The following is a 57,671-nucleotide window of genomic DNA, read 5'->3' on the forward strand; positions in this document are numbered from 1 at the left end:
CTGGCTAATAGATTTATCTTTCCATGCACTTTTTTTATCTATTTTTGCTTCTATTAATATCATTTCTCCTTTATTTATACTTTCTATTATTTTTAATGGTTCGCTATTAAATTCCCCTTCTATCAAATTACAAATCACTTGTGTACTGCACACAGTCTTACCTACGCCCAGCGCCTCGAAGATTGCTATATTTTTAGGATTGTTAACTCTAGCTAATGTTTCATTAATATTAAAATTCACTTTAGCCATCTGACATATTACCAAGTTTTCCTCATCTTTTCCAGTTACTGCAGCTACTACTTCAGCTTCCTCTATACCAGCATCCTTTAATACTTCAATATCAGAACCATCTCCACATATTACATCTACCTCAAGTTCTTCAGCAATCTTTTCACAAATTTTTCTGTCTTTTTCTATTAACACTACTTGATGTTTTTTTTCTTTTAATGCTTTAACAAGGTAATATCCTACCTTTCCACCTCCAACTACTATTGATTTCATCTAAGTTTCTCCTTCATTATCGCATTTACTAACTTTTATTTTACGTATTTATCCATTATTACCACATCATGGCCGTCACTTGACAATTCCATAATCATTTTTCTTATTTTTGGAGTCTCTGTAATGGGCTTGTACAGCTAAAGTCTTTAATCCAACACTTTAGATATATCTTCAATTGTAAAAAAACTAAATAACATGTTCATTTTTAACTTATTCATTTTTTTTTAAATGTCCAACATGCATTTCGTTGTATTCAATAAAATATGAATTTTGATGCTCTATCTCATTGTTATCTCCATAGTCTATACTTTTTTCATTAAATATATAGAAAAATGATGTTAATTTTTCTAAATTATTATCTGATGGTTTGTAAGTTGGATCAAATACGAGCGCTGCTCCATAATATTTACATGCCAAGGACACATCACCTTTATATTCTGAAATAATTCCTAGTAGATTGTATACTTCTGCAGAATGGTCATTTTCAAACATAGCTGCTTTCAGACACCTATATGCTAGATCATATTTATTTGATTTTATTGCATTAATAGCTTCTTTTACATTATTATGAAAAATTTTTTTTTCATTACAAATTACTAACATATAATCACCTCAAATTATTCTTTAACTTAATATAATATATTATATTATATCAAAACCAGTATATATTTGACATTAAGAAAGCATAAATGTACGTGCTCGCGTATAAAGATTGTGTTAAGATTTTATAATTTTATTTTTAGCCCATGCAGTTGTTTTAGTCTGCAAAGCCTCGCTCTATCGTTGCACACTCAAACGAATGCACTGATGAGCTCTAAGACTTTTCCAAAGATTTAAAGGCTATTTACAGTACACAAAAATGCTCCCCTTTCTAGCAACAGATTTTTATTAAAAGTGGACTGACATGAACAGCCCAATACTATCTCAAGGAGCCTTAGAAATATATATAAAAAACGGCATGTTTGATGATCATATGAAACAACTAGTTACTTTATATAACGGTCGCATCAATTGCTTGAAAAATACTTTATTAGAATATAAACATCCAAGTATACACTGCAATATTCCTGAGTCTGGGTACTTTGGTTGCATTTATGTAAATGGTTCTTTAAAATATGATAAAATAGTCGCTTGCCTACAGAACAAAAATATAAGAATATTTAATACAAGTGAATGTTTCCTCAAAGAATATAAGTGCAATAATTATTTCAGAATTACCATTAGTGAAGTAAATGAAACACAAATAATTAAAAATATTCCTATAATACTTGATGTTATTCAAAAAAACTTGGATTAATATCTTGATGAGAATGAAGAGCTTTAACATGATACCCATAATCCCTATAGATAAATGTTTAGCTATAAGTCTTATCTATTGGTGAACTTAAGAAATATAAAGTATAATAACAATTGAATTAAATTTGATATAATCTTTAGGGGGAATAAATAATGACTTTAGCTAACACAAAAGAATTTACAAAGGAAGAACTTCTTGATAAAGTTCAATCTAATGCAGAAGAACTTTTCAGAAGTGGTACATTCTTTTGCAGTGAATCAGTAGTGCAAACACTCAATGAATTATTAGGGAAACCATATGATGAAAATATAGTTAAACTGGCAAGTGGATTTCCAATAGGAATGGGTAAAGCAGGATGTCTCTGCGGTGCAGTTTCAGGTGGTCAAATGGCTCTAGGTATGGTATATGGTAGAGTTGAAGGTGAAGCTATGAAAGAAAAAATGTTTGAAAAAGCTAAGGGTCTTCATGACTACATTAAGAATGAATACAAATCAACTTGCTGTAGAGTAATAACAAGAGAATGGGCTGGAGATGACTTTAAAAGCGCAGCAAGAAAGAACCATTGCATTACAATTACTGGGAAAGTCGCAAGATGGATTGCAAATGAATTTATCGAAGACGGACAAGTTCAAGTAAAACAATAAAATAAGCTCTAAGCCTATATTAAGACTTAGAGCTTTATAATTATTTTAGTAATGTTTAAAAAGACTCTATTATTACATCCATGATTCCCCCACATACCATACCTTCATCTTCAGCGATAGTACCTCTCATGTCTATGCTTTGAATTTGATATCCTACATTTCTTGGAACTGAACCTTTCGTAGAAACAATTGTAATAATTGCCTTTGGAGAATTATCTTCTTTGCACAATTCCATTAATACTTCATGGTCAAATTCTGGCCAATTAGTTTTCGTAGGTCTAGTAATATCATTGGTTATATCACCTAGTCGTCTATAACTGATGACCTGAGATATAATAGAAATCGCTATCTCTTCAGGTGTAATTGCGCCTATCTCAAGACTTATAGGGGCCTTGACTTTGTTTAACTTCTCCTTAGGATACCCTTCATTTAACATTTGCTCCATGACGCTTTTAACTCGCCGTTTTGAACCAATCATTCCAACATATGCAGTATAATGTTTTAAAACTTGTCTAAGACAATCCATATCATGCCTGTGACCTCGAGTTATAATAACAACGTAAGCAGATTTATTTAAGCTAATCAAGTCGAAGCAGTGATCAAAGCTCTCACAAAATTCCAGTTTCTAAAGCATATTTTGCCTTTTGGTAAAGTAATTCATCTAAATCAGATATACGATTATAAGCATTCAAACTTTCCTCTGTAAAAAGTGTTTTATTCTGAAATGATTTATTTTCACATTTCTTGTTATCAAGCATTGTAATCATAACCGCATTATTTCCTGAGCCCACTTCTTCCAGTAAATTTTTATTGGTATCTACATTCATGATTTCATTCCTCCAACTAATTTATTTTTAGTACTGTTATTAGACTTTAACTAATTATCCCTTTTCCTTGATATTGCCATTCTACCATAAAATCTTATATGTAAACGTTTATAAATATGGTATTATTATGCTATAATTAGATTTAAGATTAACCATACTAACAAATAATAAAAAAGGGGGCTTTTAAAATGATATCTAACAAGATGAAAGACTTGGTGGCTAATAGTTCTATAATAAGAGCTATGTTTGAGGAAGGTAAAAGATTATCTAGTATTTATGGTGAAGAAAATGTATTTGATTACAGCTTGGGTAATCCAAATGTTGCACCACCTGAGATTATTAAAATTGAAATCAATAAAATTTTAAATGAAACCACTCCTAAGCTGGTACATGGTTATATGAATAATTCTGGGTATGAAGATGTTAGATCCAAAATAGCTGAATTTTTAAATAAAAAACATAATGTAAATATTTCACTCAATAACATAGTTATGACCTGTGGAGCAGCTGGGGGATTAAATATTTTGTTGAAAACATTACTTAACCCTGAGGATGAAGTTATTGCTTTCTCACCATTTTTTGGTGAATACAGAAACTATGTAAATAACTTTGATGGGAAGCTTGTAGTTGTTCCTACAGATATTGATACCTTTGAACCTGATATGCATGTATTAAAAGATATAATAAATAGCAAAACAAAAGCTATTATTATTAATTCTCCAAACAATCCAACAGGTGTTGTTTATTCTGAAAAGGTTATACAAGATTTAGCGAAATTGCTCTGTGAAAAAGAAGAGGAACTAGGTACAAGCATATATCTAATATCTGATGAACCATATAGAGAAATAGTTTATGATAATGCTTTTGTTCCATATATTCTAAAATACTATAAAAATTCATTTATTGGATATTCATATAGTAAATCATTATCACTGCCTGGTGAGAGAATAGGGTATGTAGTTGCAAATACAAATATGGATTCCTTTGAGGATATAATGAAGTCATTAAATGTGGCCAACAGAATTTTGGGCTTTGTAAATGCGCCATCACTCTTCCAAAGGGTTATTGCAAATTGCCTGGAGGCTGAAGTCGATGTCAGTATATATAAGCGTAACAGAGATATTTTATACAACCATCTTATAAAAATAGGCTTTAAATGCGTAAAACCAGAAGGGGCATTTTATTTATTCATTAGAACACCAATAGCAGATGATAAAAAATTCTGCCAGGATGCAAAACAATTCAACCTATTACTAGTCGCTGGATCAGCATTTGGATGTCCAGGCCATGCAAGGCTATCTTACTGCATTTCTTACGATAAAATAGAAAATTCATTACCAGCTTTTGATAAATTAGCTGAATTATATAAAATCAAATAATTTAAGATGAATTTGTATTAAACTTTTATGTTCTATATTTCATAAAATTATAAAAATGCTCATATTTAAAAATGAGCATTTTTTAATGTCTTTGTTTTTTTCCTTATGTATTTCGTCACCTGCTCAAATCCTGTATTTTCTGTGGATGAGACTCTAACTACCAATGTGTACGGGTTAAGAGCTTTTACTCCAGACATTAAATATTCTTCATTAAAATTTACATAAGATATAAGATCCCACTTATTTATGATAATAATATCAGCCTTTTCAAAAGCAAGAGGATATTTATATGGCTTGTCACTTCCTTCTGTAACCGTCACTATGAGCATTTTAATATCTTCGCCAATATTGAACTCTGCAGGACAAACAAGATTTCCTATGTTTTCTATCGTATTATGAAAAGAGTACACCCATCTTCTATAAGTGGGTGGTGAATTTTCATTTGGCGTTAGCCAACCTTGTAGTAACCTCTTTTATTATTTTTTTATAAATAAAGTAAATTGTTATATTTTTTTGGATATAGTAAATAATATTATTATGAATATTCAAGAGCGGAGGATTCATAATGACTAAAAAAATTACTAAATCAGTCTTATTTGGTGTTCAAAAACAACAGCTTAAGCATTTAAATTCTAGCAATTATGAAGCTCTTAGAGGACTATGTTTTTTATCTAAAAATATGTATAACGTAGCTTTATATAATATTAGACAATATTATTTTACTGAAAAGAAGTTTCTTGGATACAACAGCAATTATCACCTATGTAAATATAATGAGAATTACACTATGCTTAATAGTAATTCAGCACAGCAAATGCTGAAAGTTGCTGATAGAAACTTCAAGTCATTTTTTGCTTTAATAAAAATGGCTAAAAAAGGAGAATATCAATATAGAGATATTAAATTACCTGGGTACTTACCTAAAGATGGATTTTTTAATCTTATCTTTAATGAATTTAATTCTTCTAAAGATAAATTTTCAGTACCAATGTCAACTACTTTCAAAAGGCTTTATGGTAAGGTTGAGATTAACATACCTTCAAATTTAAAAGGTAAGGCAATTAAAGAAGTTAGGATATTACCTAAAAATGATGCAAGGTTCTTTGAAATTCAATGGGTATATGAAATTGATGAGTTCAAAGGAAATTTAAATAAAAACAACACACTTGCTATTGATTTAGGAATAGATAATTTATGTGCTTGTACTATTAATGATGGTAAAGCATTTATAATTGACGGAAAAAAACTTAAATCCATTAATCAATGGGCTAATAAGGAAAATAGTAGACTCCAATCAATTAAAGATAAGCAAAAGATTAAAACGACCACTAAAGCTCAGAAGAAACTATGGAATAAAAGGAGTAATAGAGTTAATGATTATCTCAATAAGACCGTTAGGGTAATTATTGATTATTGTTTAAATAACGATATAGGTAGTATTGTAGTTGGTTATAACCCAACTATTCAAAGAAAAGTAAATTTGGGTAAAGTCAATAATCAAAACTTTGTTAATATTCCAATTGGTAATATAAGAGAAAGGCTGACTTATCAGAGCCAAAGATATAATATTAATTTAATAGAACAAGAAGAAAGCTATACTTCAAAAGCTGATTTTTTAGCAAATGATAGTATGCCTATTTATAGTGCTTTGAATAAGAAAAGATACTTATTTAGTGGTAAAAGAATATCAAGAGGACAATACAAATCATCTAAAGACTTGATATTAAATGCTGATATAAATGGCTCACTTAATATAATGAGAAAATCTAACATAAAACAAATTAACTTAAATCATAAAGAGTATTTAAACCCCATAAGGACAAGAATAGCTTAAATGTAGGCTGGGAATAGAAATATTTACAGTATAGGGCGTACTTGGACACGCCAAAAAGAATAAGGCTGCCTAATTTATTAGGTCCAAAGTTAAAGCAAACTTCTTTATAAAAAAGGATCCCCTTCCTCTACAGGTGGGGGAGGGTTCAAAAACATAACTCCTGGCTGATTCATTTTAAATCCTTTTAAGACTGATGAAATAGTAGGCGCATCAAGGTGACATGCTCCGTATGTATTTATTTGAACTGTATCTATGCCAAGTGACGTTAAAATCTTTGTATCAATATCTGATTCTATATCCCCCTCCACCACATATGCTTTTAAATCATTAAGCTCTTTTATCAAAGAAATTATTACAGAAGTTTTCCCTGCTCCCGGTGCTCCCATTACATTTATAGCAAATATACCTGATTTTTTTAGAGTAGAATTTATTTCTTCTGCAATTTTATCATTCTGATACAGAATAGATTCCATGACCTCTATTTTTTTATTTTCATTTTTCATATTGTCCTCCTCAACTTTCTACTTCTATATATTCAACATAGAACTCCCTACCTATATCTGTAGGCTGACCCATACCACCGCAATCACTACAAACAAATGAAATCACATCAAAGTACATCTGAATAGATTCCCCTATGAACCCAGAATACTCTCCTATGACAATACCTATCTTCAGAATCTTTAAAGCCCCATTCTCCCTTGCATTACATTCTGCAATACGTATTATTTCACAGGTTATAGAATACTCATGCATTTGATCATCACCTTCTGAAATATTGTTAAATTCTTCTTTAACACTCACTTTAATATCTCCGTATATTTATTTTTTATCTGCAAACACTAGGCACATAAAAGTAAACTTTAGCATAGTATATAATAATATATTATTCATTCCACTAATATATACTACCCTTTCAATGGAGGTGTTTACATTGATGTCTTTTATAAAAGCTTATACATATGAAAATATAAAATATAAGCTTTTAATTTTATACCTGCTGAATGTAACAGATATATTATTTACTCTTTTACTGCTCTCTACAGGCCTATTTATGGAGGCAAACCTCTTAATGGTAAATGCAGTTCAAAGCGTATCTGCTAGTTTTATATTGAAAATTGTACTACCAGCAGTATTGTTATTATATATATATATTCGAATGAAAAAGGCAAGTGAAACTCAACTAAAACAATCTAATATTATTCTTAATATTATTACTGGAGTTTATATTATAATCAATTTTTCTCATTTAATATGGTTTTTGCTATTTGGGCTATTTATAATATTTCCTATGCATTAAAACTGAACCCTAATATAACTACAACACTTTAAATCATACCTTTCGATGCCTCAGCATTAACGACTTCACAAGGAGATTTAAACTCTCAGTGAAGTTTTATTTTTACGGAATTAGCTTATAATATAAGGGTACTTTAATCCTGAAATGTGCTTGTAATCGGTGCAATTCAATTGGAAAAGTTTGTTACAATATGTTATAATTATAGAATTACATAATGTAAATTGAATAAATCTGAATGTTACAGGGGGTAAGTTAATGAGCAAATCAAAAGTATATTTTACAGACTTAAGAACAAAACCAGGGTATAATCTATTAGATAAGCTTCAAAGGCTTGTAGTAGAAGCAGGTATAAAAAACATTGATTATAAAGATAAATTTGTGGCTATAAAAATTCATTTTGGAGAACCAGGAAATCTTTCTTACATTCGACCAAACTATGCTGCAAAAATTGTTAAACTTATAAAGGAGTTAGGTGGTAAGCCTTTCCTTACTGATGCAAACACCTTATACTCTGGAAGAAGATTTAATGCTGTAGATCATATTGAAGCAGCTATGGAAAATGGTTTTAATCCAATGGCAGTTGGCTGTAACGTGATTATAGCAGATGGATTAAAGGGTGGAGATTATAGAGAAATTCCAATCAACCAGAAATATTGCAAAACTGCTAAAATAGCATCCGCTATTGCGGATTCAGATATAGTTATTTCTATGACTCACTTTAAAGGTCATGAAATGACAGGCTTCGGAGGAACATTAAAGAATTTAGGTATGGGATCTGGTTCCATTGGAGGCAAGCTTGAAATGCATTCTGCTTCTAAGCCTTTAATGAAACATAGCAAATGTGTAAGTTGTGGACTCTGCATTAAAAATTGCCTACATGAGGCAATCTCATTTGATGAAAATAAAAAAGCAACTATAGATTATGATAAATGTGTTGGCTGTGGCCAATGTGTTGCAGTATGTCGTTTTGACAGCGCAACTGTAAAGTGGAATGAATCTGCTGACATTGCTAATGAAAAAATTGCAGAGTATGCCTATGCAGTTACTAAAGATAAACCAACTTTCCATATTAGCTTCATTATGAATGTTTCCCCTAATTGTGATTGTTGGAACTCAAACGATGTATCAATTGTTCCAGATATAGGTATGGCCGCATCCTTTGATCCAGTAGCCCTAGATCAAGCCTGTGTTGATATGGTTAACAGTGCAACTGCACTATATGCAACTGAGCTTTCAGATAAACATTATCATGAGGGACAAGATAAATTTTCTCATATACACCCTGATACAAATTGGAAGGTTGGCCTAGACCACGCAAAAGCTATTGGCGTTGGTACTGACGAATATGAGCTAGTAATAGTTAAATAAAAAAGTGCTATAAAAAGGAGAAAGTGAACTTTATCACTTTCTCTTATTTTTGTGTAATTATTTATAAATATAAATTATAATCATGAGGGTTATAGCATGTAGTAGTGTGATAGATAGTATCAATTATAAGTATTGATGATTTCAATTCAATAAAAAAATTGAAGATTAATTTTATTTTCTTGGATTATGCTAACAAAAATATATATTTTTTGTTATAGCATAATCTAAGAAAAAATTTTTATACCTTGAATTTTATACTTTAAATTTTTCAATCTCTTCATTTAACCCCTCTGCCATAGCATTTAGCTCTTGAGCTGTAGCAGAAAGTTGTGTAACTGCCTCTGATTGTTTTGTTACTGCAGAAGATATTTCTTCTGTAGAAGCTGATACTTCTTTTGATACAACTGCTAATTTTTCAGCCCTGCTTTTAATAAGTTCCTTTTCTTCCACTGAACTATTAAGGTCCTTATAAGCATCATTAATCTGAGGCATTGTTCTATTAACTTCATTCTGAATACTTTTAAAAGAGTCCACAGTACCTTCGATAATTCTCATTTGATTACCAAGCTTACCAGATAAAACTATTGTTAGCTCTGAAACCTCTTTAGTTCCATTGCCTACTAATTGGATAAGCTCATTTATATTCATTGATGATTCTAACACCTGTTTTGAAAGTTTCCTTATTTCCTCAGCGACTACAGCAAATCCCCTGCCAGCGTCGCCAGCTCTTGCAGCTTCAATTGCAGCATTTAATGCAAGAAGATTAGTTTGCTCAGCCACATTATTTATTACACTTGTTATTTCCCCTATTTTACCCACGTTAATGTTAAGATACTTAATACCTTCTTCTGTATGTTCAAAAGAATCTTTTACATCATGGATTGATTTCACTAAATCTTCAAGATTAACTGCACCATTATCAGCACTCTGTTTAATTTCTACACCACTCTCAGACAGTAGCCTTACTTTATTTTGAATATCATCTAGTCTATGACCAAATCTGTCTATTACTACTGCAATTTCGCTTGTATTTGCGGTCTGCTCTTCCATACCTTTAAATACACCATCTATAGCCTCCGAAACTTCTTCACTAGAAGCCGCAGCTTCTTGCCCTGAAGCTGTTAAACAATAAGATATTTTATTAAGGCCTGACACTGTATCTTTTATATGTGAAATTGTATTCTTCAAAATATACAGACTGCTATTAAGTCCATCTGTAAGTTTTTTTATTTCATCTTTACTTTTACTTTCAAAGGTAACTGTTAAGTCTCCCTTTGAAAAGTCTTCAAGTTTATCTACAATTTTAGTTAATGGTGCTGATATATTCTTAGAAATTATTAATCCAAGTACAACTGCTATTAACTGCATACCTAGAGAAACTAGTAGTGTGAAAATAATGCCATTTAGTATAACACTGTACATATTTTTAAGAGATATGCCAATATTAATGGTACCTACCAATTTAGAATCCTCATAAAAAGGTGCTGACACATTGTATACCTTTTGACCGTCAGGAGCCTTAAATATAAATCCTGCAGTCTTTTCTTCCTTTACCACGGATTTAACATCTCCTTGAGTAGTTGCAGAAGACACTGTATCTGATCCTGTACTAGGCTTTTGAACCGCTGCTGTGCTTTCTTCTTTCTTCACAGCGGTTGGATCTACATCATCACTGCTAATAAGCATCTTCATATTTGTGTCAACTAGAGACACATAAGAAATATTACCTTTCCCCTCTTTTTTAACATCTTTAATTATGGCTGTTATCTCGGCCTTTTCAACTAACTTATATTGCTTTATTTCACTACTAACAGTTCCCACTAATGTTGTTCCATCATTTTCCATCTGACTTATTACCGCTCTTTGAACAGCAAAATAGGATATTATAACAAAGGTTATGGTACAAAGTGATGTCAAAAAAATTATAGTTGCAAGTATTTTTTTCTTCTGAGAATTAAACATTTTCTCCCCCTTTTCTTAAGTATAAGTACCCCAATCCTTTACTTTATACTTTTTTCAAAATTTTATTATGTACAACGCTATAATTGTAACCCAATTTAATATTATTCTACATAATATTTTAAAATCCTTTAATAGATTTACTATTTAGTAAAAAAATGCTATAACCTTAATTTACTAAAGTCATAAATAGTATTGATAATTCAACTAAAAAAAGTAGAAAGTGAATATGCTATCACTTTCTACTTTTATGTATTTATTTATATGGATAAATTATAATAATGTTTTAAACATCAGATATATTTTCTTAGATTATGCTAACAAAAGTGTATATTACGTAGTCTGCATTTGAATAAGCCTTAGTTTTCAAAATTTATTTTATTTATAGATGCGTAAAGAAAAATCTCTTGGTTTGTATACTAAAAAATTCTCATGAGCCTTCCTATTGGACCGCTTAAAATGCTATCTGAATAATAAATATGAAATCTTAATATTCTACATTTCTTAAAGATAGCCCTTTTGATTTAGCCATTAAGCTATATTTTATATCTGTTTTTTCATTTAACAATGTTTCTATATCCTCTACCTCAAGCTTTCCTTCACCTATATCTAAAAGGCTTGCTATAACAATTCTTACCATGTTCCATAGAAAATGGTTACCATTAATTTCTATTTCTATCATACCGTTTTTCTCTGTTATGTTTATATAATTAATAGTTCTAATAGTCGATTTAGCATTATCTGTTAAAGTAGCAAACCCTTGAAAGTCATGAGTTCCAACTAAGGATTCTGCCGCAATTCTCATTACTTCTAAATTCAGTTTTCCCTCACTGTGATAAACATATTTTCTATTAAATACATTTCTTAATTCATTATTATTTATCTTATACACATATGTAATTGATTTTATGTTATATGCCACATGAAATCTTTCACTTGCTTCCACCATAGATTTCACCGCTATATCATCTGGCAAAAATTCATACAAATAATCCAACATTGCATGAATGCTTAAATCACAATTAGTATGAAAGTTTGCCATATAATTTTCAGCATGTACCCCTACATCCGTTCTTTCACAACCTGAAACCTCAATATTCTCTCCTGCCATCTTAGATAACACACTTTGAATTTTACCCTGTACCGTTAAATCATTATCCTCTTGTTTTTGCCACCCTTTATATCTACTTCCATCATATTCCAATATAATATTTAAATTTCTCATATATATCCGCCTTTAACTTATTCGATTATTCATGGTTTAATTTTACCCTATGAACTCTTTAATTATAACTTTCCTGTTAAAATAAAGCTATTATATTTATCATTAATTTTAGATAATATAAAACCTGTATTGCATGTTTACCATAGGTGTTTTTTTATGGCTTATATATGGAATCGTTACAAAACAAGCCTCTGTATCACTAGCCAACGCTATAACTCTTATATTTGTAACATTAATTTTAAAATACACTTTTTATGATTTACAAGAATCTAAGGAAGATGTGCTTAATCTTGTTTTTCGAATATAAAATTCTCGTGAGCCTGCCAGGACGGCGAGTGTGAGCGCTAGAGCATTTTATATTCGAAAAATATTAGAATTTCTAAATGGAATTTCCAGTCCTGAGCTCATATTGCAAGACACGTAGGAGAACTTTGATACTTTGTCTTCCCTAATATATTGGTTCATGATTATTCCCAGAAAAGCCATCCACCATTATATCTAGTCTCTCACCAGTATCCTCTATTATTTCTACAGCTTTTAGTTTCTTTACAATACCAAAAGGTTCCTTTAATGAAAGTTTATCGCCACGTCCTGATATAACCCACAAGGTTTTATAGCCTTTTGGCGTTACCCCTAGATTTACTTCACCCTTTCCATCTGTAAAATATATTAGTATGTTTGTATTAGTATTATTTACATAATCAAAAACCGGTGTAAATTTTGTGCCACCACCAGTTATACTTCGCTTGCGTATATTATTAATGGATTTCACCTTGTATGATTGCCTTATCTCAGTATCACATTCAAGCAGTGTTATTTCATGTTTATAAGTTTTTACTATATTAAAAACTTCTTTTATTGCTCCATGAAATTCCTCATCACTTATGCTACCACTTATATCTATAGCCAGGGTAATTCTAGCTGTATGTCCCCTAAGTTCTCCTCTTAAATCTAATCTATTTGGTTGACGTCTACTTCTTCTTGTAATCGTCTTTTTTTTGTCTCCTTCTAAAGTTCCCATCATTTTCCTTAGATACATGTTCCAAGGAATTTCACCTTTATTACCTGCAAGACTCTTAAGAATATCCTCCAAATAAAGAGGAACTTCACCCTTCTCTGCTAGTGTCGCAAATTTCTCTGTAAAATTTTTAAGAGTATCCTCATCCATTTCTGTAGATTCTTCCCACAGATCATGAGTTTTGGAAGCATCATATTGTTTTTCTATGTGCTCGTCCTTAGAATCATCCTCTTGACTTTCATCTTTTTCCTCTAATAAATTTAGAGCCATTTGAATTTTATCAGCATAATACTCCATAGTCATATAGGTCTGCATTTTTAAACTATACTTAAAATTTATACTATCTAAAGTAGTAGCAAAGTGCGGAAGATCCTTAAGATGCTGATTCACTACTATATCCATCGCCATATTAATAGCCAAGTTACTATATTTTGCTTTAAGCACTCTTCCACGATTTAAATGAAAGGATAATATGTGATAAATCTCATGTTTAATAGTGCTTTTCATTTGATCTGCCGTAAGATTCAAAAAAATATAGGGATTAAAATAAATTACATATTTAGATAATTTAAAATTCACAGCTGTAGGCGAGGTTATATCATATTTTATCTCCCTAGACATTTGAAGCAGAAAATAGCCATAGAAGTTTTCATTATCCTCTATAAGCATAAAATTAACCATAGTAACAAGTCTCAAAAATTCTTCATTAAAATCTTTTGGCATGTTTTCAATTGCCTTCACATTAGAAATTTCACCATAAAGTGAGTTCTTAAGGCTTTCAAATACTTTTCCCATAATATCACCTAGCCTTTTATCTCATTATAGGCCTTAAAATACATTTCAACGAAAGCTTCATTTTCCAAACATAACTTATAAACACCATTATAACTTTCTTTAATATCCTGCATAATCCCTATTCCTAGATCCACAGGATAACACCCCAAAAATTCTACAAATCTTTCTATATCACTGTCTGAAGTTTCTTTTCTATCTAAGTTATGTAAAATATTCTTTGCAATCAAATATAATCTAGTGTGGCTTTCTTTTTTCGCTTTTGCAATAATCTCTTGTGATAATTGTGCATTTGCAAACACCTCTTCATAAGAAATTAGAGGTTTATTATTCTCCTGTGCAAAAGCCATAAACTCATGAGCAATTCTATCCCCTAAATTTCCTTTTAGAATATTTAAAAATACTCTTTTAGGAATCTTATCACAATTTTTTTTGTAAATCATATAGCTTTTAGAAACCCGTTCAAAGCTTCTAGGAGTTGCTTTTATTTGCTCGCCCTTTAATGTACTTTGTAAATATTCTGGAAATGTAGATATAAACTCTATAACCTTTTCCTCTAGGTTATTTTCAATAGCCCAGGTCAACCAAGCTTTTGAATCACTCTCCATATAAAGCCAAACAAATCTATTTTCTTGCGCTGCATCCATATCAACTACTTGATAATCAACATCATCTCCATATTTACTAGAAGGGTTCATTGCAGCTAATATTTTTACTTTATCATCAAGCTTATACCCATTTATATCTCTGTTTAATATAAGATTCATAAGTTCTTGTTGCACTGTATGCTCACAACGGTTTATTTCATCAATAAATAAAAACACTTCTTTGCCATCATGAATTAAACTATCTATTTCCTGCAGCTTTGTGTGAACCGCATAAACAGTATTTTTTTTGCTAATAGCCCTACCTTTGGCGTCCTTAAAACTATGGTCCTCAACTGTTGGGAGACCGCCTATTTCCCCTTCCTTTAAAAGGTTTCCATCTATAATAACTAGGCTCCAACCTTTCTTTTTTGCTAGTTCTTTAGCTAAGGCAGTTTTTCCTATACCACTTTCCCCTACAATTATTGGAACTTCATCTGTTTCTATAACAAGCTCTGCGCTTTGTAATGTATCCTTAAAATTCATAACTTATCTCCTCTTAAATCATCTTCAGTTTTTCATCAACTGCTATTTTTTTGCAGGCCTTACTTCCATATTTATAAATAAAAATGGTTTTATCCATTGATATATTACCATATTTCTCATTTATACTTTCACAGTTCATAAAATTTCTTACATATTTTTCTGAAATATCTTCACTAGACAATACCTCTTTCAAAGCCCTCTCTACCTCATCCCTTGGTAGGTCATTAATAAAATATTTCATTACCAGTGGATTGTGTTTTAAAAATAATATTTTTTTATTTACATCTATATTTGTAATAAACTTTACAGCAGCTTCATTTTCCGTAATAGCCAATATCTCTGCACTTGTGGTTGCATTTTCTATATATCTTAAAGTCTCATAATTTTTTTCTATAGCTAAAAGTTGTATTTCTTCAATTGGGTTGTCTATAAATCTTATAGAGTCATAATCTTTTTCTATAGCTAATTCTTGTAATAGGGCGCTGGGGCTATTAGCATACTTTATCGCATAGCCCTTTTGGGCAAGACCCATCTCTATCAATTCTTCTGAAGGATTCTTAATAAATTCTAAAGTATTCCAGATCTTTGACACAACATATTTTTTCATATCATAAGTTGGATCTTCTATAAACTCAATGGCCATGCAATTGCTTTTTATTGCCATGTCCTGCATTTCTTCTGTAGGGTTTTTTATATAGCGTATCATTATGCCATCTTTTTTTATAGCCCTAAGCTTCATTTCCTCAGTAAGGTTTTCCATGTTTTTTATAATAATTGGGTTACTATCAATCATTTGTAGAATTTTATCATCTGTCATAAAACTTCACCTCGATACTAGGCAGCCTCATAAAAACAACTATTCAATATGTTAGTTTTTTTTATAATTGCCTTATTAATTTACTCAATTATACCATAAAAAAGAAAAGTATAAATAGTTGTTAACTGTCCCCAACTATTTCTCGGCTATTCAGAATTTCAATAATTTTCTACGAACTAAAAAAAAGAGATATTTTTCTATCTCTTTTATAAACGAACCAAAATTTTAAAATTTATAATCCAAGGTACCGTTGCCCCAATTTTTGCACCTATCTTTTCGATAGGTGGGTGTCCTCAGAGATGTTTAGCAGTCCTTGCCACTTAAATATTGGTCTTATAGGCCTAATATGCATCTAGATCTTGAACTCCCGTATTAATACTGTAGGTTGAAAATAAGAGCTTCACGAATATCCCAGAAATATGAATCTATATAAAATTTTTGAGTAAGTTTAATTACTATCTATTAAGTTCATTATATCAGAATTCAAATAAAATTCAATAGTAAATTAAGGTTTTTTAAAAAAATATAACAAGATGTAAAATATTATAATATTACACTTATTATTCACTTTGATAAGCCCTATGCCATAACACCTTGTTTCTTAAAGTATGATTTTGAATTTTCATGTAATGGAACAACCTCAAGTTCCTTTTGCATTTTCTTCATGGTCTTTAATATTACAACATCGGCAATGTTCATGCCTTCTGAAGATAAAACACCTAAGTTCGCAATTGTCTCTTCTGCAGTTTCTGCAACAATTCCATTTCTTGCAGGTACAATAGAATCATTTATAGCCAAAATTGCAGATTGCACCGCAACTGATGCTGAGGTGGAAAGCTTTAATGCACATCCTTCCTTTGCACCATCACATATCATCCCACTGGTGTTTGCAAGGGTATTCATTATAACTCCGTCTATTTGATCTTCATTAGCGCCCATTAGCCATGCTATAGCTATACCTGCACCAGTCCCTGCCGCAACACCACAAGCACAAAGTGCTGATAATCTTCCTATATAATGTTTTATATAGCTGTTCATAATATGGCTTATTGCCACAGCTTTAGCTAGTTTCTCATCATCTACATTGAATTTATTTTTATACGCCACTAAGGGTAATATTGCTGTAAGCCCATTGTTTCCGCTTCCGTTACTGCTCATAACAGATAAATTAATTCCGGACATTCTAGCGTCACTAGCGGCTGCCGTTAACATCATTGAAGAGGTCATTAGGTCCTCCGAAAGAAAACCTTGGTCTATGCTTTTCTTAAGACTAAATCCAACTCCCATTCCCATTTTTTCTTTAAGTCCAATTCTGGCTATAGTTTCATTCATTACTACGCCATCTAACATAAAAGCAATATCACTATGCGGAATTTTCTCAATCTCTTTTATAATTTCTCTTATTCTTAAACTATATAAAATGTTATTCCTCACATTGCTTTTTTTATCCTCTTTTCTTAAATCTAAAAGAACTCGACCTAGGGTTTCAATATAAACAAATCTATTATGTTTTCCGCTTATAATTACACTACAATTGCCTTTATCTGTTATAAGATTTACTTCTACATAAATCTTATCAGAAGTATCTTTAATGTCCAATGATAATTTTCCACTATGCAAAAGTTCTTTTGCAAGTCGCACTTGTTTTTCATTAATTCCTTCAAGTACTCTTAAATCCTTTTCACTTTCTCCAGCAATAAACCCAAGGGCCGCTGCAATATGAAGCCCAACCTCTTGAGTATTTGGTATACCAACTGACAATCCATTTTTATATATGTTAGGACTAACAAAAACTTCTGCACTCTCTATATAATTAAAAATCATTAATTCTTTAGCCTTTGCACAGGCAAGCGCAACGGCTACTGGCTCAGTACATCCCATGGCAGGAACAACTTCTTCTTTCAGTGTTTCAACTATAAGATTTCTTAATTTCATAAAATCACTCCCTATATGATTTGCTAATGTAGATTATAGCAATCCGCATTCCAATAAAATCAAATATATCAAAAACTTATGTAGTTCTTATGAATGTCTTTAGATATACCTAATACCTATTTATAGCAATATCCATGCCAAGAAAATAATACTAATAATTACCCTTCCAATTTTGTTTTTTCTCAAAATGATAAAAAAACAAATGAAAACAGTATCAAAATGAGAATTATTTCTCACTTTGATACTGCTCTATTCTATATTCTTTTAATTTTCTATACAGTGTTGCTCTACTTAATTCTAAAGCCTCAGCAGCCTTTGTAATTGATTGTTTGCTATGTCCAAAATGTTCTAAAGCCTTTAAGATTTCTCTTTTCTCTAACTCCTTAATAGGTACAATTCCTACATTTTTATTAATTTCCAAAGTATTTGCTGAAACTTTCAACCTCTTAGGCAAATCCATACATTTTATAACTGAACTACCACACATATTTACCGCATATTCTATGGTATTTTCCAGTTCACGTACATTCCCCGGCCATTGATAATTCATAAAAATTTCTAATACAGCATCCTCTATTTCACTTATATGCTTTTCTAGCTTAACATTACATTTTTCCAAAAGATAATCCACAAGAATCACTATGTCATCTTTTCGATCTCTTAATGGAGGTATATTAAGGGGAATTACATTTAATCTATAAAACAAATCTTGCCTAAACTCGCCTTCTAGTACTTTCTTTTCTAAATCTTTATTTGTAGCTGCAATAATTCTTACGTCTATAGGAATGGCCTCTTTTCCACCAATCTTCTCAATAACGTACTCCTGGACCACCCTTAAAAGTTTAGTTTGAAGATGAATAGGCATATCTCCAATTTCATCCAAAAAAATAGTTCCCTTATTTGCTAATTCAAATTTTCCTGCCTTGCCTCCTCTTCTTGCCCCTGTAAATGCACCATCCTCATATCCAAAAAGCTCACTTTCTAGCAATTGTTCTGGAATAGCTGCACAATTTATAGGAATAAAAGGACCCTTAGCTCTAGTACTATAAAAATGAACAGCCCTTGCAAATAATTCTTTTCCCGTTCCACTTTCTCCCTGAATAAGTACTGTAGAAGTAGATTTCGAAGCTTTTTCTGCTTCTACTTTAACCTGCTCTAAGCAGGAACTACTCCCTATAATGCTGTCAAAGGAAGTGACCATAGTACCTGTAGTAATATTGTTTACTGTTTTTAACAAATCAGAAATATTACTAAAGGAACATACTATGCCAAAACTTTTATCACCAATACTAATAGGCTTTGCATCAAAAACTCCCCTAAAATGATGGTTATCCCTATTATAAGTGAATTCTTTATTTTTTAAATTCTTATGTTTCTCAATAAGCAGATCAAAATCTAAACTGCCGATAAGATTTTTTATATTGGTATTTAAAATTTCGTTTCCCTTGAGCTTAAATAGCTCTGCTGCTTTGGTATTATAATGAAGAATATTTCCTGCGTGATCTGCTGCTATAATCCCTCTATCTACAGAATCAAGAACTATCTCAAGTTCGAGTGCCAAAAGCTTTATTTGCTCTGTATTTTCCTGTTCTAATAACTTTGATGATATTAAATCTGCCATTCTATTTAAAAAATTCATTAAGTTTTCTTTATTATTTATAATAGCATCCCTTTGTTCTTCTTCAAAGGCAATAAGACCAATAACTCCAACAGTCTCATTCCCCACATTAATTGGACAACAGACCTCTGCAAATTCCTCGCAATTTTGGACATTCTCACATTCCAGGCAAGTAAAATGTTCCCCAGGATTTTCAATAATAAAGCTCTTTCCTTGTGTTAAAGAAAATCCAAAAGCAGATTTTTCATTTACTTTTTCGCCAATACAATTTCTATATCTTCCAGTACCTGCTATTCTATTATAATTGTTATCTACAACAGTCACATCAACCCTTATGACACTTGATATTGCCTCAGAAATCTTCTGAACATTTGAAACAATTTTTATCAAATCCATCCCTATCATCCTTTTGTTTTTTGCCTAGATACACGCTTATTATATATCTGGTGCCACCCACGTGGCAAGTGGCAAGTTTCTCGGCTAGATATGGGGACGGTTAACAATTAATTGAAATATTTTATTTAAAATTTCAAAAATAAATACAAATGATAAATTTGGGGATAATATCATGGAAAGAAGGTGTTTTTATGAATGAAGGTCTCATAACGTTAGTGAGAGGGATTATAGGTTTTTTTACCTTATTAATATTTACTCGTGTTCTTGGAAAACAACAGATTAGTCAGCTGACGTTTTTTGATTATGTAGTTGGCATAACTATAGGTTCTACAGCTTCATCTCTAACTACAGATTTAACTAGCAGAGCATGGCCTCACTGGGTAGGCTTATTTACTTGGACTGTCTTATGCCTAATTTTGCAATTAATAACTCTTAAATCAAAGACTGTTGAAAAATACCTAGATGGTGAACCCACTATTGTTATTGCAAATGGGAAAATACTTGAGGAATCTATGAAAAAGTTTCGTTACACTATAGGTGATCTTCTAGAGCAATTAAGAGATAAAGATGTTTTTGATCTAGGAGACGTAGCTTATGCAGTATTAGAAAAAAATGGACAATTATCCATTTTAAAAAAAGCTGAATGTGATTCAGTTACACCAAAGGATTTAAAGATTAAAGCTTCCATCGCAAATATTGATGTTGAAGTAATTTATGATGGAACTATTTTACAAGATAACTTAACTAGCATTAATAGGAATGAAAAATGGCTAATGACGAAATTAAAAAAGAAAGGTATTAATGATGCTAATGAAGTATTTTTAGCTACCTATAATGCGACCAGTGGTTTATTTATAGATCGTTATGAAGATGACGTTGAAAAAAAGGACAAATAAAAATAAAGGAGTAATTATGAAAAAATTTATATCATACGCTATAGCAATAGTTACTTTAACAGTCTTTGTACTTTTGATGTTAGGTGGTAATTATTTGAAAAAGCCTCGCAACCCCTCAGAAGATGTGATTTCACTTGTAGAGCTGTCTATAGAACATGCAAAGGTTGAAAAGTGGGATATACTTCAGCAAGATATCGCAAGTATTGATACTGCTTGGAAAAAAATTATACCACGCATTCAATTTAGCGTAGAAAGAGATGAACTATATAATATAAGTTTAAACCTTGCAAGACTTCGCGGTTCCATATCCTCCGAGGATAAAACTAGTACACTAATAGAATTAAATGAAATTATTGAAGATTGGGAGGAATTAACGCGGTAGTTTATAATGTTCAATTTAAAAGGCTCTATTATAGTCGCAGAGACAAATGCTACTACTTTTACAATGGGTGGTAGCTTTTGTTGTGTAAAAAACTATGCAGAAATTTCTTTCCCTTTTAGTTCATAGAGTACTAAGTTTAAATTATCGTATATAGTAATTCGTCAAATACAATTTCTTTATAAAATTGCTTCTCTAACAAAACAGATTACCTGTATGGGCATAATGATTCTAAAGGAGGCTATCGCCTTTAAAGACTTTTAAAAGCAAAATCTATGTGCACAAACATATTTGCATTGTAATATAAATTTCAATAAGCCTACGGCTACGCTAGCGCTTTTTTAGGATAAATTAAAATGAATTTTTACGGACCAATGATGGCTATCGATTAACCCTGAGACACGATGTCCAACGGTGACCATATGGAATTTTGAACTAAACTCTTTTTTCTTGTATTATGCTAACAAAAGTATATATTGCGCAGAATGCATTTGAGCAAGCCTTAGAAATTCTAAATTAATTTTAGTGGAAGAGACGTTAAGAAAATTACATGTTTGAGAGTTAGCGAGTTTGTAATTTTTAGTCTCTTTCAATAAAATTAATTTAGAATTTCTTGGCGACGCGAAAGCATTCAAGCAATATATACTTTTCGTTATAGCATAATATAAGAAAAAATTTTCAGTCCATTTTAGAATGAACTTTTTTTAACCACATGAAGCTCATGCAATGCTCTAGTTGCCATCACATATCTTAGCTTATCCTCTTGCTTATATTCATCACCGGTATCACCTGGGCCTTCTAGCACCATGATAACTGCATCAAACTCAAGTCCCTTAGCAAAATAGGATGGAATGACCACAATTCCACTATGATACACTGCATTTTCATTGCTAATAATTTTAACCTTAGCACTATCTTTAATTAACTTATAGACCTTTTCTGTTTTACTTATATCTTTGCAGATAATTGCAATATTTTCATATGCCTTACTTTTAAAATATTCAATTTTTTGTTCTATATAACTTTTAAATTCATCCTCTTCAAAAATTGATTTTTCAGTTACAGCTTCACCATTTCTTACTATAGGAACAATAGGCTCTGCACTCAAGTATTTATTAGCATACTCCATAATTTCCACTGTAGATCTGTAGCTAGTATTTAGTTTAAACTCCTGAACATTACATTGTGGGAGTATATTTTTTAAGTCGTGCATAGGAAGACTTCCCTCATATGGAATAATCCTTTGATTACTATCTCCAACTATAGTTAAGGAAGTACACCTTGTTAATTCCTTTATTACTAGGAATTGAAGTTGATTATAATCCTGAGCCTCATCTATTACTACATGTTTTATCTCCTCAGAAATTTTTATTCCCTCTAACTTAATTTTAAAATACAAGATACCGCCTAAATCATTTTCCGTTAATCTTTTATAGCCATTGATCTTGTTATATAAATCAACACAGTTTCCATACTCCATCCAAGTAAGATCTCTTTTTAACGTTATTACTTCTTTAATAACTTCTCGTATTTTGAGTCTTCTATTAAACTCCAAATCATTTACTTTAAAACTCTGTTCTTCTTCAGATAATGAAGATACAGTTTTTTCATATTCTTTTTGTATAAATCTAACTTTTTCATCTCTAACATCCCTAATCTTAGAATAAATAATTCTTTTAATTTTCTTGCTTCTTCTAAATAAGGGCATAGTTTTAAAATAATTATAAAACATTTCCATTATGTCTTCTTTAGATAATATTATCTCATTCATAAAAAATATATCTTCAATTTTAAAGTACTCATTCCCTAATTTTTCTACCGCATCATCAAGGAAATTTTTATACTCTATAGAGTTTTTATACATAATGTCTTCTGTAAATTCACTTTCCCCACTCAGTACTTTTTCCATGTATTCTTTTAGACTCATTACTTCCTGAATCTCTAAAATATCAAAGGCAAAGTCTCTAAAGGTTGTCTGTTTAACCCCTGATTCTCCAAGGCTCGGAAGCACTAAAGATATATACTCCATAAATACATTGTTTGGTCCGAGTATTAGAACCTTATCTTGAAGTATTTTTCTGTAATTATAAAGTAAATATGCTACTCTATGAAGTGCTATAGTAGTTTTTCCACTTCCTGCCACACCATCCACTACAATGGTTTTGGTTCTTGGTTGCCTTATTAAATCATCCTGCTCCTTTTGTATTGTCATTATTATATCTTTCAACTTTTCTGAAGCATTGCTACTAAGCACCATTTGAAGTATCTCATCTTTTATATCTAGAGCTGAGTCAAACATACCCATCAGCTTTTCTTTTTTTATAATATATTGTCTCTTAGCTAGAATGTTTACGAGTACCTTTTCTTTAGGTGCCTCATAAACAGCCTCCCCTAGTGCACCAGTGTAAAATAGAGATGCAATAGGAGCTCTCCAATCTACTATTAGTGGTTCATATGTATCCTCTGGCGTAACTCCAAATCTTCCTATATACATTTTATTAATACCAAAATCTTCTTCTGAAAAATCAATTCTTCCAAAATAAGGAGAGCTCTTAAGCTCCGTTAACTCCTTAAGTCTTCTATCAATAGTTTTAAAGGCTTCTTCTTTAACATATATCTCATGATCAAAATATTCTATTACCATATCTTCATCATCTCTATAGTCTTCAATTACTTTTTTTCTATATTCTAAAATATATCTTGTGATTTCCTTTCTCTTTTCAATATATTTTAGAATTTCTTCACTAATAATTTCAACATCAACCTTCAATTTTTCTTCTTCTATATTGAATTCTAATTGCTTCTTTAATTCCACTTCTATGAGAGTATCACCCATATCATATTCGTTATTATTCAAAACTATCACCCCATTTCAATGGTTATATTTTTATAAAATTTCATGCCATCCAATAATATCTACAATACCAAGGCCTGGAGAATCATTAATACTTATTCTATTTCCTGTAACACAAGCTCCACCAATTATTGAATCATGCTCAAATAACAGCATAGTATCTAGGTCTGCTTTAATCATATTAGATTTTGATGCCGCAAAACTAGTTGCTGCTGTTATGCCCATTCTACTTTCTAGCATACAGCCCATCATGCATCTTATTCCCATATTTTCTGCCATATTGTATATTTTTATTGCATTATTTATGCCTCCACACTTCATAAGCTTTATGCTTATAAGGTCTGCTGCTCTTCTTTCAATTATCTTAAAGGCATCTGAAGGACCAAAAACTGCTTCATCTGCAAGAATTTTCGTTTCCACATTATCCGTAACATATTTTAGTCCATCTATATCCCAAGCATTAACTGGCTGCTCAACGAACTCAATGTCTAGTCCCATATCTTCAAACTTTCTAATAATACTTACAGCTTCCTTCGGTCTCCACCCTTGATTAGCATCTACCCTTATTTTAGTTCCGCGCCTTACTGCTTTTCTTACTGCTTTTACTCTCTCTATATCAAGGTCTATATCATTTCCAATTTTTACCTTTAAATATGTATACCCATCCAATACGGCTTCTAAGGATTTCCTTACCATTTGTTCCACAGTATCATTTGCTATTGTAAGATCTGTAGTTAATGAAGTTTTGTATCCTCCCAAAAATTTATAAAGTGGCAATCCATATTTTTTACAAAGTAAATCATATATAGCAATATCAATAGCCGCTTTCGCACTATTATTTCCGTGAATAGCATTGTGAATTACTTTCATAATTTCTTCAAGATTATCAATGTCTAGACCTATGATATCAGGTTTAATATAATTTATTGCACCAATAATTGAATTCTCTGTTTCCCCAGTTATAGAAGGTGTTGGTGCTGCACTACCATAACCTACTTCCCCTGTATCTGTAATCATCTTTATGACTATTTCATCAGAGTATGTAAGAAATCTCTTTCCTACTCTATATGGCTGTTTCAAAGGGGTACTAATTTTCCCCATTTTGATCTCTTTTATTTTCATAATTATCCCTCACTATAAGTTTAATATTATTTATAGAGTTTAACTTGTTCATAATATTATATTATACCTCTATATTCATTTTAATTCTACAGCTTTTATATTAATTAATTGCAAAAATATACTGCTTTAAAATACTAAGACCTATATCTTATTTTATAAGATATAGGTCTATAAGTTAATGCATTTTTGCTAAGACTTGCATCTTATAAAATAAGATGCAAGTCTACTTAGCTAATTCATATAATGCGTGAGCATATATTTTAGCATTCTTCATTAAATTATCAATAGTGATATATTCATTTTTCTTATGAATAGTATCTGGTTCTCCTGGGAACATTGGTCCAAATGCTACAGTGTTAGGCATTTCTTTAGCATAAGTTCCTCCCCCAATAGATACTAATTTAGCTTCTTCTCCAGTTTGCTCAGTGTAAACTTTTTGAAGTGCTTTGATAATTGGGCTTTCTGGTGAAAAGTATAATGGCTCTTGATGAACAAAATTTTCTACTTTTATTCCAGTTCCTTGTATTTTATTATTAAATGGATTCATCATATCTTCTAATTTGTTTGTTACTGGGTATCTTAAATTTAAAGTCATTGTAGCAGAATTTTCATCCATACTTACAACTCCTACATTAAAAGATAATTTCCCTGAATTTTCATCTTCAAGACAAACGCCAAAAGACTCACCATGTGTTTCCATACCTATATTCACATTTAAAAATTCTACAAATGTTGCCACATCGTTTGTTCCAAGTTCTAACGTTCCAAGGAAAGCAAATAATTGCATTATAGCATTCATTCCAAGCTCTGGTGTACTTCCATGAGCTGCTTCACCTATAGATTTAATTATTACCATATCTTCTTTAACTTCTGCTGAAAGCTTGTAATCCATTTTTTTTGCAAAAGCATCTAATGCTATAATAACATTTTTTGCGTCCTTAGCTACAATTGCCGCTTCACAATAATCAGGTACTATATTAGCTACTGACCCACCCTTAATATATTTTATGTGGTTTTCACTTGAATTCACTTTATTAAAATCTTTTACAATGTTGAAAATAGTTATACCTTTTTCTCCATTAATTATTGGATAGTCTGCATCTGGTGTAAAACCAGCAACTGGTGCTTTTTCTTTTTCTAAGTAATGTTCCAGTTCCTTGCTTCCTGTTTCTTCATTAGTTCCAAATAAAACTCTGATTCTTTTAGAAATAGGCAATTTTGCATCTTTAATGGCTTTTAGTCCGTACAGTGTTGCCATTATTGGCCCTTTATCATCTGTAGTTCCACGTCCGTACATTTTACCATCATGAATTTCTGCACCATAAGGTGGGTAAATCCATCCATCGCCTTCAGGCACTACATCTAAGTGACCTAAAGCTACAACATAATCTTCACCTTGTCCGTACTCTGCATATCCAACATAACCATCTAAGTTAACTGTATGAAAGCCTAAATTCTTTGCAGTATTTAAAGCAGATTCTAGTGCTTTAGCTACACCTTCGCCAAAAGGCATGCCAGGTTTTGGTTCACTTTCTATACTCTTAATTCTTATGACTTCCTGAGTAGACTTAACAATATCTTCTTTCATAGCGTCAATTAATTTATTTAATTCCATATTAGTTTCCCTCCATTTTTAGTCTACATTCGTAGCTATATTCACATAAATCGGTTTAAACCACTTTATGTGGGTTTAATGTATTAAAGTAGATAACCTAATAAAATAGTTAAACTACTAAATTAGCTAGTTAGGGCATTATATTTATTATTTATTGAGTCTAATATTGTATACCGTAGTTAAATTATAACATTAAGTAGTTTTTTTGTCTATTTTCGTAGCATACAAGTAAATCCATAATCCAAGTCCAAAGAACATCAATTTAGAGAATTGTGGCTTGCTGGAAGTAATAAATAAAGATGGCAACTACAATGCAGTGCCATCTTTTGTATTTGAAATTTATTTTTTCTATACAGTCACAATATTGTCTTTATCTATTTCGCACTCTAAATTATCAGAGATTTTAAATATCGTGTTTAAACATTTTTATTATTTTTTAACATTTTTTACCTTACTGTTCATTATAGGTATTATAGTAGCTATTACTAGACCTACTAATATTAAAAATGCCATTCCATTAGAAGCACCAAACCCACTTGGTCCACTTCCTTTTATAACTCCTGTTACTTGAAGTATTATACCTACAAGTCCTAATATAGAACCACCGGCAACAAGTCCAGAAGATAAACTTATACCATTAGAAACTTTAACTTCTTTTTCTATTTCAGTTTTAGAAGTTTTTTCTATAAATGCACGAACTAATGCGCCTATTAAGATTATAGAAGTTGTAGCTATTGGTAAATAGAATCCTATAGCAACTGTCATTACAGGAAGTTTTAATAAAAATAAAACAACTCCCATAACAGCACCAACAATTATCATAACCCAAGGTAATTTACCTGACATTATACCATCAGTTAATGTTGCCATTAAGTTAGCTTGAGGTAGTGCAAACGGAACATTATCACCAGTCATTGCAAGTTTGCTTGAAAGTAATAATATAGTACCAATAACTACTATAACACCAACTATACCCGATATAGCAAAGTATTTTTGCATTTCATTTTTGTCTCCACCTACTATGAAAGTAACCTTTTGTGATTGAGCGTAACCTCCACCTACAGATATAGCAGTAACCATAAATGTACCAAATAAAAGTAAAGATTTGTTGTTTGCAGGATTTTTCCATCCCATTGCAACAAATAACAATGTTACAACAACTATAGAAGCTATAGTCATACCGGATACAGGAAGGTTTGAAGTTCCTATAGTACCAGTTAAACGACCAGAAACTATAACAAATAGTAGTGATAAGAATAATGATAGAATAGAAGCTGTGATTGCCATTAATATATTACCACCAGATACCACGAAGCCTCCTATAAAAGCTACTACTATACCACCAAGTAATATCATGTTTCCAACAGATGAACTGCCAGCACCATTTGAAGCCTTAGCATTCATAGTTTCTTTTATAGAAGATATTATAGTAGGTATTAGCTTTATAGCACCTATTAAACCACCAGAAAGCATCATACCAGCACCAATATATTTTACATAACTACCAGCTATATTTTTAACTTGCATAGCGTTTATAGCAACACTCGGATTATTCCATACAGTTACACCATCTCTTCCAAGATTTGAGAAGTAACCTATTAAAGGCATAATACCGAAGTTAGATAATATAGAACCAGCAAACATAGCTACTGAAACCTCTATACCAACTATAAATCCTATACCTAATAATAGAGGGCTAACTTCAACTTCAAGTTTCCACTTGTAGAAAGATTCGTTTACATAGCTTATAACGTTGTTAGCTACATTCAAAAATGAACTAGTTATAACAGTTATAATACCACCAATTCCGAACCCAATTCCCATGTACTTCATTGAATCTCCAGCACCTTCTGAAGCAACAAGTGTTTCAGATATAGCCATTGACTCAGGGTACATTAATTTACCGTGTTCTTCAATCATTAAGTAATTGTGAACAAGAGCAGCTACTCCTATACCGAATAAAACTCCAGCTACACCAACAACAAAACCTTCTAAGAAAGTAACTTTAGAACCTATTAAAAGAATTGCTGGTAAAACGAATATTATACCACTAGCAACAGATTCTCCACCACTTGACATACCTTGAACTAAGTTTTTGGCAAGTATACCTTTATGCTTAGCAAATGCAGCTATAAATGCTGAACCTATTATAGAACCAGGTATACCAGCAGCAACTGTAAGCCCTGATTTCATACCTGAATAGGCAGTTGATGCTGCGAATAAAGCAGCTAAAAAAATACCAATTATTAATACGGCAACGTTTCCTCCAGATTTAGAACCACTGGAAACGTAAGGAACGTAGTCTTTACCATCTACTCCACCATATGCATCTTTTGACAATTTATTATCCATTAGAAGTACCCCCTTTTATATTTATTGAACATAATCATAACATAGTCATACCTAGAATTATTGATATTGCCATTATTTCTGGCATTGCTTGACTAGCTGGTACAAATGGTAAATAATCTTCACCTTTATTACCACCGTAAGCTGTATGAGAGAGTTTTTTAGCTTTCTCCTTGATATATCCTCCTTTAATTGTAAATGTTAATCATTTGTTAATATAATTTATAATAGCATATGTTTTAAAAATAACTAAACATGAAATTCCGTTGTTTTTGACGAAATTCTCATATTAAATTAATTTTTTACTTATATATCTACAAAATACTCCATTTTACATCATTTTACACTATATTTTTATTCTTTTACTATGTATTTTGAAACTATACAGATTTTCTTTTTAATTTTCTTAAAATTCTGTTAATTTAGATGTATTTTGTTTAATAACGCTCAAAAAAATACCTACAAATCTTTCCCAATTTTTAAGATAGTTTCTTAGCAAATGTAAAGCTTTACTAGGATATTTATGCCTTAAATTTCCTTTAATTGTGATTATACTACAACCATTTAACAGTGCATATTTTAACTTCAAAAAACCTTTTCAAAAAAAATGAAAATAGCAGATGTATAAACTTGCATTCATACTCTGCTATTTTATTATTTTAATTTTCCAAATCTGCTAAAAGGACTAATTATAATTCTTGCTTTGCCCATTATATCTTTCTTAGGTATAAAAGGCTGTGCCCAATACCTGGCATCTAATGAGTTTATTCTATTATCTCCCATAAAAAAGTAACTGTCCTCTGGAACTTTAAATTTTACTCCTGCTTTGCCACCGGGATTTTTAACATAGCTCTCGTTTACCTTTTCCTTGTTTATGTAAAGTGATCCATCCTCTTTAATTTCCACTTCATCATTTGGTAATCCAATAAGTCTCTTTATTAAATCTTCATTTAATTCATCAGAATGGAATACTATTATATCGCCACGTTTAAGATTGTTCTTATTATGGACTCTTGTTACTAAAATCTTATCATCTAGGTTTATAGTTGGGAGCATTGACCCAGTTGGAACCGACACATTAAAGAAAATAACCTTATTTATGATAAATGCTATTATAATTGCTGCGAGTATTGGCAATATCCAATCTTTAAATACTTTTTTTAGAATATTCATGATTTTCTCCTCTCAATTCAAATACATTAATATTTTATCACAATATTTACAATATAGCAGTATTTAAAATTTAGTATATGTAAACAATTCTTAAACTTTTAGTGCTTTCACGCTATAAAATAAATAAAGCCCCTGTCATTTTAACGTGCCAGGAGCATTATTTATAAAATTCTATTACATTGGTAAAGATTTTCCTTTTTCATCAACTTGTCTTATTGGATCAGTATCTATTGCTTCAAGGTTATCATCCCATAAATATTTCTTAGTTTCACTAACAATTACAGGGCTGAGTAATATTAAAGCAACTAAATTTGGAAGTGCCATTAATCCATTAAATAAATCTGCTAAATCCCAAACTAGAGTAAGTGAGAATACTGAGCCAATGAAGACAAATAGAACCCAAAGTACTCTATAAGGAACAATTGCTTTTTTACCAAGTAAGTATTCGATTGCTTTTTCTCCATAGTATGACCAACCAAGTATAGTTGAAAATACAAATGTAATAAGTCCTATTGTTAAAATTATAGGTCCTATAACAGGTATTGCTGCGAATGCTTCTTTAGTAAGTGCAGCGCCCTTTAATCCTTGTTTCCAAAAACCTGAATTTACAAGAACTAAGCCCGTCATTGCACATACAACAACTGTATCCCAAAAAGTTCCTGTTGCTGATACTAGAGCTTGCTTTACAGGGTTTCTTGTTTGTGCTGCTGCTGCAACTATTGGTGCACTACCAAGACCTGATTCATTTGAGAAAAGTCCTCTTGAAACACCATATCTCATTGCCATCATAACACCTGCTCCAGCGAATCCGCCAGCTGCAGCTTGAGGTGAGAAAGCATCTCTAAATATTAATGCTATTGTACTTCCAATAGTTTTGTAACCGATTGCAAGAAGTATAATACAACCAAGTACATAGAATATAGCCATGAATGGAACTAAAATATCGCAAACCTTAGCTATTTTCTTTATTCCACCCAATATAACAATTGCTACTAATATGGCCATTAGAATTCCTGTAGCCCAAGTTGGAACTTTAAAAGTTTCATATACCATGGCAGATACTGAGTTAGCTTGTACCATACAGCCAATACCAAAAGCCGCAACACTTGTAAATAATGCAAATAATACTCCTGCCCATTTTGCATTAAGCGCATGTTCTAGAACATACATAGGTCCTCCTGCCATTGTACCATCTTTAGTTTTAACACGGTACTTAACAGATAATAAAGCCTCAGAATACTTTGTAGCTATTCCAAAAACACCTGTTAACCAACACCAAAGAACTGCGCCTGGTCCACCAAGGCCAACTGCAGTTGCAACACCAACTATGTTTCCAGTTCCTATAGTAGCTGCAAGCGCTGTGGTTAGTGCACTAAATTGGCTTACATCCCCTACACCAAAATCATCTTTAGTTACAGAAAGCTTTATAGCCTTAAATATGTAACGCTGAATAAATTTAAGCCTAAAAGTTAAAAATAAATGAGTACCAAACAATATAACAATAAGTGGTATGCCCCATATCCATCCATCAATTTGGGCAATTAGTTGGCCGAATGATTCCATAAAAAATTCCCCCTTTTTTAGTTTTATCACACTTATTATATATTATTTAGAACTTTTTATAAATCAGAATTTTCCGACAAATTCTTTTATAAACCTCTTCATAAAGTTTAAAACTTTTCAATAAAATTTAAATTTTTTCATAAACCTACAATCAATAAATCCCTTTAATTTATAGCTCATTCCCCCTGATATAGCCATTCCCTGGTACTGCATAATCGCTTGTTTCTCCCCTGCGGATATAATCGCCAAATAGTTTTTCTGAGGTATATATCTCTGTAATCCTTCATTTCTTATGAATCTAAGTAGATTTCCATACAAGTATGGGGCTTCCCTTATAGCATAAACACCAACCTTCTTTACATATGCGAACTCAGAAAAGGAGATACAGTCTCCTGCTCCGAAAATAAAATCATAATCAACGGACTGAAGATATGAATTCACTATCATATAACCATCCTTATCAACGCTAAACCCTGATGATTTATACAGTGGATTTGCCTTTGGGCCAGCAGCCCATATTAAAAAATCATAGTTTATTTGTTTCCCAGACTCCATGAAGATATCCTTTTCTAAAATACTCGATATTTTATGATTAGATAATACTTTAATTTTATCTCTATTAAGCTTTCTCATGGTTTTTTCTCTGACGTTCTCATGGTAACCCTTTAATATTAAATTCCCACTGTGTGCTAAAGTGATTTCTATGTTTTTCTTCATTATGTCAGATAAGGCTTTTAAGGCAAAAGCCATTTCAATTCCTGCAGCTCCAGCACCTGCTATCACCACCTGACTTTCATAAGCCGTCAGCCCTATGAAGTTTTTCCTTAGTGCAATTAGGTTTCCTAATGGCTTGATACACCACGCAAATTCCACAACTCCCTGAACATTTCCCCCTGCCATATCTGAACCTGTATCCAATGAAAGAATATCAAAAGGCACTATTTCATCACTTTCCAGAGTAACGCATCGATTTTGCGCATCAATTCCAGTTACCCTACCTTTAATAAACTCCACCCCACTGTGCCTACACATTTTCCTTAAATCAAAGGAAATTTCTTCTAAGCCATAGATTCCTTCCACATATCCAGCGGCCATTCCTGAATAATACTGATAGTTAGAATCAGACACAAGAAAAAGGTCAACACCAGGAATAGGTTTTAAAGCAAACTGTTTTATAAGGAATATATGAGCATGACCACCACCCACCAGCAATAATTTTTTAGGTTTTTCCATAATAATTTTTTTTATAATTTTAAACATTTCTCTAATCTTTATCATCCTTTCTTTATCTTAAAAAAATTAATTTTACAAGTTTATTCTGCCATGCCTTGAAGGATTTTTTCAAAATCTTTAGAGAAGCAAAACTAAAAATTTCAGCTTCTGTTGGATAAGAAAATATCATACTAAGGTAAGCAGTTGCTTTAAGTTTCTTCTTAATTGCAAGGGTAGCCAAAGGAATAGTTTCCCCTGCTTTTTCTCCTACCAAGGTAGCTCCAATTATTTTTCCTTTTTCGCCCAATATAAGCTTTAAAAACCCAATTCTATCATTTTCTGTTTTAGCTCTATCAATCTCATCAAGAGGAACTATGATAGCTTCTTTAAATACTCCTATTTTTTTTGCCATAGGCTCTGTATATCCAACATGTGCTACCTCTGGTTTAGTATAGGTTGTCCAGGGTACTACTGAATAATCCACCTTTGAACCAAGGTGAAAAATAATATTTCTAACCACAATTCCTGCTTGGTATCCTGCCATATGTGTAAATTGATAAGGACCTGCAGCATCTCCACATGCGTATATGTTTTTTATACTTGTCTGAAGCTTTTTGTTAACTACTACAAAGCCTCTTTCGTTTAATTCTACCTTAGCTTTTTGAAGCCCCAATCCCTGGGTAACTGGTTTTCTTCCCAAGGACACTAATAGATTATCTCCAGTTATTTCCTCGATTTTACCACCCTTCTCAATTACCACAGTTATATTTTCATTATTTTTTTTAATCTCTACAATTTTTGCGTTTAACTTTAAAATAACTCCATCATCGATGAACACCTTTTCCATTATTGGTCCCACCTCTGCATCATCTTTTCCGAATAAACTATCACTCATGTCAATGACAGTTACTTTTGACCCTAAATGTCTAAATCCTTGCCCCAGCTCGAGTCCTATTGGTCCTCCCCCTAAAATAATAAGATGCTTTGGTAATTTTTTTAAATCAAATATGTTTCTATTTGTTAAATATGAAATATCTTCTAGGCCTTTAATTTTAGGAATAACTGGTTCAGATCCTGTTGCAATTACAATTGATTTTGAAGTAATTATTCTTTCTCCAATTTTGACTGTATGCCCATCTAGCACTTCTCCCCGCCCTATGATTACCTCCACTCCTAAACTTTCAAATCTTTCCCTTGAATCATGCGGTTCTATTTCTTCTATGACAGATTTTACTCTTTTCATTATATCTTCTAAATTCACTTCATTTATAATAGAGTCTAACCCATACTTCTGAGATTCCCTTATATCCTTTGCTAAATGAGCACACTTCAAAAATGCCTTACTTGGTACGCAACCTGCATTCAGACAATCCCCACCCATTTTTTCTCCTTCAATAAGAGCAACCCTTGCACCAAGAGTTGCCGCCCCTGAAGCCACCACTAGACCTGCACTTCCTGCTCCAATAATTATTATATGGTAATCATACTTCATAATTTTTAACTCCCTTTTTTTCTATAAATTCACACAAATTTATTTATATTTTTCACTGATTTGTTATATTAATAGAGATTATATCATAAAACAAAATATTTTACGGGAAATTGTTTACATAACTTCCTTATTATTTTTTCGATAAAAAAAGGGCGAATCATAGTTTACTATGAATTCTCCCTTTCTCTTCACTTTCTACATCTAATTTTGAGCAAATAGAAAAACTACCCCAAATTTAGTGATAAATAATATTTTTTCACATTTTTATGGTATTTATCTAATTCATCTAGGACCTTACTTTCAGTCTATTTCTTCCGTATTAACGCAACACATTCCACATGAGCCGTCTGAGGAAACATGTCTACAGGCTGAATCTCTATAGTCTTATATCCAAGTTCATCTAAAATTCCTAAGTCGCGAGCTAGAGTACCTGGGTCACAAGAAACATAAACTACAGTAATAGGTCCCATACTAGCAATGGCTTCTAAAAGAATTTTATCACAACCCTTTCTTGGTGGGTCAACTACCACTACGTCAGCACGTATTCCCTGACTAATAAGTTTTGGAATAACTTTTTCTGCCTCACCTACTATAAATTCTGTATTATTTACTTTGTTTTCAATAGCATTTATTTTAGCATTTTCAATGGCTTCTGGTACTATCTCTACGCCGTATACCACTTTCGCCTTCTGAGATAGAAATAAGGATATGGTTCCCGTACCGCAATAAGCATCCAGCACCACTTCTCCACCACTTAAATTTGCATATTCTAGCACCTTACTATACAGTACTTCTGTTTGAATTGAATTAACTTGGAAAAATGACAGTGGAGAGACTTCAAATTTAAATTCTCCTATATAATCAGTTATAGTATCTTTTCCCCATAGTGTTATGCAGCTAGCTCCTAGTATTACATTTGTTTTTTCACTATTTATATTTTGTACTATACTGACAATCCCTTGAATCTTTTTAGTAATTAGTGCTATAAATTCTTCTTTATGTGGAAGGCTTTTACCATTAGTAACCACCACCACCATTACTTCTCCTGTTTTAAAGCCTTTTCTAATCATAATATGGCGAAGTGATCCTTGGTGATTTTCCTCATTATAACTTTGGACATTATACTCTTTTATCCATTGTCTTGTAAGCTTTACCACAACATCTGCCACCTTATCTTGAATATGGCAGGTTTCCATGTTTATTATGTCATGACTTCTTGCTGCATAAAAACCAATGTTTACTTGACCATTTTTATTTGACACAGGTAATTGAACCTTATTTCTATAATTATAGGGACTCTCCATTCCTATTGTAGGATGTATTATCACATCTTCTAATTTCCCTATTCTGTTTATAACCTGTATTACTCTATTAGTTTTAAAATCTAATTGCCCCTTGTAATCTATATGTTGTAGATTACAACCTCCACAGTTCTTATATATACTGCAAACTGGCTCTATTCTATTACTTGATGTTTCTATTATCTCTAATAATTTACCAAAGGCAAAACTTTTAGAAATCTTAACAATTTTTACTTTTACCTTTTCACCTATAATTGCACCAGCTACAAACACGGTAAAGTTGTCTATCTTACCTACCCCTTCACCCTCGTATCCCATGTTATCTATAGTCATTATATAGTCCTCGTTTTTTTCAACTGGAACAACATAATTATCAATTCTATTCTTACTTTTCATCATTTTTCCTCCTACCTTTACCTTACCCTTATATTTATCCTTAACTTTCCCTGTAACTATAACTATTTCCCCATACTAAAGGCATCCTGAAAAAATATTTCTTTCAAGATGCCTTTTAGAAAAAAATGCACACTTCACAATTGAAAAATGACCTTATTCTTCGAAGGTCTCACATTCTGTTTTTTCATTACTTAAAGCATCTTTCCCATATACTACAATATTATCTGCTAAGCATGTTTTATCTTCATTATGTTTACAATTTTTAGCTTCACATCTAATCCTTGGACTCATCTCTATTGATTCACTATTAAATGTTTGTTTTAATTCTCCTATCACATTCATATTGAGCACATTAATTAATGAATTCTTTAATCCCTTTTCAGCAAAATTCTCACACTGTGTTTCCTCGCTACTATGGGCATCAGAACCCGAAACATGGATAGTCCTCGCTGAGCATATTGATGATATATTATTAACACAATTGGTTGCAGTACAACTTAAAGCTCCGTTCATGTTTATCCCTCCCACTATTTATTTTTAATTATAGTTTGTAGTTTTGTTTTTATTATACTATAGAAAAGAAAGATAAAGATAATTAAAATTATAATTTTTATGATTTTCTCAAATAAAATAAAAAAAAGCACCATATAGATGCTCAAATAGAAATCAGTTGCCCTGGTATTTATTCATAATTATGACCATATTTGTTTTTATTATACATAATTTTACTCAATATGTAAAGTATTTTTCGAATTTAGAAAGATTGCCATGTATCTGACAATCTTTCTAGCAACATTTTCAACTATTTTTTAGTATTTTATATTAGCCCTACCGCTATAAACAATACCTCTAGCAGCATCCATTGTTATAAATGAACCAGTTTTAATAATTTCTTCAGCTCCAGTTGCATTATATATTATTGGAATTCCTCTTGATGTACATTCAATAACAACACTTGAGCTTAATTCGTCTTCTTCTACAATAATTCCAGAAACTCTATCTAATATGTCGATATATTCTCTGCTTAATGTTTGCACTACTAAAATATCTCCATCTAGCATAGTATCATTTGCCTCTTTTGCGCTTTTTACATAATAAGCAGTACCACAAGCTGATGCACTTATATTTCCTTTACCTTGAAGTAATATATCTCCAACAATGTGAACCTTCATCATATTTGTGCTACCTACAAAATTCGCTGGAATTCCAGCAGCAATAACTACTAAATCTCCCTTTTCTACATAGCCCGCTTCTAGTGCAATATTCACTGAATTATCTATAAGCTCATCTGTAGATTCTACTTTTTCTGCGCATATTGAAATTACACCCCAGTTTAATGCCAAACTTCTAGCTACCTTTTCATAAGGAGTAACTGCTATAACAGGGCATTCTGGTCTGTAAGCTGAAACTTTTCTAGCTGTATTTCCACTTTGGGTTGCAGTAATAATAGCTGAAGCATTTAATTCCATAGCTGTATTACAAGTAGCTAAACTAATAGCATTTGGTACATTAGGAATATGAGATTTTATCTTCTTCTTTAAGTTTTCAGCATAATTAAGAGCATTTTCAGCAGTTTGCGCTATTTTAGACATTATAATTACTGCCTCAACAGGATATTTACCATTAGCAGTTTCACCACTGAGCATTATAGCATCTGTACCATCAAATATTGCATTTGCAACGTCTGATGCCTCTGCTCTAGTTGGTCTTGGATTTCTCATCATAGAATCTAACATTTGAGTAGCTGTTATAACTGCCTTTCCAGCAGCATTACATTTCTCAATAATCATTTTTTGAACTATTGGAACTTCTTCAGTAGGAATTTCAACGCCTAGATCTCCTCTTGCCACCATAATACCGTCAGAGAATTTAATTATATCATCGATATTGTTAACTCCTTCTCTATTTTCTATCTTAGAGAATATTTGTATATCTGCTCCACCATTTTCGTTAAGTATACGTCTTATATCAAGTACGTCCGTAGCTTTTCTTATAAAAGAAGCTGCAACAATATCAACTTCCTGGGTAACTCCAAATTTTAAATCTTCAATATCTTGCTCTGTAAGTGCAGGCAACTTTATTGAAACTCCAGGTACATTAACGCCTTTATGGTTACCTATCATACCAGTATTAGCAACAAGACATTCTATTCTTTTGCCTTTTATTTCTTTCACTATAAGTCCAACTAAGCCATCATCTATTAGTATAGTATCGTTAGGTTTAACATCTTCATATAGTTTAGTATATGTAACTGAGCAAATAGTTTCATCTCCAATAACTTCTTCACCACAAACAACTGTAAATTTAGAGCCTTCTTTTAGCTCAACTTTACCAGCTGCAAAATTCCCTGTTCTGATTTCTGGTCCTTTAGTATCAAGTATTATAGCAATGTGTTTATTAAGTTCAACTCTAAGCTCTTTTACTAAGTCCATTCTTATCTTATGTTCGGCATGGTCTCCGTGAGAAAAATTATGCCTTGAAACATCCATTCCTGCATTGATTAAGCTTCTTATAGTTTCACTATTGTCACTAGCTGGTCCTACTGTACATATAATTTTAGTTTTTTTCATAAATTACTCCCCTTATTGAATATTATTTTTGTATTTAATATCTAATTAAATAGGCTTATCTTAAGTTTTTTAGTTAATTTCTAATAAGAAAGAATTTTTGATATTTCATATAGTTCTTCGTCTAATTTTCTTGGCATTGCTAGTGAAGTATTGATATCTTCATCAATTATTTTGCCATCTCTCATACCAATTACTCTTCCTGATTTACCTTCCATAAGAACTTCTACTGCTGCTACTCCCATTCTTGAAGCAAGCATTCTATCAAAGCCACTTGGACTTCCACCTCTTTGAATATGCCCGAGTATGGTAGCTCTGGATTCTATTCCTGTTATCTCTTCAATTTCCTTAGCAAGCTCATTTGCTCCGCCTACGCCTTCAGCGAGTATTATTAGATTGTGCATTTTGCCTCTGAGTTTACCTTCAAATATAGTTTTGCATAAATCATCTATTTCATACCCTTTTTCAGGAATAATTACTTTTTCAGCCCCGCCACCAATTCCGGCATATAAGGCTATGTCTCCACAATTTCTTCCCATTACCTCAACTACACTAATTCTTTCATGGGAACTTGAAGTATCTCTTATCTTATTTATAGCATCAAGTACTGTATTTAATGCTGTATCAAAGCCTATAGCATATTCAGTATAAGCCAAATCATTATCTATAGTTCCAGGAATACCAACTGTTGCAATACCCATTTCTGATAAATACTGTGCTCCTGTGAAAGAACCATCTCCTCCAATTACCACCAGGCCATCAATGCCAAAGACTCTTAGTACATTAGCTGCTTTTTCTCTTCCTTCTGGAGTTTTAAATTCCTCACAACGGGCAGTTCTAAGAATAGTTCCACCTTTATGAATTATATCAGAAACAGAACGTCTATCCATTTCAAAAAGTTCACCGTTTATAAGTCCACTATATCCTCTTTGTACACCCATAACTCTTATGCCTTTATATATTGACATTCTAACTACTGCTCTAAGGGCCGCATTCATTCCTGGTGCGTCTCCTCCACTTGTTAATACCGCAATTGTTTTCATAAACATTAACCTCCTCGTAGTTTTCTTCCTTACACTATTGGGACAATCTCTGTACCAACGGGTCAAACCCAGTCCCACTTTGGTTATAATATATCCATGTTTATTGACAGCAATGTTAATACTACTTATTTTTTTCTTATAGTCTAATTTTATACAAAATTCGCGAAATATTCAACGTTTTATATGCATAAATAATAAATTTTTATGAACCAACATACTATGGTGCCATTGTAAACCTTTCGATGAGCAAAAACGGGAGAAAAATATTTCTCCCACCATTGTTACCATAGGCTACACTTTTAATGAACATTTTATTGTATTTTTACGTTGCTTTCACCAAATATACCTCTTAGAACCTCCATAGTATCAGTTTCCTCATTGAGCCATAGTGCTTTATCCACAGCGTACATTTTTCTTGGCTCCTTTGTACAAAGAAATACGGGAGTATATCCCCTGTAAATTGACAAGTTTTGCTTTAATTTTTTTAGTGTATCCTTCATCATAGTTTCATTTTCTATCAAGATATAAATTTTTTCACTGTTAATCTTTAAAAGTGGTTTTATATCTTCACATAATATCTTGGGTTGTTCCTCTTCCCTAATGCTTACTCTTCCTTTTATTATTACTATTTCATCCTCTTCTATTAAGGATTTATATTTTTCAAAGGTCTTAGGAAAAACTATTACTTCCACACTTGCATATAGGTCTTCTAGACTAATAAAAGCCATCATTGTATTATTTTTTGTAACTTTTTTTGAAACAGTCGATATTATGCCGCCAATAATAACTTTATCACCATCTTGGAGTTTAAAGCTTTCATTCAATAGTTCATTACCTTCTTCAAGACTTTCATCTACAACAATATCCGATATTCTTGTATCCGTCTGTATTTTCAAAGTCTCTTCATATTCGTCTAATGGGTGACCAGATAAATATATCCCTGTCATTTCTTTTTCCATAGCTAAAAGATGTTTCTTTTTAAATTCTTTAATATTAGGATACTCTATTTCGAAATTATTATAATCATTTTCAAAATCTAAAAATAAATTTATTTGTCCCGATATATTTCTCTTTCTATCATTATTTACTCCATCTAATACTTTTTCATAGATTGCCAAAAGTTGAGACCTATGAATTTTGAAATCATCAAAGGCACCTGCCTTAATAAGGCTTTCTACTGCTCTTTTGCTTACACAGGAAGTATCTATTTTATTGCAAAAATCCATGAACCCCGTGAAATTACCTTTTTCTTCTCGATTTTTCACAATGCTATCTATTACATTTACCCCTACATTTTTTAGTGCTGTAAGTCCAAATCTTATAGTATCTCCTTTTACGGTAAACCCAGCAAAACTTTCATTTATACTAGGAGGTAGCACTCCAATACCAATCTGCACTGCATATCTGGTGTAAAAGGCTATTTTCTCACTAGCACCCTTTACACTGTTTAGCATAGCAGCTATAAATTCTGTAGGATAATAACACATTAAATATGCAGTTTGGTAACCTACCACTGCGTAAGCTGCGGCATGGGATTTATTAAATGCATACGACGCGAAATCCATCATTTGATCAAATATACGATTTGCCGCCGTTTCTGTAATCCCATTTCTTAAACAACCTTCTACTTCTATGGTTCCATCGACCCGCACTATTCCATGGATAAAGTTATATCGTTCTTCTTCCATAACCTTGTGCTTCTTTTTAGACATAGCACGACGTACAAGGTCTGATCTTCCCATGGAATACCCAGCAAGTTTTCTAACAATCTCCATTACTTGCTCTTGATACACCATTACGCCATAGGTAACACCAAGAATTTCTTCTAATTGCGGGGTTTCATATTCTACCTTATCCATACTATTCTTATTTCTTATATAGCGTGGAATTTCCGCCATAGGACCTGGTCTATACAAACTTATACCAGCGATAATATCTTCTAAATTGTCTGGCTTAAGTTCCTTCATAAAGCTGGTCATTCCTGCAGATTCTAATTGAAATATCCCTACAGTTTTCCCTTCTCCAATCATCTTGTAGACCTTGTGATCCTCAATGTCTAAATCATCTATGTCTAAAGCTACATTTCTATTATCTTTTATGAAGTCAACACAATCCCTCATAACTGTAAGCGTTCGAAGTCCTAAAAAGTCCATTTTCAAAAGTCCAAGTTCCTCCAAAGTTCCCATAGGAAATTGTGTTACTATCATTTCTTCATTTTTCTGAAGGGGAACATAATTTACTAATGGCTGTGAGGCAATAACTACTCCCGCCGCATGAGTAGAACTGTGCCTTGGAAGTCCCTCTAAGGCCCTTGCAATATCTATAAGTGCTTCAACCCGTATATCATCCTCATATAAGGCGTTAAGCTCTGCATTCATCTCAAGGGCTTTATTTATAGTTATACCAATTACAGTTGGAATCATCTTAGCAATTCTATCTACCTCTGCATAAGAATAATTCATAGCCCTTCCAACATCTCTTATACAAGCTCTTGGAGCCATGGTTCCAAAGGTTATGATTTGTGATACATTGTTTGTTCCATATTTATCCACTACATAATCAATTACAGCTTGACGTCCTTCATAGCAAAAATCTGAATCTATATCTGGCATTGAAACTCGCTCTGGATTTAGAAACCTCTCAAAAATCAAACTATATTTTATAGGGTCTATCTTAGTTATACCTAAGGCATAAGCTACTATAGAACCTGCAGCAGAGCCACGACCAGGACCTGTTGGAATATCATGTTCTACTGCAAACTTTATAAAATCCCATACTATAAGAAAATAATCTATATATCCCATTTGCTTTATTATATTAAGTTCATATTCCAGTCTGACTACATACTCCATAGCTTCTGCATTCCCTTCAGCTATTTCATTTATATATTCTATAGAAAAACCCTTTTCCTCCACCGCACTAAATACTTTATAAAGCGATGCCATGCCCTTGTAGCAATATTCTCTTAGAAATTCGTAAGGCTCTACATCATCTGGCAATGGAAACTTAGGTAATTTAGAAACATGAAATTCGTAATCAAAATTACACTGCTCTGCAATTTTCACTGTATTACTTAGAGCCTCTGGAACATAAGAAAAGGTCTTTTCCATTTCTCCTGGAGATTTTAAATAAAATTCATCAGAAGGGTATCTCATTCTATTTTCATCATCCACAGTTTTCGCTGTTTGAATACATAAGAGCACATCATGAGCCTTAGCATCTTCTTTATTTATATAATGAGTATCATTGCTACAAATTAAAGGGATTCCTGTATCCTTTGAAAGTTTAATTAAAAGTTCATTGACCTTAAGTTGGTCCTGCATACCATGATATTGTAATTCTAAGTAGAAACCATCTTTGAATATTTCTCTATATTTTAAAGCTATTTCCTTAGCTTTTTCGTAATTATCCCGTAGAAGATGTCTTTGAATTTCACCACCAAGACAAGCACTACTAGCAATTATCCCCTCACTATACTTTGATAAAAATTCAAAATCAACCCTTGGTTTATAATAAAAACCCTTAATGGAAGCTGCTGATACAATCTGCATCAAATTTTCATAACCCAATGCATTCTTAACTAAAAGCACTAAATGATGAGTATCATTCTCCCTATCCGCTTCTTTTATATTCATAGATTTAGCTGCTACATATATTTCACAACCAATAATAGGTTTAATTCCCTGCTCTTTTGCTTGCTTATAAAATTCAACACAGCCATACATTGCTCCATGGTCTGTTATAGCAAGACTCTTCATCCCCAGTTCCTTTGTTTTAGCAATAAGCTCTTTAATCTTCCCTGAGCCATCCAGCAAACTATACTCTGTATGCACATGAAGATGAACAAAACTGCCTAAGTCTTCACTCTCTTTTATCTCTAGTTCTTGGTCCACATTTTTTCACTTCCCCTCAAACCGCATAATTAGGAATATAAAAATATTTTTTATCCACAGACTCCTTACTTAATCCACAAATTAAACCTCAAAATCCACATTTTAAATCTCATAATCCACAACTTTAGAAGACTCCAGCATTGGTTTTAAATATTTTAATACCTCATTCACATGATACTCATGTACAGCATATGCATTCATATCCTCTAGTGAATCGAACCTAGTAACCAAAGCTAAATCATAAGAACGCTCTGTATGTAGCACATCCACTCCCACTTCTAGCCCCTTAAGTTGTGGTATCTTACCTTCCATACTAAGTAAAATATTACTAGCCTCACTCACTTGCTCTTTACTTTTTAACTTGAAAAATACTATGTGTGTAAACATTAAAACACCTCCTATATTAAAAAATTATATTAATATTAAAAATACATATTATTTACTAAATATTTTCGCGGAAATCATGGCCTTTGCCACAGGTTCCTTAAATCTATTGTACATACTGATTTCTACCTTAGAAAAATTTCTACCCTTATCCAAAACCTCTGTATATATATCTATATCACTACCCATTTGTACAGGCTTCATAAAATATGCCATAATACTATCTACTGAAATATTGATATTGTTATTTTTTCTGAGTGCCATTATTCCCATTGTTGATAAAAGCATATTAAGTGAACTCCAAGAAGCAGTTCCAACAGGGTCTAACATTTGAGGGATAATCTGGCCATTAAAATGGAGCCTCTCATCATCAGTTTCACAACTAAAATTCTTCAAAATAAGATCCTCTATAGTTTCCGATACTTGAGGCTGCCTTAGAGAAAACTCCATTGCTTTTATAACATGTTCTATAGTTAGAACTCCTACTAACTTCTTCTTATCAATCACAGGACAGAGCTTTATTCCATCCCAACCCATAATATGAGCTGCATAAGCTACTGTTGTTTTAGGTGTTACGCATATAGGGTTCTTATTCATAATTTTATGTATTTGTTCATTTTCGTCATCATGTCCCTGTAGATCTCTCAATGTAACTATGCCAATAATCTTCATATGCTCATCTAGCACTGGATATCTTTCATGATTAGTTTCGATCATTAATTTTCTCCAGGTAGCAACAGTGTCAGTACCCATAAGACAGGTGGTATTAACATCCATCACATCTTCAACTAAAATAATTTCTTTTTTAACCATGCTTTCATAAATAGCTTTATTTATCATGCTTGCCACTGTAAACGTATCATAAGATGAAGACAATACTGGAATACCCTTTTCATTTGCCAAGGCCTTTATTTTATTGCTGCAATCAAAGCCTCCAGTAATTAATACTGCAGCTTCATTTTCAAGGGCAAGTTCTTGTGCCTCTTCCCGGTTTCCAACAATAAGTAGGTAACCTGGACTTATATATTTACTAATTGTTCCAACGTCCATAGCTCCTATTATAAATTTATTTAAACTTCTGTTTATACCTTCTTTTCCACCTAAAATCGTTGCATCAAGAATGTTTATGACTTCAGCATAAGTAAGGCTTTCAATGTTCTTTTTATCTACCTTGTCTACTCTTACAGTTCCAACCCTAGGTACAGTCTTAACAATCCCCATATTTTCAGCTTCTTTTATAGCTCTATATGCTGTACCATCGCTAAGCCCGAGTTCGCTACTCACACCCCTTACTGAGATTTTAGTTCCAATATCTAGAGAAAGAATATAATTAATAATCTCTTCATGCTTTGACATTAGATGTATTACCTTCCTTCTTTCCTTAATTCTTCAGCAATCTTTTCTATTCTTCTTAATCTATGATTAATTCCTGATTTCCCCACTGGAGGCTCAAGCATTGCACCAAGCTCCTTTAGTGATTCATCCGGGTAATCTAGTCTTAACTCCGCAATCTCCCTTAAATTTTTAGGAAGCCTTTGGAAACCTACTTCCCTTTGTATTAATTTAATGCTTTCTACTTGCCTTACAGATGCATTTACGGTTTTACTAAGATTGGCGGTTTCGCAATTAACAAGCCTATTTACATTGTTTCTCATTTCCTTCATTATTCTAACATTCTCCAGGAATAATAAGGAGTTATGGGCACCAATTATATTAAGCAGGTCAACAATCTGCTCGCCCTCTTTAATATAAATTACAAAACTACTTTTTCGTTGTATTATCTTTGATAATAGCCCATAACTATTAATAAGAGCGCAAAGCTCCTCTGCATAATCACTATCATGTGTAACAAATTCTACATGGTAGTTTTTCTCTGGATTACTAATACTTCCCCCACCTAAAAAGGCACCTCTTATATATTTACGTTTGCATTCTTCAGCGTCAATTAATCTTTCTGGTATAGTATAATCTACGGAAAAAAAGTTCTCGTCTTCTAGTACTGCCACTTGCTTTAATAGGTCCTTAACACCCATTTCTTCTGTAATTATAACCACATAAACATTCTTTTTCTTAAGAGAATTACTTCTCTTAACTAGTAATCTAGCATGAATGGCAAAATGTTCTTTTAATAATTTAAATATAAGTCTTGCTATTGCAGGATTTTCAGTGGTTATTTGAAAATTTACCTGTTTATTTGAACCAAGTCCAATAGTTCCACTAACCTTCATTATAGCCGCCAGTTCTGCAATGGCCTCTTTTTTACTCATTTCTGTAAATCTACAAATTTCATTTTTAACCTTAGACGAAAATGACATTATTTTACTCCTTATTCTGTTTATTTATTTTTATGCTCCTTAAGCCTCTGTGATAAATATAAGTACTCTACTGTTCTCTTTTTATCGTAAAATAACTTTTTCTCCATAATTGTTTCTAATAAAATGGCTGCAAGCTTGTCTTCATCATGCCTTACATATCCCTTTTGAATTTTGACAAAATCACTCTTAATTACCTCTATACCAAGCTTTGCAACTTCCTTATCATTTATATTAACCATATTAGAATTATCCTTTTGATATTTCTCTTCTAAATCAACACTTATTTTCCCTATGTTTACTAAAACATAATCCACAACCTTGCACTGTGCGTGTTTAGTAATAGCATTTATATGATCGCCTACACTATAATTATCACTTTCTCCTGGTTGGGTCATTATATTTGACACATAAATTCTTAAAGCTTTTGTTTTATCTAATGCGTCTGTTATGTCCCTTACTAATAGATTTGGAATAATGCTAGTATAAAGACTACCTGGTCCTAGGATTACTGCATCTGCCCCGCTTATAGCAATTAATGCTTCCTTAATTGCTTTAGCGTCTTTAGGCTCTATAAAAATTTCCTCAATAGGGCTGTTATTGTCTAGAGCGGCTTTGGGTATATTTGATTCTCCGTCAATTATTTTTCCATTTTGGAGTTGCGCCTTCAAAATCATATTATCTAATGTAACTGGGATAACCCTTCCGGTTACAGCCAGAACCGAACTCATTTTCTGCACTGCTTCTTCGAAATTATTTGAAATCCCATCCATTGCTGCTAAAAATAAATTACCAAAACTTTGATCCTTTAATCTTCCATCTTTAAATCTATACTGCAATAATTCCTCCATTAGTGGCTCTGTATCTGCTAATGCTAAAATACAATTTCTAATATCCCCCGGGGGGAGAATACCTAAATCTTCTCTTAAAACACCAGATCCCCCGCCATCATCTGCCACCGTAACTATTGCAGTTATATTATTGGTATATTTTTTTAACCCTCGAAGCATGGTTGCAAGCCCTGTACCGCCTCCGATTACTACAATTTTAGGGCCTTTTACAAGTGCCCTCTTTTCATAAATTAAATCTCCTAAGTTCTTAGAGTCCATTGCTACATCTACATTTCCTATGTTTATTAGGATAATAAAGGATTTAATAATTTGCATTGAGGCAATATATAATATCAAAACTCCTAGCCCTATAATAAATATAGAAAAGCTTATATTTTTCGTCCATAAATGTTTTTTATTAATAAATTCAATAATTCCATAAAGCAAAAATAAAATTCCTACAATCTCTAGAAGAATCCACCTTTTTATATTAATACCAGGCTTTAGAAGTTCCCTGGTTATCATAGCTTCCCGCCACCTCTATTCACATCTTCGTATATATCCCTGTGATCTATATTAACGCTATACCCACTCTGCTCTAGTAGTTCATAAATTTTGTTTGCTATAGCTACAGATCTGTGTCTTCCCCCCGTGCATCCAATAGACACTATAAGTTGTCTTTTTCCCTCTTTTTTATAATTTGGAATAAGAAATTCTAACATATCCTGAAGCTTCTCTATAAATATTTTAGTCCCCTCAAAATCTAACACATAATCTCTAACCGGTTTTTCATTACCTGAATACTGCTTAAGCTCTGGAATATAATATGGATTTGGCAAAAACCTAACATCAAATACTAAATCCGAATCCACAGGTATCCCGTATTTAAATCCAAAAGAAAGCACAGTTATCATAAGTTTAGTCTCTATCTGACCTTCCTCACCATAAATATCATTTATCTTTTCTGTAAGTTCTCTTGCTGAAAGTTTAGTAGTATTAATTATATGGTCAGCACGCTCACGTACATCCTTAAGTTTTTTTCTTTCAGTAGCTATTCCATTTAAAACTCTTCCCTCTGGTGCTAGCGGATGTTTTCGTCTTGACTCTTTATACCTTTTAACAAGTACTTCATCTGAGGCCTCTAAAAATAATATTTCATACATATATCCTTGTTCTTTTAGAAATGTTAAACTTTCAAACAAATCATCAAAAAACTTTCCGCCTCTAATATCTATAACTAATGCAATTTTATCTATATTTCCGTTAGTTTGATAACAAGCCTCCGCAAATTTGGGAATTACAGTTGGAGGCAAATTATCCACACAAAAGAAACCTAAATCTTCAAGGTTTCTTATGGTTTGCGTTTTACCAGCACCTGACAACCCTGTTAATATAACAAATCTCATTTAAAAACCCCCTTTACAAAGTCATTAATATTTATTTTTAACTGGATCATTTAATTGCGCAAAATTATAAAATAATAGTTTTTTTATCTTGTTGTACTAATACAGTTTCATTTTTTTATTATAACACATTTAGAGGTGATTAAGCATCTGAAAATAATAACAAGTTAGCCATACTAGATTATTTTTTGAAAATATTTTCAAGATATGTGAGAATAAAAAAAATGCACAACAAATTAAACCGTTGTGCATTTTGAAATCTTATTTTCTCTATAAACTCTCGCTTAATCATCACCTGCAGTGCTGAAATATGGTTATTTAAACCTGTTTAGAGGATTCTTTTTCTTCTCCCCAAATTTTTACTTCAGTGTGAAGCTGTACACCAAATTTTTCTTCCACGACCTGCTGCACAAGCTGAATCAAGTCCATAATATCCTTTGCACTGGCATTATTCTTGTTAATAATAAAACCAGAATGCTTTTCAGATACTTGAGCACCCCCTATATAAGTGCCTTTTAAACAACAATCTTCTATAAGCTTACCTGCAAAATGGCCCTCTGGCCTCTTAAATGTACTTCCTGCTGATGGGTATTCTAATGGTTGCTTATCACTTCTTCTTTTTGCAAGAGTGTCCATCCTCGCTTTTATAACTTTCACATCTCCCACCTGAAGACTAAGAGTAACTGATACCACTGTATATCCATACTTTAAAATTGCGCTACTCCTATAAGCAAGTTCCATTTCACCGTTTGTTAATGTTAATAATTCTCCGTTACCATCAATTGCTAACATACTTTCCATTACCATAGACATTTCGCCATCATAGGCTCCTGCATTCATAGCTGCTGCGCCACCAATGCTGCCTGGAATTCCACTAGCAAACTCCATGCCTTTAAGACCACTGCCTAAAGCTACCTCTGCCACATCGAATAATGTAGCTCCACTTTGTGCCATTATTTTATTTCCTTGTACCTCAATTTTATCAATCTTAGATAGTTTAATAACTACCCCTCTAATTCCACCATCTTTTACAAGTAGATTGGAACCATTACCTATTAAATAATATTTCACTCCATTTTCTTTGCAAATTTTTATCACAGCTTGAATTTCACTAATGTCCTCTGGAGTTACTAAAATATCCGCCGGTCCACCTACTTTGAAATAAGTATGGTTTTTCATTGGTTCATCTATCATTATGTTAGCTCTGTCTATTGCTTCATATAATTGTTTAAATAATTCTACATATTTCTTCATATACACTCCTCAAACATATTGATATATTTATATACTCCCCTAGCATAAATTATATAATTCATGCTAGTAAAGTTATAGCCATTTTATTTTAACCTTTTTTACTAGATATTTCAACATTTTATATTCATCATTGTTTATTGTTCATTTTTCTGTCACAATTTACTGTTTTTTAAAATATTCTAAAACACATTGAGCTGCTTTACTGTCTATGGAGGGAGTATCCATTAATTCCTTCATACTTGCTTTTTTTATATTATCAATGTTACCAAATTTCTTGAGTAGCGCTCTTCTTCTCTTTTCCCCTATACTAGGTATATTATCTAATATAGAATATAGAGTTCTTTTGTCTCTTAGTGTTCTGTGATAAGTAATAGCGAATCTATGCACCTCATCCTGTATTCTAGTGATTAAATGCATGCTTTGAGAATTACTTTTCATAATCAACTCTATATTATTATATATTAAACCTCTAGTTTTGTGCTTGTCATCTTTAACCATTCCACATACAGGTATATTGATATTAAGACTATTTAATACCTCCAGAGCCACATTAACCTGTCCTTTTCCACCGTCCATAAGAATTAAATCAGGAAATATACAAAACTTTCCTTTACTTAATTCTAAATTTCTCTCTTTTATTTCTTCAACTTCATAAAGTCCCCGCTTAAATCTTCGCTCTAAAATTTCACGCATACTATCATAATCGTTAGCACCTATTACGGATTTTATTTTAAACCTTCTATAATCACTGCTTTTAGGTTTTCCATCTTCAAAAACTACCATAGTACCTACAGAATCCACCCCCATTATATTTGAAATATCATAGGATTCAATTCGCTCTGGTATTTCATCCATTTCCAATAGTTCTACAAGCTCCTGCAGTGCAATTTTATGAATTTCCTTATCGTCCCGATCCTTTATTTTGAATTGCTCAAGGGTTATCTTAGCATTATTTTCTACCATGTCCAAGGTCTTCTTCTTTTCTCCCTTTTGAGGGATTTTAATTGTAACCTTTGAATCCTTCTTCAAGCTAAGCCATTGTTGCAGAATCTCTCCCTCACTTATAAAAGGAACATATATAATTTTAGGAATAAAGGCTGTTCCTCCATAAAATCTCTTTATAAATCCTTCTATAAGTTCACTTCCTAGCTCATCTGCTGCATCATTTAAAATAAAATGTTCCCGGCCTACTATCTTGCCATCTCGAAGGAAAAACACCTGGAGGCAAACATCTTTTTCATCCACATATAAATTAATAAAATCTTCATTCTCACAATTTCCTATTACAATCTTTTGCTTTTCATTTATCTTATCTATAGCCAAAATTTTATCGCGAAGTACTGCTGCTTTTTCAAATTCTAAAGACTCCGACGCGCTTTCCATCTGTTGCTTTAGATCATCCACTATATTTCTATCTTTTCCTGTAAGTAACTCCATTGTTCCTTTTATAAATTTGCCATAATCTTCTCTACTAATATAACCTGCACAGGGTGCCTTGCAGAGGCCGATATGATAATTCAAACAAGGCCTTGTATGCGGTAATCCCTCTTTTATAACTCGTTTGCAGGTTCTAAGTGGAAATATTTTTTTTATAAGTTCAATAACCGTATATACGGCCGCTGAATCTGTATAGGGTCCAAAATATTTCCCTCCATCATTTGCAATATTTCTAGTTACAAAAACTCTTGGGAATTCTTCATTTATAGTTATCTTTATAAATGGATAGTGCTTGTCATCCTTAAGCAAAATATTGTATCTTGGGCTATGTTTTTTAATAAGATTACACTCGAGTATTAGCGCTTCCATTTCTGAATCAGTCACTATATATTCAAATTCAGCTATATTTTTCACCATAGCCTTAACTTTCTCAGAATGATTTTTGGAAGTTTGAAAATATTGTCTTACTCTGTTTTTTAATATTTTAGCCTTCCCCACATATATTATTTCGCCAAGATGATTTCTCATAAGATATACTCCTGGCGCCTCTGGAAGAATCTTTAGTTGATATTCAAAGTCAAACATGCATTTCCTCCTTGCTTTTCTCTGGGGTATATAACAATCATTAATTGTTATTCCTCCTAGTCTCTCTGGGGTCACATATTCACAAACAAACATATATAGTCATAATTATGGTTGCATACTCCTATTTCCTGGGCAATTTATTACAAATTGATACATGTATTATGTTACTATTATGCAACTAATGCCAACATTTGTCTTATAATTCTCCTTTTTAAGTTAAAACAATAATCAATTATAATCGTGAAAAAACAATTATAAATTATATGAAAATAAAGTCAGATATTGTTCCATATCTGACCTTATAATATTAGTCTTTTCACATGTTCTTACTTTTAATTTTATTGCAAATAAGCACTAATCATTTCTTTAGTTATTTGGGCAGCAACTCCGCCGCCTACTCCACCCTCTTCTACAATTACAGCTATAGCAATTTGAGGATTTTCATAGGGTGCAAAACCAATAAACCAGGAATGTGGACCCACTTGTTTACTAGCATCACCTTTATGGTCTGCTGTTCCTGTTTTTCCACAAACTGATATGCCAGGCACTGCTGCAGCTGTCCCTGTGCCTTCAGCCACAACATCCCTCATTAAATCCTTCATAATCTTAGCATTTTCCTTTGACATGGTTTCTCCTAATGCTTTGGGTGCTACCTTGCTTAGTGATTTACCCTTACTACTCAATATTTCTTTAACAAGCATTGGTTGCATCATAACACCATCATTAGCAACAGTACTTGCCACTAGTGCCATTTCCATAGGAGAAGCTAAAACCTCAGCCTGACCTATAGCACTTTGTGCTATATTACCTTTTTCATTGCTTTTATAACTTGGAAATTGACTATTTTCTATGGTTAAGCCTGATGCTGGAGTATCCTTGTTAAAATAAAATTTTTCTGCAGTATCCTTTAACGCCTTATTTCCGAGGTCAATACCTAAGGTTCCAAAAACCACGTTACTAGAATGCAAATAAGCAGTTCTAAAATCTATATTCCCAAAAACCTCACCATCATAATTTTTAAGTGATGAACTTTGATTGAAAACTAATGTTCCATTATCTTGAAACCTTCTATTGTAAACATTCGGCAGGTTTTCTAAAGCACTTATTGCCGTAATAGTTTTAAATATAGATCCTGGTGGATATAACCCTGATACCGCTCTATTAACCAGTGGAAAGTCCTTATTTGCTTGTATTGTTTTCCAATCCTTTTCTAAATTATTAGGATCATAAGAAGGCATAGACACCATTGCTAAAATTTCACCGGTTTTGGGATTCAAAGCCACTATTGCACCACGCTTACCTTTTAACGCATTAAAAGCTACATTTTGAAGCTTAGAATCAAGGGTAGTTCTGAGACCATTTCCAACCTTTTCTTCTTCCTTTTTATTAAAGTCAAGAAACTTTGAAACTACAGTATCCCCAGATCCCATAAGCTCTGCATCATATTTTTTTTCAAGTCCTGCAAGTCCATATATGGGATTCATATACCCTATAGCATGGGCAAAAACCGCTCCTTGCAAATATTGTTCCTTTTGAGACACATCATTTATTTTAGTACTTTTAGTTAAGGGGGTCATATCTTTGTCGTAAATTGTTCCCCTGAGCACCTTATTTCTTTCTGCCCATAATCTCTGATTAAAAGTACTTGACACTGCCTTTTGACTATTAAACATATAAATATAAGTTATGTAGGAAATTAATGCGATAAAAAGTATTAAAAATACTAACATGACTTTTTTTATATTAATTACAAAATCATTCATAACTTTGACCGTCCTCCGAAATTTTTTGAATTATACCTAGCGAAAAGAAAGTTACTATCATAGAACTTCCACCATAACTAACAAGTGGTAGTGTTATTCCTGTTAATGGTATAGCGCCAACTACCCCACCTACAATAACTAATGCTTGAGCGGCTATCATTGTGCTATAACCCACTGCCAGTAGTCTTGAAAATTTATCCTTGCCATAAACAGGCACCCTCATGCATCTATAAAACAGTAAAAAATATAATATAAGAATAGCAAGCCCCGTAAGTATACCCATTTCCTCAGATATAGCTGCAAAAATAAAATCTGTATTTCGCACAGGAACCATTTTAGGATATCCAAGCCCAAGACCTGTTCCAAAAAGACCACCTGACGCTATAGAAATTAAGGATTGTACTACCTGATGTCCTTGATCGTAGCCGTATTTCCACGGGTCACCCCAAATCAAAATCCTTAGGCGCACATGATCAAAAAGTTTATAGCTTATAAAGCCACCTATCATGAAAAGTACTAAACATACTAGTACATATTTAAATTTTGATGTAGCAATATATAACATAGTTACTGAAATAGCAAAAAATAAAAGCGCTGACCCTAAATCCTTTTGAATCACCATAAGCCCAAGCGAAACCATAACTACAATTCCAGGTTCAATTAAGGCTTTAATTTTTATAAGATCAGATTTTTCCTTAATATCATTACCATAATACTGTAGTGATGATGCTAAATATGCTACCAGTGATAATTTACCAAATTCTGTTGGTTGGAAACTAAATCCACCAATATTTACCCAGTTTTTAGCTCCATAAGTTGGATTTGCAAAAATACTTCCCATTGACATAAGAACAAGAGTGCATATTAAATAAAACCATTTATACTTTCCAAAACTAGATAAACTAGGAAGAAGCACTACTACTAAAATGAATATGGCAATGCCTACGGTATACCATATAAGTTGTTTAAGCGCCACAGCAGAATCTAGCCTATATAGCATGCCCATGCCTATAACCGCCAAAACATTTGAAAATAATAATATATATTTATCTCCGTCGGGAAAAAACCTTCTTATTATAAAATGAGAATATCCAAAAAGCACACATATTATTACACCCATAATCAAGGCGCCTTTATCAAGCCCATCTTTACCAATAAAGAACATATTTACAAACAAAACTATACATAAAAGATAAGTATACCTTAGAAGTTTTCGTTCTTCCTTTATACTTTCCATGCTATCACCTCGTTAATCATCACCTACGCAGCTGTTCATCACCTTCGGTGCTGAAATTTAACAACTTCAGAAGGAGGTTTTAACACCAACTAAAGTTTTATTTTTCTCTGTGGTCGTCATCTCCACTTATATACTTAAGAGCCTTTCCTTCTATAATGTTGTTAAAACTCACAATTTATCCTATAACCTTAAAAATTGAAGTTCCTATTTTAATTTCATCACCTTTTTTTATAACAACCCTGTCCTTAACCCTTTTCTTGTTCATTAATGTACCATTAGTACTCCCCAAATCCTGCAGTATATAATCTGTGTTTTTTCTATATATTCTTACATGCTGAGAAGACACGTACTTATCCCCCAAGATTAATAGATTATCTGCCTTTCTGCCTACGGAAAGCTCATCATTTAAAGGAATAACTGCACCAACTCTTAAGTTGAAGTTTTCTCCTCTTTCTATAACTTCAAGCCCCATAGTTTTCTTTATTACTGTTTTCTTCTTTCCACCACCTTTTATATCTTTATACATTATTCTCAAAGCAAATATTATTATAAGGTAAATAATCGCTATAATTGCATATTTCATAATCGAGCTTATAATAGTCATAAGTCACTTTCTCCTCTTTAAAAAAATAATCAAAGACTAGCATTGAATTAATATGCTAGCCTTGAATAAATTATAACATCTTTTTTAAATATTGTCCTGTATATGAATTTACATTTAAGGATATTTCTTTCGGAGTTCCAGTACACATGATGTAACCTCCCTTATCTCCACCCTCAGGGCCTAAATCTATAATATAGTCTGAGCACTTTATAACGTCTAAATTATGTTCTATTACCACTACAGTGTTACCCGCGTCAACTAATCTTTGAAGTATTTTAATAAGTTTGCTAACATCATCAATATGAAGTCCTGTAGTGGGCTCATCTAAAATATAAAAAGTCTTACCTGTACTTCTCTTAGATAACTCTGAAGCCAGTTTAATTCTTTGAGCCTCTCCACCAGATAATTGCGTGGAAGGCTGACCTAGTCTAATGTAACCTAGTCCAACATCTATCAGTGTTTTAAATTTACTATGGATTCTTGGAATATTTTCAAAGAATCTTACAGCTTCCTCCACTGTCATGTTTAAAATTTCATCAATATTTTTACCTTTATACTTAACCTCTAAGGTTTCTCTATTGTATCTTTTGCCCTTACAAACCTCACAAGGCACATACACATCAGATAAAAATTGCATTTCTATTTTAATTATTCCATCACCCTTGCAAGCCTCACATCTTCCGCCCTTTACATTAAAGCTAAATCTACCTGGCTTATACCCACGTATTTTCGCTTCTGAACTCATAGAGAAAACATCTCGAATTATATCAAATACCCCTGTATAAGTAGCTGGATTTGATCTCGGAGTACGCCCAATAGGACCTTGATCAATATCTATAATTTTATCTATATTCTCTACCCCTAAAATATCTTTATGTAGCCCTGCATTCTTTTTAGAGTTGTTTAACTTCTTGTTAAGACCTTTAAATAGAATTTCATTTACTAAAGTACTCTTTCCAGAGCCTGAAACACCCGTAACACAAGTAAATACACCCAGTGGAAAATCTACGCTAACATTCTTAAGGTTATTTTGCTTCGCATTTATTATTTTTATGCATGAGCCATTAGATACTCTAGTTACATCTGGAGCATCAATTCTCTTTTTACCACTTAAATATTGCCCTGTAATTGACTCTTCACAATTTTTTATGTCGTCGATGGTTCCTGCCGCCACAATTTCTCCACCATGTTCTCCCGCTCCTGGCCCAATATCTACAATATAATCTGCTGCTATCATAGTGTCCTCATCGTGCTCCACAACTACCAGTGTATTTCCTAAATCTCTTAGTTGTTTTAATGTCTTAATAAGTTTTTCATTATCCCTTTGATGAAGTCCAATACTAGGTTCATCTAAAATATATAAAACTCCCATGAGGCTTGAACCTATCTGAGTTGCTAGTCTTATTCTCTGGGCTTCTCCACCAGACAAGGTACCTGCTGATCTTGTTAAATTTAGATAATCAAGTCCCACATTCTTAAGAAAGCTAAGCCTATTATTTATTTCTTTAAAAATTTGATTAGCTATCATCTTATTTTTTTCTGACAATTCAACTTTTCCTAAAAAATCTACTTCATCTACAATGGACATGTTACAAAATTCATATATATTCTTTTCACCCACAGTTACAGCTAATGCCTCTGGGCTTAATCTTGCGCCATTACACTTAGGACATGCATTATCTCCCATATATTGTTCAACTTCTCTTTTTATATAATCAGAGGAGGTTTCAAAATATCGTCTTTTTAAATTATTTATAATACCCTCATAAACATGATTAAAAGTACCTGTCCTATATTCCTTAACATACTCTACCTTTATTCGTTCTCCATTAGTTCCATATAATAGTATTTTAAGGATTTCCGGATCATATTTTTCTATAGGCGTATCTAAACTAAACTTATATTTTTCGCTTAGTGCCTTTAATACTGCAAAAGTCCAAGAATCCTCTTTAAGACTTCCTTCTCCA

General features: G+C 32.3%; 47 protein-coding genes and 1 other RNA gene (2 of these 48 cut by a window edge). 9 read left to right on the forward strand and 39 right to left on the reverse strand.

Annotated elements, in window-relative coordinates; genetic code table 11:
• Positions 1-501, reverse strand: the 5' portion of a protein-coding gene (locus G9F72_RS22630; protein ID WP_164959084.1) for a potassium channel family protein. It extends 159 nt beyond the left edge of the window; only the first 501 of its 660 coding nucleotides appear in the window; it begins with the start codon at positions 499-501; its stop codon lies off the left edge, out of view.
• Positions 502-711: 210 nt separating this feature from the next.
• Positions 712-1,104: a tetratricopeptide repeat protein gene (locus G9F72_RS22635; RefSeq protein WP_164959085.1), complete on the reverse strand. Its 393-nt coding sequence runs from the start codon at positions 1,102-1,104 to the stop codon at positions 712-714.
• A gap of 301 nt (positions 1,105-1,405) precedes the next feature.
• On the opposite strand from G9F72_RS22635, the gene G9F72_RS22640 reads away from it, so the two are divergent.
• Both G9F72_RS22640 and G9F72_RS22645 read left to right on the forward strand, forming a co-directional pair.
• Positions 1,406-1,798 (forward strand): hypothetical protein, encoded by a 393-nt coding sequence (locus G9F72_RS22640; RefSeq protein ID WP_164959086.1) that lies wholly within the window; start codon positions 1,406-1,408, stop codon positions 1,796-1,798.
• A gap of 152 nt (positions 1,799-1,950) precedes the next feature.
• Positions 1,951-2,442, forward strand: a complete 492-nt coding sequence (locus G9F72_RS22645) for a C-GCAxxG-C-C family protein (protein WP_164959087.1) — start codon at positions 1,951-1,953, stop codon at positions 2,440-2,442.
• Positions 2,443-2,497: 55 nt separating this feature from the next.
• Here G9F72_RS22645 and G9F72_RS22650 read toward each other — a convergent pair whose 3' ends face one another.
• Both G9F72_RS22650 and G9F72_RS22655 read right to left on the reverse strand, forming a co-directional pair.
• Complete coding sequence (locus G9F72_RS22650) at positions 2,498-2,968, reverse strand: XdhC/CoxI family protein (protein ID WP_263487035.1); 471 nt, start codon at positions 2,966-2,968, stop codon at positions 2,498-2,500.
• Positions 2,969-3,050: 82 nt separating this feature from the next.
• Positions 3,051-3,269: a hypothetical protein gene (locus G9F72_RS22655; RefSeq protein ID WP_224676219.1), complete on the reverse strand. Its 219-nt coding sequence runs from the start codon at positions 3,267-3,269 to the stop codon at positions 3,051-3,053.
• A 188-nt stretch (positions 3,270-3,457) separates the two neighbouring features.
• Here G9F72_RS22655 and G9F72_RS22660 point away from each other — a divergent pair, with 188 nt between their 5' ends.
• Positions 3,458-4,648: a pyridoxal phosphate-dependent aminotransferase gene (locus tag G9F72_RS22660; protein WP_164959088.1), complete on the forward strand. Its 1,191-nt coding sequence runs from the start codon at positions 3,458-3,460 to the stop codon at positions 4,646-4,648.
• A gap of 65 nt (positions 4,649-4,713) precedes the next feature.
• On the opposite strand, the gene G9F72_RS22665 is transcribed toward G9F72_RS22660, so the two are convergent.
• Positions 4,714-5,058 carry a hydrogenase nickel incorporation protein HypB gene (locus tag G9F72_RS22665; protein WP_164959089.1) on the reverse strand — a complete coding sequence of 115 codons (345 nt, stop codon included), beginning with the start codon at positions 5,056-5,058 and terminating at the stop codon, positions 4,714-4,716.
• A gap of 155 nt (positions 5,059-5,213) precedes the next feature.
• Here G9F72_RS22665 and G9F72_RS22670 point away from each other — a divergent pair, with 155 nt between their 5' ends.
• Positions 5,214-6,482 carry an RNA-guided endonuclease InsQ/TnpB family protein gene (locus G9F72_RS22670; protein WP_224675993.1) on the forward strand — a complete coding sequence of 423 codons (1,269 nt, stop codon included), beginning with the start codon at positions 5,214-5,216 and terminating at the stop codon, positions 6,480-6,482.
• Between the two features lie 104 nt (positions 6,483-6,586).
• Here the strand turns inward: G9F72_RS22670 and G9F72_RS22675 are convergent, their stop codons facing one another.
• Both G9F72_RS22675 and G9F72_RS22680 read right to left on the reverse strand, forming a co-directional pair.
• A complete protein-coding gene (locus G9F72_RS22675) occupies positions 6,587-6,985 on the reverse strand; it encodes a hydrogenase nickel incorporation protein HypB (protein ID WP_164959594.1) in 399 nt (132 codons plus the stop codon).
• A 10-nt stretch (positions 6,986-6,995) separates the two neighbouring features.
• The gene (locus G9F72_RS22680; protein ID WP_318010965.1) at positions 6,996-7,286 is read right to left on the reverse strand and encodes a hydrogenase maturation nickel metallochaperone HypA; all 291 of its coding nucleotides are present in this window, start codon (positions 7,284-7,286) and stop codon (positions 6,996-6,998) included.
• Between the two features lie 133 nt (positions 7,287-7,419).
• Between G9F72_RS22680 and G9F72_RS22685 the strand changes: the two genes are divergently transcribed.
• Positions 7,420-7,782 carry a DUF5658 family protein gene (locus G9F72_RS22685; RefSeq protein ID WP_224676316.1) on the forward strand — a complete coding sequence of 121 codons (363 nt, stop codon included), beginning with the start codon at positions 7,420-7,422 and terminating at the stop codon, positions 7,780-7,782.
• Positions 7,783-8,037: 255 nt separating this feature from the next.
• Entirely contained in the window at positions 8,038-9,150 is a 1,113-nt protein-coding gene (locus G9F72_RS22690; RefSeq protein ID WP_164959592.1) for a DUF362 domain-containing protein, read from the forward strand.
• Between the two features lie 252 nt (positions 9,151-9,402).
• Here G9F72_RS22690 and G9F72_RS22695 read toward each other — a convergent pair whose 3' ends face one another.
• Together G9F72_RS22695 and truA are read right to left on the reverse strand one after the other, a co-directional pair.
• Positions 9,403-11,112 carry a methyl-accepting chemotaxis protein gene (locus G9F72_RS22695; RefSeq protein WP_164959591.1) on the reverse strand — a complete coding sequence of 570 codons (1,710 nt, stop codon included), beginning with the start codon at positions 11,110-11,112 and terminating at the stop codon, positions 9,403-9,405.
• Positions 11,113-11,596: 484 nt separating this feature from the next.
• Positions 11,597-12,334 carry a tRNA pseudouridine(38-40) synthase TruA gene (gene truA / locus G9F72_RS22700; RefSeq protein WP_187356114.1) on the reverse strand — a complete coding sequence of 246 codons (738 nt, stop codon included), beginning with the start codon at positions 12,332-12,334 and terminating at the stop codon, positions 11,597-11,599.
• A gap of 133 nt (positions 12,335-12,467) precedes the next feature.
• Between truA and G9F72_RS22705 the strand changes: the two genes are divergently transcribed.
• Complete coding sequence (locus G9F72_RS22705; protein ID WP_224676220.1) at positions 12,468-12,641, forward strand: hypothetical protein; 174 nt, start codon at positions 12,468-12,470, stop codon at positions 12,639-12,641.
• A gap of 141 nt (positions 12,642-12,782) precedes the next feature.
• Here G9F72_RS22705 and G9F72_RS22710 read toward each other — a convergent pair whose 3' ends face one another.
• From G9F72_RS22710 to G9F72_RS22735, 6 genes are all read right to left on the reverse strand, one after another.
• Positions 12,783-14,147, reverse strand: a complete 1,365-nt coding sequence (locus G9F72_RS22710) for a VWA-like domain-containing protein (protein ID WP_164959590.1) — start codon at positions 14,145-14,147, stop codon at positions 12,783-12,785.
• An 8-nt stretch (positions 14,148-14,155) separates the two neighbouring features.
• Positions 14,156-15,274 (reverse strand): ATP-binding protein, encoded by a 1,119-nt coding sequence (locus G9F72_RS22715; protein ID WP_164959589.1) that lies wholly within the window; start codon positions 15,272-15,274, stop codon positions 14,156-14,158.
• A gap of 13 nt (positions 15,275-15,287) precedes the next feature.
• Complete coding sequence (locus G9F72_RS22720) at positions 15,288-16,091, reverse strand: hypothetical protein (protein ID WP_164959588.1); 804 nt, start codon at positions 16,089-16,091, stop codon at positions 15,288-15,290.
• A 233-nt stretch (positions 16,092-16,324) separates the two neighbouring features.
• A non-coding RNA gene (gene ssrS / locus G9F72_RS22725) (6S RNA) lies at positions 16,325-16,512 on the reverse strand.
• A gap of 158 nt (positions 16,513-16,670) precedes the next feature.
• Positions 16,671-18,026, reverse strand: coding sequence for a serine dehydratase subunit alpha family protein (locus G9F72_RS22730; protein ID WP_164959587.1), 1,356 nt, complete (start codon positions 18,024-18,026; stop codon positions 16,671-16,673).
• A gap of 226 nt (positions 18,027-18,252) precedes the next feature.
• Positions 18,253-20,040 carry a sigma-54 interaction domain-containing protein gene (locus G9F72_RS22735; protein ID WP_164959586.1) on the reverse strand — a complete coding sequence of 596 codons (1,788 nt, stop codon included), beginning with the start codon at positions 20,038-20,040 and terminating at the stop codon, positions 18,253-18,255.
• Between the two features lie 191 nt (positions 20,041-20,231).
• On the opposite strand from G9F72_RS22735, the gene G9F72_RS22740 reads away from it, so the two are divergent.
• A complete protein-coding gene (locus G9F72_RS22740; RefSeq protein WP_164959585.1) occupies positions 20,232-20,936 on the forward strand; it encodes a DUF421 domain-containing protein in 705 nt (234 codons plus the stop codon).
• Positions 20,937-20,952: 16 nt separating this feature from the next.
• Positions 20,953-21,318 carry a DUF4363 family protein gene (locus tag G9F72_RS22745; RefSeq protein ID WP_224676221.1) on the forward strand — a complete coding sequence of 122 codons (366 nt, stop codon included), beginning with the start codon at positions 20,953-20,955 and terminating at the stop codon, positions 21,316-21,318.
• A gap of 685 nt (positions 21,319-22,003) precedes the next feature.
• Here G9F72_RS22745 and G9F72_RS22750 read toward each other — a convergent pair.
• The 24 genes from G9F72_RS22750 to uvrA all read right to left on the reverse strand — a co-directional run.
• Positions 22,004-24,151, reverse strand: coding sequence for a HelD family protein (locus tag G9F72_RS22750; RefSeq protein ID WP_164959598.1), 2,148 nt, complete (start codon positions 24,149-24,151; stop codon positions 22,004-22,006).
• Positions 24,152-24,202: 51 nt separating this feature from the next.
• A complete protein-coding gene (locus G9F72_RS22755) occupies positions 24,203-25,291 on the reverse strand; it encodes a dipeptide epimerase (protein ID WP_164959584.1) in 1,089 nt (362 codons plus the stop codon).
• A 223-nt stretch (positions 25,292-25,514) separates the two neighbouring features.
• Positions 25,515-26,906 (reverse strand): dipeptidase PepV, encoded by a 1,392-nt coding sequence (pepV, locus tag G9F72_RS22760; protein ID WP_164959583.1) that lies wholly within the window; start codon positions 26,904-26,906, stop codon positions 25,515-25,517.
• Between the two features lie 429 nt (positions 26,907-27,335).
• Positions 27,336-29,258 (reverse strand): OPT family oligopeptide transporter, encoded by a 1,923-nt coding sequence (locus tag G9F72_RS22765; RefSeq protein ID WP_164959582.1) that lies wholly within the window; start codon positions 29,256-29,258, stop codon positions 27,336-27,338.
• A gap of 651 nt (positions 29,259-29,909) precedes the next feature.
• Complete coding sequence (gene lepB / locus G9F72_RS22770; protein ID WP_164959581.1) at positions 29,910-30,428, reverse strand: signal peptidase I; 519 nt, start codon at positions 30,426-30,428, stop codon at positions 29,910-29,912.
• Positions 30,429-30,602: 174 nt separating this feature from the next.
• On the reverse strand, positions 30,603-31,991 hold the full coding sequence (locus tag G9F72_RS22775) for an alanine/glycine:cation symporter family protein (RefSeq protein WP_164959580.1): 1,389 nt from the start codon (positions 31,989-31,991) through the stop codon (positions 30,603-30,605).
• A gap of 117 nt (positions 31,992-32,108) precedes the next feature.
• The gene (locus G9F72_RS22780) at positions 32,109-33,269 is read right to left on the reverse strand and encodes an FAD-dependent oxidoreductase (RefSeq protein ID WP_164959579.1); all 1,161 of its coding nucleotides are present in this window, start codon (positions 33,267-33,269) and stop codon (positions 32,109-32,111) included.
• A 7-nt stretch (positions 33,270-33,276) separates the two neighbouring features.
• Positions 33,277-34,695 (reverse strand): dihydrolipoyl dehydrogenase family protein, encoded by a 1,419-nt coding sequence (locus G9F72_RS22785; protein WP_164959578.1) that lies wholly within the window; start codon positions 34,693-34,695, stop codon positions 33,277-33,279.
• A gap of 305 nt (positions 34,696-35,000) precedes the next feature.
• Positions 35,001-36,392, reverse strand: a complete 1,392-nt coding sequence (rlmD, locus tag G9F72_RS22790; protein WP_164959577.1) for a 23S rRNA (uracil(1939)-C(5))-methyltransferase RlmD — start codon at positions 36,390-36,392, stop codon at positions 35,001-35,003.
• Positions 36,393-36,545: 153 nt separating this feature from the next.
• Entirely contained in the window at positions 36,546-36,905 is a 360-nt protein-coding gene (locus G9F72_RS22795) for a DUF1540 domain-containing protein (protein WP_164959576.1), read from the reverse strand.
• A 296-nt stretch (positions 36,906-37,201) separates the two neighbouring features.
• A complete protein-coding gene (gene pyk / locus G9F72_RS22800; RefSeq protein WP_164959575.1) occupies positions 37,202-38,962 on the reverse strand; it encodes a pyruvate kinase in 1,761 nt (586 codons plus the stop codon).
• An 80-nt stretch (positions 38,963-39,042) separates the two neighbouring features.
• Entirely contained in the window at positions 39,043-40,002 is a 960-nt protein-coding gene (gene pfkA / locus G9F72_RS22805; RefSeq protein ID WP_164959574.1) for a 6-phosphofructokinase, read from the reverse strand.
• Positions 40,003-40,313: 311 nt separating this feature from the next.
• A complete protein-coding gene (locus tag G9F72_RS22810) occupies positions 40,314-43,877 on the reverse strand; it encodes a DNA polymerase III subunit alpha (protein ID WP_164959597.1) in 3,564 nt (1,187 codons plus the stop codon).
• A gap of 120 nt (positions 43,878-43,997) precedes the next feature.
• On the reverse strand, positions 43,998-44,282 hold the full coding sequence (locus G9F72_RS22815) for a Dabb family protein (protein ID WP_164959573.1): 285 nt from the start codon (positions 44,280-44,282) through the stop codon (positions 43,998-44,000).
• 48 nt (positions 44,283-44,330) lie between these two features.
• A complete protein-coding gene (locus G9F72_RS22820; RefSeq protein ID WP_164959572.1) occupies positions 44,331-45,635 on the reverse strand; it encodes a DRTGG domain-containing protein in 1,305 nt (434 codons plus the stop codon).
• Between the two features lie 8 nt (positions 45,636-45,643).
• A complete protein-coding gene (gene whiA, locus G9F72_RS22825; RefSeq protein ID WP_164959571.1) occupies positions 45,644-46,594 on the reverse strand; it encodes a DNA-binding protein WhiA in 951 nt (316 codons plus the stop codon).
• A 20-nt stretch (positions 46,595-46,614) separates the two neighbouring features.
• On the reverse strand, positions 46,615-47,946 hold the full coding sequence (locus tag G9F72_RS22830) for a uridine diphosphate-N-acetylglucosamine-binding protein YvcK (RefSeq protein ID WP_164959570.1): 1,332 nt from the start codon (positions 47,944-47,946) through the stop codon (positions 46,615-46,617).
• Positions 47,943-48,827, reverse strand: a complete 885-nt coding sequence (gene rapZ, locus G9F72_RS22835) for an RNase adapter RapZ (protein WP_164959569.1) — start codon at positions 48,825-48,827, stop codon at positions 47,943-47,945. Before rapZ ends, G9F72_RS22830 begins: the two co-directional genes overlap by 4 nt.
• Positions 48,828-49,142: 315 nt before the next feature.
• Entirely contained in the window at positions 49,143-50,078 is a 936-nt protein-coding gene (gene murB, locus G9F72_RS22840; RefSeq protein ID WP_164959568.1) for a UDP-N-acetylmuramate dehydrogenase, read from the reverse strand.
• A 159-nt stretch (positions 50,079-50,237) separates the two neighbouring features.
• On the reverse strand, positions 50,238-52,100 hold the full coding sequence (uvrC, locus tag G9F72_RS22845; protein ID WP_164959567.1) for an excinuclease ABC subunit UvrC: 1,863 nt from the start codon (positions 52,098-52,100) through the stop codon (positions 50,238-50,240).
• Positions 52,101-52,438: 338 nt separating this feature from the next.
• Positions 52,439-53,863, reverse strand: coding sequence for a peptidoglycan D,D-transpeptidase FtsI family protein (locus G9F72_RS22850; RefSeq protein WP_164959566.1), 1,425 nt, complete (start codon positions 53,861-53,863; stop codon positions 52,439-52,441).
• Positions 53,856-55,100 (reverse strand): FtsW/RodA/SpoVE family cell cycle protein, encoded by a 1,245-nt coding sequence (locus tag G9F72_RS22855; RefSeq protein ID WP_164959565.1) that lies wholly within the window; start codon positions 55,098-55,100, stop codon positions 53,856-53,858. Before G9F72_RS22855 ends, G9F72_RS22850 begins: the two co-directional genes overlap by 8 nt.
• A gap of 175 nt (positions 55,101-55,275) precedes the next feature.
• A complete protein-coding gene (locus G9F72_RS22860) occupies positions 55,276-55,704 on the reverse strand; it encodes an FHA domain-containing protein (protein ID WP_164959564.1) in 429 nt (142 codons plus the stop codon).
• 70 nt (positions 55,705-55,774) lie between these two features.
• Positions 55,775-57,671 carry the 3' portion of an excinuclease ABC subunit UvrA gene (gene uvrA / locus G9F72_RS22865; protein ID WP_164959563.1) on the reverse strand. The gene runs 926 nt beyond the window's last position, so the window shows 1,897 of its 2,823 coding nt (coding positions 927-2,823); its start codon lies off the right edge, out of view — the gene reads right to left on this strand; the stop codon is at positions 55,775-55,777.

It is taken from the genome of Clostridium estertheticum, from assembly GCF_011065935.2.
GTDB classification, from domain to species: domain Bacteria; phylum Bacillota; class Clostridia; order Clostridiales; family Clostridiaceae; genus Clostridium_AD; species Clostridium_AD estertheticum_A.

Excerpts from the sequence above, each read along its gene's own strand:
- G9F72_RS22635 (WP_164959085.1), bottom strand. The coding sequence starts at position 1,104 with ATGTTAGTAATTTGTAATGAAAAAAAAATTTTTCATAATAATGTAAAA.
- G9F72_RS22640 (WP_164959086.1), top strand. The coding sequence starts at position 1,406 with ATGAACAGCCCAATACTATCTCAAGGAGCCTTAGAAATATATATAAAA.
- G9F72_RS22645 (WP_164959087.1), top strand. The coding sequence starts at position 1,951 with ATGACTTTAGCTAACACAAAAGAATTTACAAAGGAAGAACTTCTTGAT.
- G9F72_RS22650 (WP_263487035.1), bottom strand. The coding sequence starts at position 2,968 with ATGGATTGTCTTAGACAAGTTTTAAAACATTATACTGCATATGTTGGA.
- G9F72_RS22655 (WP_224676219.1), bottom strand. The coding sequence starts at position 3,269 with ATGAATGTAGATACCAATAAAAATTTACTGGAAGAAGTGGGCTCAGGA.
- G9F72_RS22660 (WP_164959088.1), top strand. The coding sequence starts at position 3,458 with ATGATATCTAACAAGATGAAAGACTTGGTGGCTAATAGTTCTATAATA.
- G9F72_RS22670 (WP_224675993.1), top strand. The coding sequence starts at position 5,214 with ATGACTAAAAAAATTACTAAATCAGTCTTATTTGGTGTTCAAAAACAA.
- G9F72_RS22675 (WP_164959594.1), bottom strand. The coding sequence starts at position 6,985 with ATGAAAAATGAAAATAAAAAAATAGAGGTCATGGAATCTATTCTGTAT.
- G9F72_RS22685 (WP_224676316.1), top strand. The coding sequence starts at position 7,420 with ATGTCTTTTATAAAAGCTTATACATATGAAAATATAAAATATAAGCTT.
- G9F72_RS22690 (WP_164959592.1), top strand. The coding sequence starts at position 8,038 with ATGAGCAAATCAAAAGTATATTTTACAGACTTAAGAACAAAACCAGGG.
- G9F72_RS22695 (WP_164959591.1), bottom strand. The coding sequence starts at position 11,112 with ATGTTTAATTCTCAGAAGAAAAAAATACTTGCAACTATAATTTTTTTG.
- truA (WP_187356114.1), bottom strand. The coding sequence starts at position 12,334 with ATGAGAAATTTAAATATTATATTGGAATATGATGGAAGTAGATATAAA.
- G9F72_RS22705 (WP_224676220.1), top strand. The coding sequence starts at position 12,468 with ATGTTTACCATAGGTGTTTTTTTATGGCTTATATATGGAATCGTTACA.
- G9F72_RS22710 (WP_164959590.1), bottom strand. The coding sequence starts at position 14,147 with ATGGGAAAAGTATTTGAAAGCCTTAAGAACTCACTTTATGGTGAAATT.
- G9F72_RS22715 (WP_164959589.1), bottom strand. The coding sequence starts at position 15,274 with ATGAATTTTAAGGATACATTACAAAGCGCAGAGCTTGTTATAGAAACA.
- G9F72_RS22720 (WP_164959588.1), bottom strand. The coding sequence starts at position 16,091 with ATGACAGATGATAAAATTCTACAAATGATTGATAGTAACCCAATTATT.
- G9F72_RS22730 (WP_164959587.1), bottom strand. The coding sequence starts at position 18,026 with ATGAAATTAAGAAATCTTATAGTTGAAACACTGAAAGAAGAAGTTGTT.
- G9F72_RS22735 (WP_164959586.1), bottom strand. The coding sequence starts at position 20,040 with ATGGATTTGATAAAAATTGTTTCAAATGTTCAGAAGATTTCTGAGGCA.
- G9F72_RS22740 (WP_164959585.1), top strand. The coding sequence starts at position 20,232 with ATGAATGAAGGTCTCATAACGTTAGTGAGAGGGATTATAGGTTTTTTT.
- G9F72_RS22745 (WP_224676221.1), top strand. The coding sequence starts at position 20,953 with ATGAAAAAATTTATATCATACGCTATAGCAATAGTTACTTTAACAGTC.
- G9F72_RS22750 (WP_164959598.1), bottom strand. The coding sequence starts at position 24,151 with ATGGGTGATACTCTCATAGAAGTGGAATTAAAGAAGCAATTAGAATTC.
- G9F72_RS22755 (WP_164959584.1), bottom strand. The coding sequence starts at position 25,291 with ATGAAAATAAAAGAGATCAAAATGGGGAAAATTAGTACCCCTTTGAAA.
- pepV (WP_164959583.1), bottom strand. The coding sequence starts at position 26,906 with ATGGAATTAAATAAATTAATTGACGCTATGAAAGAAGATATTGTTAAG.
- G9F72_RS22765 (WP_164959582.1), bottom strand. The coding sequence starts at position 29,258 with ATGGATAATAAATTGTCAAAAGATGCATATGGTGGAGTAGATGGTAAA.
- lepB (WP_164959581.1), bottom strand. The coding sequence starts at position 30,428 with ATGAATATTCTAAAAAAAGTATTTAAAGATTGGATATTGCCAATACTC.
- G9F72_RS22775 (WP_164959580.1), bottom strand. The coding sequence starts at position 31,991 with ATGGAATCATTCGGCCAACTAATTGCCCAAATTGATGGATGGATATGG.
- G9F72_RS22780 (WP_164959579.1), bottom strand. The coding sequence starts at position 33,269 with ATGATAAAGATTAGAGAAATGTTTAAAATTATAAAAAAAATTATTATG.
- G9F72_RS22785 (WP_164959578.1), bottom strand. The coding sequence starts at position 34,695 with ATGAAGTATGATTACCATATAATAATTATTGGAGCAGGAAGTGCAGGT.
- rlmD (WP_164959577.1), bottom strand. The coding sequence starts at position 36,392 with ATGAAAAGTAAGAATAGAATTGATAATTATGTTGTTCCAGTTGAAAAA.
- G9F72_RS22795 (WP_164959576.1), bottom strand. The coding sequence starts at position 36,905 with ATGAACGGAGCTTTAAGTTGTACTGCAACCAATTGTGTTAATAATATA.
- pyk (WP_164959575.1), bottom strand. The coding sequence starts at position 38,962 with ATGAAAAAAACTAAAATTATATGTACAGTAGGACCAGCTAGTGACAAT.
- pfkA (WP_164959574.1), bottom strand. The coding sequence starts at position 40,002 with ATGAAAACAATTGCGGTATTAACAAGTGGAGGAGACGCACCAGGAATG.
- G9F72_RS22815 (WP_164959573.1), bottom strand. The coding sequence starts at position 44,282 with ATGTTTACACACATAGTATTTTTCAAGTTAAAAAGTAAAGAGCAAGTG.
- G9F72_RS22820 (WP_164959572.1), bottom strand. The coding sequence starts at position 45,635 with ATGTCAAAGCATGAAGAGATTATTAATTATATTCTTTCTCTAGATATT.
- whiA (WP_164959571.1), bottom strand. The coding sequence starts at position 46,594 with ATGTCATTTTCGTCTAAGGTTAAAAATGAAATTTGTAGATTTACAGAA.
- G9F72_RS22830 (WP_164959570.1), bottom strand. The coding sequence starts at position 47,946 with ATGATAACCAGGGAACTTCTAAAGCCTGGTATTAATATAAAAAGGTGG.
- rapZ (WP_164959569.1), bottom strand. The coding sequence starts at position 48,827 with ATGAGATTTGTTATATTAACAGGGTTGTCAGGTGCTGGTAAAACGCAA.
- murB (WP_164959568.1), bottom strand. The coding sequence starts at position 50,078 with ATGAAGAAATATGTAGAATTATTTAAACAATTATATGAAGCAATAGAC.
- uvrC (WP_164959567.1), bottom strand. The coding sequence starts at position 52,100 with ATGTTTGACTTTGAATATCAACTAAAGATTCTTCCAGAGGCGCCAGGA.
- G9F72_RS22850 (WP_164959566.1), bottom strand. The coding sequence starts at position 53,863 with ATGAATGATTTTGTAATTAATATAAAAAAAGTCATGTTAGTATTTTTA.
- G9F72_RS22855 (WP_164959565.1), bottom strand. The coding sequence starts at position 55,100 with ATGGAAAGTATAAAGGAAGAACGAAAACTTCTAAGGTATACTTATCTT.
- G9F72_RS22860 (WP_164959564.1), bottom strand. The coding sequence starts at position 55,704 with ATGACTATTATAAGCTCGATTATGAAATATGCAATTATAGCGATTATT.